Here is a 57,515-nt window from a genome sequence, read left to right as displayed (position 1 = left end):
AGGAGGGCTGGCAGGCCTTCGATGCCGACCTTGCGGCCATCAGCCTCAGCGCCTTGCTCGACGGTTTGTGGCTGGAATCGGGACTCAACCCCGGCACCTTCACCCCCGAGCAGGGCGTGCAGATATGTGAGGCCTGGGTCGATGGCCTGCAAGCCGGTGGACGTCGGCGCTTCACCCTGACCGAGGGCTGTTGATCGGTCGTTCAGTAATGGGTAGGCTGCTGTCGCGAGTTACATAACAACGACTATAAGAGACAACACGCAATGACGCCTCGGGTACTGATCGTCGACGACGATCCGCTTATTCGCGACTTGCTGCACGCCTACCTGTCCCAGGAAGGCTACGACGTTCACTGCGCCGACACCGCCGAACAGGCCGACAGTTTCCTGGCCAGCCACAGCGTCGACCTGGTGATGCTCGACATCCGCCTGCCGGGCAAAGACGGCCTGACCCTGACCCGCGAACTGCGGGTGCGCTCGGAAGTCGGCATCATCCTCATCACCGGCCGCAACGACGACATCGACCGTATCGTCGGCCTGGAATGTGGCGCCGACGATTATGTGATCAAACCGCTCAATCCGCGCGAACTGGTGTCGCGGGCGAAAAACCTGATCCGCCGCGTGCGTCATGCCCAGGCCTCGAAGCCGACTGCGGCCAGCACCCAGGCACTCAAGCAGTTCGCCGACTGGGCGCTGGACACCGACCGCCGCCGCCTGATCGACCCGCAGGGCGGCGAAACCCTGCTGACCCATGGTGAGTTCCAGTTGCTCAGTGTGTTCCTGCGCAACAGCGGCCACACCTTGAGCCGCGACCAGTTGATGGACCAGATCCGCAACCGTGAATGGGTGCCCAATGACCGTTCCATCGACGTGCTGGTCGGCCGTCTGCGGCGCAAGCTGCACGACGACCCGGCCGAGCCGCAGTTGATCATTACCATCCACGGCGCCGGTTACCTGTTTACCGCCAGCGTGGCGGCCTGATCGCCATGGCGCGCTGGCTGGGGCTGCTAATGCTGTTACTGACCCCGCTGCTGCAGGCCGCTGAGCGCATCCGCTATTGCGACTATCCGGTGTACCCGCCGGTGTCCTGGAGCGACGGCAAACAAGTGCGTGGCCTGGCGCCCACCGTGGTGCGCGAATTGTTCGGGCGTCTGGGCTACGAGGTCGAGATGGTCGTGCTGGGCAACTGGAAGCGCTGTCTGCTCGACGCCGCCGAAGGCCGGGTCGACGTGGTGCTGGCCTACAACAGTGACCAGCGCGACCAGGGCATGCGCTTTTCCAGTGTGCCGGTGCTGCGCGAAGAAGTGGCGGTGTTCGTCAATCGCCAACGGCCGGTGAAGTTCGAACGCCTGCAAGACCTGGCCAGCTATCGCGGGGGATTGCTGTTTGGTGAAAGCTACGGTGCAGAGTTCGACCAGTTTGTGGCGAAACACCAGAACATCGAGTGGGTGTCGTCCAGCCAGCAGAACTTCGGCAAGCTGATTCGCGGGCGCATCGACTTCGTCATTCAGGAGCGCCGCACCGGCCAGTTGTTCATCGAACACCTGGCCGGTGCCGAGGATATACAGGCGTTGCCTGCTGCGCTTAGCGTGGATTACCTGCGTGTCGCCGTCTCACGTCACTCCGGATTGAGTCAGCACATGGCGCAAATCGATGAGCAACTGCAGCGCATGACTGACGCTGGCGAGATCGAACGTTGGCTGCACCAGAGCGAAGTGACCTATCGCGACATGACCAACCTGCCGGCAGACGCGCGATGATCCGTCTGCACGCTGATGGCCTGTTGCGCCGGTTGCTGCTGTTCATCCTGTTGTTCAGCCTGTGCTTCACGGTGCTGGCCAGTACCGTGCAGCTGTACTTTGAATACCGCCGGGAAATGCGCGACATCGATGCGCGCATGGCGCTGATCAGGGTGGGTTACCTGGCCAGCCTGGAACGCAGCCTCTGGGACCTCAACCAGGAGCAGATCAGCGTGCAGCTGCGCGGCCTGGTGGACTTTTCCGATGTCGCTCGGGTGCGCCTGAGCAGTGCCGACTTCAACCTGTTGCAGGGCGACGCCAATCCGCCGGGACCATTGCGCATCGAGCGCTTCCCGCTGGATTTCCAGCCGCCGTCCGGGCCGTTGCGCCATCTCGGCGAGCTTGAGGTGAGCATCGATCTGGGCGCCGTGCACCGGCGTCTGTTTGCCACCGGGTTGACCAGCCTGTTGTGGATGAGTGTGTTTCTTTGTGGGCTGGCGGTGGCCTTGTCGGGGCTGTTCTATCGTCTGGTGACTCGCCACCTGCAGGTCATGGCCGAATTCGCCCGGCGCATTGCTGCCGGTGACTGGCAGGAGCCACTGCGCCTGCAAAAGCGCCGCTCAGCCCGTCTGGATGAGATCGACACCGTTGCCCACGCTCTGGACGACATGCGCCGGGCGATCCTCAGCGATATCGAACGGCGCGAAGTGGACCGCCTGGCCTTGCAGGACAAGCGCGACGAGCTGCAAAAGATGGTCGAGCGGCGCACCGCCAGCCTGATGCGCGCCAAGGATGAGGCAGAGGCGGCGAACCTGGCCAAATCGCGGTTCCTGGCGACCATGAGCCATGAACTGCGCACGCCGCTCAATGGCATTCTCGGCATGGCTGAACTGCTGCGCGGCGCCGGGCTCAAGGCACAGGACGGCAAGCGGCTTGATGCCTTGTACAAAGCCGGTGAAGGGCTGCTGACCATTCTCAACGAAGTGCTGTACTTCGCTCGCCTGGAAGAAGGCGAAACCCATCCCGAAGCCGTGGATTTCTCTCTGCGCCAACTGTGCGACGAAGTCATCACCCTGCTTGAACCCAAGGCGTTGGCCAATGGCAGCACCCTGGCGAGTCACGTAGACCCACTATTAGCGGAGCGTCAGCGCGGCGCCGAGCAGTTCTTGCGGCAGGTGTTGAGCAACCTGCTGGCCAATGCGATCAAATTCACCGAAGGCGGGCAGGTTAGTGTGCAGGTCGAGGTGCTCGGCGTGCAGGACGGCGAGCAGCAGCTACGGGTGAGTGTGACCGACAACGGCATCGGCATCGCCGAGGCGGTGCAGGCGAAAATTTTCGACCGTTTCACTCAGGCCAGCGAAGCCGTGGCGCGGCGCTATGGCGGCACCGGCCTGGGGCTGGCGATCAGCAAGCATCTGGTCGAGCAGCTGGGCGGACGTATCGGTCTGCAAAGCGTCGAGGGGCAGGGCAGTTGCTTCTGGTTCGAGCTGAGCCTGGCGCCGGGGCAGCAGGCAACTCCGGCGCAGCCCACAACGCAGGCGGTCGCTGCGCTGGAGATCCTCGTGGTCGAGGATGTGGCGTTGAATCGTGACGTGGTGCAGGGCCTGCTCAAGCGCGATGGTCACCGGGTGTGGCTGGCCGAGGACGCCGAGCAAGGCAGAGAGCTGTGCAGTCAGCGGCGATTCGACTTGATCCTGCTCGATGTGCATTTGCCGGGCATCAGCGGCGTTGAGCTGTGCCGTCAGATTCGCAACAGCCCTGGGTCGAACCGGCACACGCGGATCCTGGCGCTGACCGCCAGTGTGCAGCCGGCATTGGTGCAGAGCTTTCTCGAAGCGGGCATGGAGGGTGTGCTGGCCAAGCCCTTGAAGCTGGAAAACCTGCGTCAGGCGTTGGCTGCTGAGCGGCCGTTGGCGGAACACTCAGCGGATGACGCGGACTTTGATCACGCACTGCTGCAGACCCATCGCCAATTGTTGGGCGAACAGAAAGTGCAGGGGCTGTTGGAGGTCTTGCAGACGCTGATTGTCCAGCACCGCAGCGCCTTGGCCGAGGCCATGGCGGCGCGCGACTGTACCGAAATTGTTCACCTGGCTCATCGCCTGGCGGGCAGTAGCGATTCCCTTGGTTTCTGTGGCCTGGCGCGTGTGTTGCGCAACCTGGAACAAGCAGCGATGGCCCGTGATATCCAGGCCGTCGAGGGCTTGCAGGGGCCGCTGCAGATGAAAATCGAGCATGCGCAGCAAACCCTGGAACGCTGGCTACAGCATTGATGTACAAAAATCTTACGACTTTTTACATCTTCGATCTTTACGTACAACTGCACCTTACATCGCTTTCCAATAATCGACGTTAACCGCACTGCACGCGGTCTTCGAAGCTTATTGGAGATAATAATAATGAACAGCCGTAAAGCTCAGCCGTCCCCGCGTTATCGCCTGTCCCTTTCGCCCCTGCGCCACTGTTGAGGTGCCGACATGAGCGAATCTACCGAACGTAAAGGCATTCATCTCACCCGCGCGCTGAAAAGCCGGCACATTTTCATGCTGTCGCTGGGCGGCGTGATCGGCACAGGCCTGTTCATGGGCTCGGGGGTGACCATCAACCAGGGCGGGCCGGTGGGCGCGATCCTGGCGTATCTGGTGGCCGGTTTCCTGATGTACCTGGTGATGGTCTGCCTGGGCGAGCTGTCGGTGCAGATGCCGGTCTCCGGCTCCTTCCAGGCCCACGCCACCAAGTACATCGGCCCGGCTACCGGCTTCATGATCGGCTGGGTGTACTGGATGAGCTGGGCCACCACCGTCGGCCTGGAGTTCACCGCGGCGGGCATGCTGATGGTGCGCTGGTTCCCCGACGTGCCGATCTGGTACTGGTCGGCGCTGTTCGTGGTGGTGCTGTTCGGCCTCAACGCCCTGGCCACCCGCGCCTTTGGCGAGGCCGAATACTGGTTCTCGGGGATCAAGGTCGCGGCGATTCTCGGGTTCATCATTGTTGGTGTGCTGGTGATCTTCGGTGCCATCCCGCTGACCAGCGGCGAACCGGCGCCAATGATGAACAACCTGATTGGCGACTCGCTGTTCCCCAACGGCTTGTCGGCGGTGTTCGCGGTGATGATGACCGTGGTCTATGCCTTCCAGGGCTGCGAGATCATGGGTGTGGCGGCCGGTGAAACCGACCAGCCGGAAAAGAGCATCCCGCGGGCGGTGCGCAACGTGGTGTTCCGCGTGCTGATCTTCTATGTGCTGGCGATCGTCGTGCTTTCGGCCATTGTCCCGTGGCAGCAGGCCGGTCTGATGGAAAGCCCGTTTGTGCAGGTGTTCGACATGGTCGGCATTCCCTATGCGGCGGACCTGATGAACTTCGTCATCCTCACGGCGATTCTGTCGGTGGGTAACTCGGGGCTGTACGCTTCGACGCGGATTCTCTGGGCGATGTCCAAGACCGGTATGGCGCCCAAGAGTCTGTCGCCGCTGAGCAAGCGTGGTGTGCCGCTGCGGGCACTGAGCATCACCCTGTGCTTTGCCCTGGTGTCGCTGATGACCAGCTTTATCGCTGCCGACACACTGTTCATGGTGTTGATGGCGGTAAGCGGGATGTCCGGGACCGTGACCTGGATCGTGATTGCCCTGGCGCAGTACCGGTTCCGCAAGGCGTTCTTGCGCGAGGGCGGCAAGCTCAGCGAGCTGAAGTACCGCGCGCCGTTGTACCCGCTGGTGCCGCTACTGTGCATCACCCTGTGCAGTTCGTTGTTTGTGTTCCTGGCGCTGGATGAGACGCAACGGCCTTCGTTGTACTGGGGTTTTGGTTTTATTGCAGTGTGTTATGCGGCGTACTTCATCATCAATCGCAAGCGGCAGGTGGTGTTGGCACCGTCGGTCTAACGCCTATCTTTGTAGGAGCGGATAAATCCGCTCCTACAGCAGCCTGATCAACCTGGCATCCGTCGCGCTTCTAGCCCGTCCAGCAACGCATCAAGCAACGCCATGGCCATCTCCACCGAATGCTGGGTGGACCAGGCCAAGCCTCGTCCTTCCTTGTTGGTATGGCGGACGGATTCGATAACGGTGGTACGGGCGCACTTGAGGTAAAACGAAGCATGCACCAGCGCATCTTCAGCACTGATGCCGGCGCGTACGCTGAACAAGGGTGGATGTTCCGGGCACGACGGGACGTCGGTCTCGAGCGTTTCAATGAGGTGCAGGTTGGGAGGATCGGGGACGGGCTTTTTCATGGTCTACTCCTAACTTGTGGAGCCGCCACGCTTTCGTCGCCAAACAAAATGGGTGGCAGCTGTACGCGGGTTGGCGAACCGGTAAGTTAGGAACCCGGCAGGGCCGAAACCCTCCCGCGCACAGCCACCATAAAGCGTTATGGTGATGTCTTAACTTGTCCGGGTCGCCAAACCCGATCACCGAATATTCAGTGACCGAGCGAGCCTAGTGTGAAGACCTTCCCCGGGCAAGCTACTGAGGCCGACAGATTGCGTAGGATAGGTCCTAGGACCAGACGCTGGCTAGTCAGTGGAATCTGATTTGCCCGGTGGGAGTGGGCTTGTCCCGCAATGAGGCCCTCGGAGTTGTGGGCATATCCATTCGCGGCGGTGGCGCTGAATCACCTTTCCGCCCTTACGGCGGGTTACTTTGGCAAACGCCCCAAAGTAACGCAAAGGTCTCGCCCCACCAGGGGCCCTACGCTGCGCTTCGGGTCCCTTCGCTCCGGTGCCGCTACGGGGCATTGCGAGCTACGAGTTGCAAGCAACTCTACGCTTCGCAACTTCGGCTACGCCGAAGGCGCTGCGCGCTAGCCCCTCCACGACACCTCCACTCAGCCCTACTGGTTAACGGGGCGGGTGGATCAAAATCAAGATCAAAAGCAGATCAAGATCAAGGGCACAATTCGCTTCGCTCTTGCTTGCCGCAACTTGGCTGGCAGTTGTGCGAAGTTGTAACAGCGCTCGGATCGCTTTGTGCTTCTGATTATTTAATATCAATAAAAACAGCAATATATCGGTGTAACTTCATCTGTTACATCACCATTTTTCCCCGATTGTCTCCTTGCTGAACACTCGTTTAGTATGGCCTCAAGTCCTACCCCTCACGCCAACCACAATAATTCGAGGCCTCCCATGACTACTTCTCCGTCAGTGCTGAGCAAAGTCGAAGCCGGCGTTGCCTGGATCACCCTCAACCGTCCCGAGCAGCGCAATGCCCTGGACATCCCCAGCCTGAAGAAGCTCCATGCCTTGCTCGATGACTGCAACGCCGATCCCGCCGTGCGCGTGGTGGTGTTGACCGGCAGCGGGCGCAGTTTCTGTGCCGGGGCGGATTTGGCCGAATGGGCTGAGGCCGAAGCCCGTGGCGCGTTGGAAAGCTATGGCTGGACCGAGACCGCACACGCGTTGATGCAACGCCTGCACAGCCTCGACAAACCGACCATCGCCGCCATCAACGGCACTGCCGTCGGCGCCGGGATGGACCTGACCCTGTGCTGCGATCTGCGCGTGGCCGCCGCCTCGGCGCGGTTCAAGGCAGGCTACACCAGCATGGCTTACAGCCCCGACGCCGGTGCCAGCTGGCATCTGCCACGACTGATCGGCAGCGAACAGGCCAAGCGTCTGCTGTTCCTCGATGAACTCTGGGGCGCCGAGCGGGCGCTGGCTGCCGGGCTGGTGGGTGAGGTGTGCGCCGATGATCAGTTGCTGGCTGTTACCGCTGAACTGGCCGGACGCCTGGCCAATGGCCCGACCTTCGCCTTTGCCCAGACCAAACGCCTGATCCGTGACGGCGCCCAGCGCACGCTCGGCGAGCAGCTGCAGGCCGAGCTTGCCGCCGGGTTGCTGTGCGGACGCAGCGAAGACGGCGCCGAAGCCTTGCGTGCAGCTGTCGAGAAGCGCGCAGCAAAATTCCTTGGTAAATAAATAGTTACACGACCTTCTTCAGGAACATTCCATGAATTTCCAACTGACCCAAGAACAAGAAATGTTGGTGGAAGCGGTACGCAGTTTCGTCACCAAAGAGTTGCTGCCCCATGAGGAGGCCGTGGATCGCGCCGACGAGGTGTCGCCGGAACTGGCCGCGCAGATTCGTGGCAAGGCCATCGCCGCCGGTTTTTACGCGTTCAACATGCCCGAGGAGGTCGGTGGCGGCGGTCTCGATTATCTGTCCCAGGCGCTGATCGAGCGGGAGCTGTCCAAAGTGTCGTGGGCGGTGCATGTGTTTGTTGCGCGGCCGTCGAAGATTCTCATGGCCTGCAAGGGCGAGCAGATCAATGACTACCTGCTGCCGTGTATCCAGGGCGAGAAGGTCGACTGCTTTGCCTTGACCGAGCCGGGCGCCGGCTCCGACGCCAATGCGATCAAGACCCGTGCCGTGCGCGAAGGCGACGACTTCGTCCTCAATGGCAGCAAACATTTCATCAGCCACGCCGGGCACGCCGATTTCGCCATTGTCTTCGCCGTGACCGACACCTATGAGCACAACGGCCGCAAGCGCAACGCGGTCACCGCGTTCCTGGTCGACCGTGGGACCCCCGGCATGACCATACGCCGCGGTCCCAGGTGCGTGAGCAACCGCGGTTATCACACCTACGAGCTGTTCTTCGACGATTGCCGGGTACCGGCCAGCAAAGTGCTGGGCGAGGTGGGCAAGGGCTGGGAAGTGGCCAACGCCTGGCTCACCGCCGGGCGGGTGATGGTTGCCGCCAACTGCGTTGGCCAGGCCCAGCGCGCGCTGGATGTTTCGCTGCAATGGGCGGCCGACCGCAAGCAGTTCGGCCAGCCGATCGGCACCTATCAGGGTGTGTCGTTCAAGCTCGCCGACATGGCCACGCAGATCCGCGCCGCCGAGCTGCTGACCCTGCACACGGCCTGGAAGATGGACCAGGGCAGCATGACCGATGGCGAGGCCGGCATGGCCAAGCTGTTTGCCAGTGAAGTGCTGGGCAAGGTTGCCGACGAAGCCGTGCAGATTTTCGGCGGCATGGGCCTGATGGATGAAGGCCCGGTCGAGCGGATCTGGCGTAATGCGCGGATCGAGCGGATCTGGGAGGGCACCTCGGAGATCCAGCGGCACATTATTTCCCGCGAACTATTGCGCCCTTTGTTGCGTTGATCGGGTCGGAGAACACTTATGTCGCAGTCGATTCGTAACAACCTCAAACGCCTGCTGGCGCCGCGTCACCTGGCGTTCGTCGGTGGGCGCAGCATGGCGCGGGCGTTCAAGCGCTGTGCCGAAGGCGGTTATCAGGGCCAGATGTGGCTGGTTAACCCGCAGCACGACAGCATTGATGGCATCCCTTGTGTGCGCAGTGTCGCCGAGCTGCCGTGTGGCCCGGACGCGGTGTTCATCGCCACCAACCGCGAACTGACGCTGACCTGCGTCGTCGAACTGGCCGCCATCGATGCCGGCGGGGCGATCTGTTATGCCTCGGGCTTTGCCGAAGCCGGCGCCGAAGGCCAGGCGCTACAGCAACAACTGCTCAAGGCCGCAGGTCACATGGCGTTGCTTGGCCCCAATTGCTATGGCCTGCTCGACTACCTGCACAACAGCGCGTTGTGGCCGGTGGCGCATGGTGGCAAGGCGGTAGAGAAGGGCGTGGCGATCCTGACCCAGAGCGGCAACTTCGCCTACAACCTGTCGATGAGCGACCGCTCCCTGCCGGTGGCGTACATGGCCTCGGTCGGCAACCAGGCGCAGCTGGGGATCGCCGAGCTGATGGATGTACTGCTGGACGAACCACGGGTCACCGCCATCGGTCTGCACCTGGAAGGGCTGAAAAACGTGCCGGGCTTTGCCCGCGCCGCGCACAAGGCGCTGGAGAAGGGCATTCCGATCATCGCCCTGAAAACCGGGGTGTCGCAGATCGGTGCCGAGCTGGCCCTGAGTCACACCAGTTCGCTGTCTGGTTCCGATGCGTTGTACGACAGTCTGTTCCAACGTTTCGGGGTGATCCGCGTCAGCGGCCCGGTGAGCTTTGCCGAAACCCTCAAAGCCGCTGCCTGCGGCAACCTGCCCAAGGGCCGCAGCCTGATTGCCCTGGCCTGTTCGGGTGGCGACGCCGGACTGATCGCCGATTACGCCGAACGCAATGAGCTGAGCCTGCCCAAACTCGAGGCCAGTCAGGTCGACGAGCTGGCCCAGGTGCTGCCGGCCTACGCCAACCTGGTCAACCCGCTGGACTTCACCACGGCCATCTGGGGCGACGGTGCAGCCCTTGAACGCATGCTCGACAGCGCCCTGCGCAGCGACGCCGATGCGGCGATGCTGGTGCTCGACTATCCGGCCGAGTTCACCGGCGAACGCAAGGAGTGCGACCTGCTGCTGGAGCTGTACAGCGCCGCACTCAAGCGCCACGGCAAGATCGGCTTTGTCACTTCGGCATTTCCCGAACTGCTTCCGGCCAGTGCCCGTGAGCGTCTGCATGGCCATGGCATTGCGGCGCTGCAAGGGGTTGAGGATGGGCTGGCGGCCTGGGGGCGGATCGCCGCCTATCAGAGCAACCGTCAGGCCTTGCTCGATCTGGGCGAATCAGCGCTGGTGCCGCTATGCCCGCAGGCGCTTGAAGGCGACAGCGAACTGCTCAATGAGTGGGACTCCAAGCAGGCTTTGAAGGCCTTCGGTTTGCCGGTTCCCGCTGGCGTGCTGAGTACAGCCGATCAAGCAATCAAGGCCGCAGAAGCGATGGGCTATCCCTTGGTGCTCAAGGCCGTCAGCGCGCAGTTGCCGCACAAGACCGAAGCCGGAGCCGTTGCTCTGAACCTGCGTGACGCCCAAACGCTGGACAGCGCCTTGCAACAGATGCGTGCACGGATTAGCGCTTATGCGCCGCATGTACCGTTTGACCAGGTGTTGCTCGAACCCATGGCAAGCGCACCCTTGGCCGAGCTGATCGTCGGCATCAAGCGCGAAAACGACTTCGGCCTGGCCCTGGTAATCGGTGCAGGCGGCATCCTCGTCGAGCTGCTCAAGGACAGCAAGACCCTGCTGTTGCCGACCACCGACGGTGCCATTCGCGCGGCCGTGCTCGGTTTGCGCAGCGCCAGTCTGCTCCAGGGTTTCCGCGGTCGCGAACACGCCGACCTGGATGCACTGGTCGCGGCAATCCGCGCCGTAGCCGACTATGCCTGCGAAAACGCCGGGCAACTGCAGGAACTGGATGTGAACCCATTAATGGTTGGTGCCCAGGGCACCACCGCGGTCGATGCGTTGATTCGCCTCGGCCAGGCGTAAGGAGCACAACATGCACAACACTCCATTGACCGGCGGCCAGGCGCTGGTCCGCCTGTTGGCCAGCTACGGCGTCGACACGGTATTCGGCATTCCCGGGGTGCATACCCTGGAGTTGTACCGCGGGCTGTCCGGCAGCGGCATCCGTCACGTCCTCACCCGCCATGAGCAGGGTGCAGGCTTTATGGCCGACGGCTATGCCCGGGTCAGCGGCAAGCCCGGCGTGTGTTTCGTGATTACCGGCCCGGGCGTCACTAACGCCGCCACGGCTATCGGCCAGGCGTACGCCGATTCGATCCCGATGCTGGTGATCTCCAGCGTCAACCACACCGCGAGCCTGGGCAAAGGCTGGGGCTGCCTGCACGAAACCCAGGACCAGCGGGCGATGACCGCGCCGATCACGGCGTTTTCCGCCGTGGCCTTGAGCGCCGAGGATTTGCCGGAGCTGATTGCCCGCGCCTATGCGGTGTTTGACAGTGAGCGGCCGCGTCCAGTGCATATTTCGGTGCCACTGGATGTGCTGGCGGCGCCGGTCAAGCGTGACTGGAGTGCTGAGGTCGTCCGTCGTCCCGGCCGTGGTCTGCCCGCCAGCAACGTACTGGAGCAGGCAGCAGCCAGATTGGCGGCGGCCAAACGGCCAATGATCATCGCCGGTGGCGGTGCGTTGCAGGCTGCCGATGCGCTGCAACAGTTGAGTACCCGCTTGGCAGCGCCGCTGTTCACCAGCGTCGCCGGGAAAGGTCTGTTGGCCCCGGAGGCACCGCTCAATGCCGGCGCCAGCCTGTGTGTCGAGCCCGGCTGGAACCTCATCGCTGAAGCTGACGTAGTGCTGGCTGTGGGCACCGAGATGGCCGATACCGACTTCTGGCGTGAACGCCTGGAACTCAATGGCGAGCTGCTGCGGGTGGATATCGACCCGCGCAAGTTCAACGATTTCTATCCCTGCGCGCTGGCCTTGCAGGGCGATGCGCGGCAGACCGTTAGCGCTTTGTTGGAGCACCTGCCGGCTATCAAACGTGATCCCGAGGCGGCAATCGCTTCGGTCGCTGCCTTGCGTCAGGCAGTGAAGGCCGGGCATGGCCCGCTGCAGACGATCCATCAGGCGATTCTCGACCGGGTTGCGGCCGAACTGCCGGACAACGCCTTTATCAGCACGGACATGACCCAGCTGGCTTACACCGGCAACTACGCCTTTGCCAGCCGGGCACCGCGCAGCTGGCTGCACCCAACCGGCTACGGCACGTTGGGCTACGGCTTGCCAGCGGGTATCGGTGGCATGTTCGCCACTCAAGATCGCCCGGGGCTGGTACTGGTCGGCGACGGCGGCTTCCTCTACACCGCTCAGGAACTGGCCACGGCCGTCGAAGAGCTGAACCGGCCGCTGGTCGTGCTGTTGTGGAACAACGATGCGCTTGGGCAGATCCGCGACGACATGCTCAACCTCGATATCGAGCCCATCGGCGTGCTGCCGCGCAATCCGGACTTTGCCGGGCTGGGCAAGGCGTTCGGCTGCACCGTGGCCCAGCCAGGCAGCCTCGATGAACTGCAACAGGAACTGCGTGCCGGTTTTGCCCGCAACAGCGTGACCCTGATCGAGCTCAAGCACGCCTGCGCTCGCTGACGTCCAACCCTATTCAGGAAGATTGCCATGCGCTTTTCCGATCTGACCCAACGCATTGCCGGTGACGGCGCCGCCGCCTGGGATATTCACTACCGCGCCCTCGAGCTGCAGGCGCAAGGCCAGGACATCCTTCTGTTGTCGGTGGGTGATCCGGACTTCGACACCCCGGCGCCCATCGTCCAGGCCGCCATCGACAGCCTGCACAACGGCCACACCCACTATTCCGACGTGCGCGGCAAGCTGGCGCTGCGCCAGGCCATCGCCCGGCGTCACCAGCAGCGCAGCGGCCAGGTGGTCAGTGCCGATCAGGTGACAGTGCTGGCAGGCGCCCAGTGTGCGCTGTTCTGCGTCGCCCAATGCGTGCTCAACCCAGGCGATGAAGTGATCGTCGCTGAACCGATGTATGTCACCTACGAAGCAGTGTTCGGCGCCTGTGGCGCGACCGTGGTCCCGGTGCCGGTGCGTTCCGAGAACGGCTTTCGCGTGTGCCCTGCAGATGTCGCCGCGCGCATCACCCCGCGCACCCGTGCGCTGGCTCTGAACAGCCCGCACAATCCCTCCGGTGCCAGTCTGCCGCGCTCGACCTGGGAGGCGCTGGCCGAACTGTGCATCGGTCATGACCTGTGGCTGATTTCCGATGAGGTCTACAGCGAACTGTTGTACGAAGGCGAACACATCAGTCCCGGCAGTCTTCCGGGCATGGCCGAGCGCACGGCGACCCTGAACAGCTTGTCCAAGTCGCATGCCATGACTGGCTGGCGGGTGGGTTGGGTCGTGGGTTCTACCGCCCTGGCCACGCACCTGGAAAACCTGGCGCTGTGCATGCTCTACGGCTCGCCGGACTTCATTCAGGACGCTGCAGTCGTGGCTCTCGAGCAGCAACTGCCGGAGCTGCAGGCAATGCGCGAAGCCTACCGCCAGCGCCGCGATCTGGTCTGCCAGTGTCTGGCCGATTGTCCGGGGCTTAAGGCGCTCAAGCCTGACGGGGGCATGTTCGTGATGGTCGATATCCGCGAAACCGGCCTCAGCGCTCAGGAGTTCTCCAACCGCCTGCTCGACCGTCATGGCGTGTCGGTGCTGGCCGGTGAAGCGTTCGGCCCGAGTGCGGCGGGGCATATCCGTCTGGGCCTGGTGCTGGGGGATGAGCCGTTGCGTGATGCCTGCCAGCGCATTGCCCGCTGCGCGGCTGAGCTGATGGAGAGCAAGGCCCATGCGTGAATACTCACGGTTGTTTATCGATGGCGTCTGGCAGGTGCCGTGCGGGCTAGGCATGGCCGAAGTGATCGACCCGGCCAGCGGAACCGTCACCGGCCGCGTGCCACTCGGTAACGAGGAGGACGTCGACCGCGCGGTAGCGGCAGCGCGCCGGGCCTTTACCGACTGGTCGCGTACACCGTCGAGCGTACGTGCCGGTTACATCCAGGCTTTGGTTGCGCAACTGACGGCGCGCGCCGAGGAAATGGCCAGTGTCATCACCGCCGAGCTGGGCATGCCGGTGCAGTGGTGCCGTAGCGTTCAGGTGGACGGGCCGATCGCCGGGCTTGAGCAGTACGTTGAACTGGCCGGCGTGATGGATGAAGTGCGTGAGGTCGGCAATTCTCTGGTGTACCGCGAAGCCGTTGGCGTCTGCGCGTTCATCAATCCGTGGAATTACCCGCTGCACCAGTTGATCGGCAAACTCGCCCCGGCCTTGGCCGCGGGCTGCACTGTAGTGGTCAAGCCAAGCCAGGAAACGCCTTTGCACGCCTTCCTGTTGGCCGAAATGATCGAAGCCATCGGCTTGCCGGCCGGGGTATTCAACCTGGTCAGCGGGCCCGGCTCGAAAGTCGGCGAGGCACTGGCCCGGCATTCGCAGGTCGACATGGTCTCGTTCACCGGCTCCACCGGCGCGGGTGTGCGTGTCGCGCAAGCCGCTGCGCCGACGGTGAAACGTGTGTGCCTGGAACTGGGCGGCAAGTCGCCGTTGCTGATTACCGCGGACGCCGACCTTGACGCCGCCGTGCGCTATGGCGTGCAGGACGTAATGATCAACTCCGGGCAGACCTGCACCGCCTTGACCCGCATGCTGCTGCCCGCCAGCCGCTATGACGAGGCCGTGGAGATCGCCCTGGATGAGAGCCGCAAGCTGGTCATGGGGGATCCGCAAGATCCGCAGAGCTTCCTTGGCCCGATGTGCTCGGCGGCGCAGCGGCGCACCGTGCAGGAGTACATCCGCATTGGCCAGGAGGAGGGCGCGCGTTTGCTCTGTGGCGGTGACAGCGCACCGGGCTTCGAGCGCGGCTTCTATGTGCAGCCAACCCTGTTTGCCGACGTCGATAACCGCATGCGCATTGCTCAGGAGGAAATCTTCGGCCCGGTGCTGTGCCTGATTCGTTATGGCGATGAAGCTCAGGCCATTGCCCTGGCCAACGACTCACCCTTTGGCTTGTCCAGCGCGGTCTGGGCCGCTGACCGCGAGCGCGCCTTGCAGCTGAGTCGGCAATTGCGCGCCGGGCAGTGCTTCATCAATGGCGCGGCCTTCAACTACCAGGCGCCGTTTGGTGGCTACAAACAGTCGGGTAACGGCCGGGAATGGGGCGAGGAGGGGCTGGGCGAGTTCGTTGAGATCAAGGCCGTTCAGATCTGAAGTACCCCAGGCAGGCTCAGGTCGCCGTGGGCGCCGCGTCAGGTGCAATGCCATGAGCGATATCAACAGAATGACTCAAGCGCTACTGTTCATTACCCACGACGTAGCCACGATGTGCGCCATCGCCACCTGTTCTACGTTGCAACCTGTTTAAGGAATACCTTGATGAATGTATTGATCGTTCATGCTCATCCCGAGCCGCTATCCTTCACCGCCGCCCTGCGTGACAAGGCCGTAGAGACCTTCCAAGCCCAGGGCCATCAGGTGCAGGTCAGTGACCTGTACGCGATGAACTGGAACCCGGTGGCCAGTGCCGATGACTTTGCCACGCGGGAGAATCCCGAGTACCTGGTCTATGCCCTGGAGCAGCGCCTGGGCGTCAAGAGCGGCTCGATTGCCGCGGATATCCAGGCGGAACTGGACAAACTGTTGTGGGCTGACCTGGTGGTGCTGAACTTCCCGATCTTCTGGTTCTCGGCCCCGGCCATCCTCAAAGGCTGGATCGACCGGGTGCTGGTGTCCGGTGTCTGCTATGGCGGCAAGCGCTTCTACGACCAGGGCGGGCTGGTCGGCAAGAAAGCCCTGGTGACCGTGACCCTTGGCGGGCGGGAGCACATGTTCGGCGACGGGGCGATCCACGGGCCGCTGGAGGATATGCTGCGGCCGATCCTGCGTGGCACCCTGGCGTATGTCGGTTTTGATGTGCTGGAGCCGTTTGTGGCCTGGCATGTGCCGTATATCAGTGAGGAGGCGCGCAAAGATTTTCTGTGTAGCTATCAGCAGCGTCTGGAGCAACTATCGGACGACCAGCCGCTGCAGTTTCCGCGTTTGTCGCAGTTTGATGAGGCGTTGTATCCGTTGGCTTGATTATTTTCGCGGGGCAAGCCCGCTCCCACCGGGTCGACACCGTCCCGGTGGGAGCGGGCTTGCCCCGCGATGCTTTTAACCCACCACCCACCCATTCGGGTTATGGTCGGCGCCGGCAAATCACCTGATAGTAGGTCCATCGGCTCACCCTGAGCAGTCACACGACGGAGTTGCTATGCGCAAGGCACTGAAGGTGATGTGCAGTCTGTTGCTGGCGTCCACGGCCACGGCCACCCTGGCCGCTGAAGTGGACACCGGCAACACACTCAGGTTGTACAACTGGACGGACTACATCGGCGAAACCACCCTCGCCGATTTCGAGAAAGCCACGGGCATCAAGGTGATCTACGACACCTTCGATGGCTACGAAACCGTTCAGACCAAACTGCTCACCGGTCGCTCCGGCTACGATCTGGTCATGCTCAACGCCTCCCTGGTACCACCGCTGATCAAGGCCGGGGTGTTCCAGCCGCTGGACAAGCAGCAACTGCCGAGCTGGCACAACCTCGACGCCCAGGTAGTGCAGGCGCTGCAAGGATATGACCCAGGCCTGCAATACTCGGCGCCCTATACCTGGGGCAGTAACGGGGTGACCTACAACGTCGACAAGATCAAAGCGCGCATGCCCGATGCGCCGATCGGTTCGCTGGCCATGCTGTTCGACCCCAAGATCGTCTCGCGCTTTGCCGACTGCGGCGTGACCCTGATGGATGCGCCCACCGAGGTGATCCCGCTGGCGCTCAAATACCTCGGCAAAGACCCCCGCAGCGCGGCGCCGGCCGACCTCAAGGCGGTCGAAAAGCTGCTGCTGGATATCCGCCCCTATATCAAGAAATTCGACTCGGTGAACTACCTCACCAGCCTGCCCAATGGTGATGTGTGCATGGCCCTGACCTGGTCGGGCGACTATGCCATCGCCCAGGCCCGCGCCGAAGAAGCGAAAAAAGACATCAAGTTGTCGTTCTTCATCCCCCAGGAAGGCTCGCTGATCTGGTTCGACAACCTTTACCTGCCCAAGGATGCCCCGCACAGCGCCAACGCCCATCGTTTCGTCGAGTTTCTGCTGCAACCGCGGACCATGGCCCAGGTGACCAACTACATCCGCTACGCCAACAGCAACGCAGCGGCTACGGCCTTGGTGCAGGCGGACATCCGCAACGATCCGGCGATTTATCCCGATGACGCCACCCGTGAGCGCCTGTTTGCCCAGAAAACCCAGGACGCCCGGGACATGCGCGCAATCACCCGGGTCTGGAGCACGGTCAAGACCGGTCTTTGAATGCCCCCCATTTCCATTGCCAAGGAACAGACCATGGCTACATCAAACAACGCTGTCGCAACCGCTGTTATCCATGATCCGCTGGTGGAGGCCGACAAGGCCCACTATATGCACGGCTACCACATGTTCGACGAGCACCGCGTACAGGGCGCGCTGAACATTGTTGCCGGGGAGGGCGCCTATATCCGTGACACCGCGGGCAACCGCTTCCTCGATGCAGTGGGCGGCATGTGGTGCACCAACATTGGCCTGGGGCGCGAGGAAATGGCCCTGGCCATTGCCGACCAGGTGCGCAAGCTGGCCTATTCCAATCCGTTTTCGGACATGGCCAACACCGTGGCCATCGAACTGTGCGAAAAGCTCGCCCAGCTGGCGCCGGGTGACCTTGATCATGTGTTCCTCACCACCGGCGGCTCGACGGCGGTCGATACCGCCTACCGCCTGATCCAGTACTACCAGAACTGCCGCGCCAAGCCGCACAAGAAGCACATCATCGCCCGTTACAACGCCTATCACGGCTCCACCACCCTGACCATGTCGATCGGCAACAAGGCCGCCGACCGTGTGCCGGAGTTCGATTACGCCCACGATCTCATCCACCACGTCTCCAACCCCAACCCGTACCGGGCGCCGGATGACATGGACGAGGCCGAGTTCCTCGATTTCCTGGTGGCCGAGTTCGAAGACAAGATCCTCTCGCTGGGCGCCGACAATGTCGCGGCGTTCTTCGCCGAGCCAATCATGGGCTCCGGCGGGGTGATCATCCCGCCCAAGGATTACTTCCTGCGCATGTGGCAGGTCTGCCAGACCTACGACATCCTGTTTGTCGCCGATGAGGTGGTGACCTCCTTCGGCCGTCTCGGCACCTTCTTCGCCAGCGAAGAACTGTTCGGGGTGCAGCCGGATATCATCACCACCGCAAAAGGCCTGACCTCGGCCTACCTGCCACTGGGCGCGTGCATTTTCTCCGAGCGGATCTGGAAGGTTATCGCCGAACCGGGCAAGGGCCGCTGCTTTACCCATGGCTTTACCTACAGTGGCCACCCGGTGTGCTGCACGGCGGCGCTGAAAAACATTGAGATCATCGAGCGGGAGAACCTGCTGGCCCACGTCAAGGATGTCGGCGGTTACCTGGAGCAGCGCCTGCAAAGCCTGCGTGAGCTGCCGCTGGTGGGCGATGTGCGTTGCATGAAACTGATGGCCTGCGTCGAGTTCGTCGCCGACAAGCGCAGCAAGGCACTGTTCGCCGATGCGGTGAACATCGGTGAGCGCATCCACCGTCGTGCCCAGGACAAGGGCTTGCTGGTGCGGCCGATCATGCACCTGAACGTGATGTCGCCGCCGTTGATCATTACCCATGCGCAGGTGGACGAGATTGTCGAGGTGCTGCGCCAGTGCATTCTCGAGACGGCCGCTGAACTGCGTCGCGAAGGCTTGTACAGCGGTACATGAGAGTGGGCTGCTGTGGTGGGGCGCGGGCTTGCTGTGGGAGCGGGCTTGCCCCGCGATTGCGGGCTGACAGTCACATCGCATCGCGGGGCAAGCCCGCTCCCACCAACGGAGCCGCACCACAGGTGCAGGCTCATGCGCCAGCCGTTAGACTGCGGAGCATGAGCCACGCATCCCCAGAAACCCCAGTCTGTCTTTCATTCGGCGCCCTGCAGCAATGGCACGCAGCGCTGCAAAACGCTTTCGCCTACAGCGAAACGGCGGATGCCCTGACGCACCTGGCCGCGGCCATCAGCCAGCTGGTCTCTGTCGAGTCGATGATGATCAGCCTCGAGTGCCAGGGCCGGGCGCCGCAGTTGCTGTACCAGCAGGGCATCCCCGAGCAGCACCGCGATGCCATCCTCAATCGTTACTTCGCGGCGGGCTACCTGCTCGATCCGTTTTGTCTGGCAGTGGAGAGCGGTCTGGCCGAGGGCTTCTACCATCTCGAAGACATCGCCCCGGACCACTTCTTCGACAGTGATTATTACAAGACCTATTACCTGGGCACCGGCTGCAGTGAAGACAGCTATTTCATCGCCGATATCGGTGATGCGCGGAAGATTTCCCTGAGCCTGTTCCAGGGTTGCAGCGGATCGCGCCTGAGTGGCGAGCAGGTCAATCTGTTGCGCGCCGTCGAGCCGATGGTCCGCGAGCTGCTGGCACGCTTCGCCCGTCATGGGCTCAGGCAAACCGCCAACACCACCGGCCATAGCAGTATCCAGGCAGCGTTCGACAGCTTTGGCTGCCAGGTGTTGACCGACCGCGAGCGCGAAGTGGCGCACATGATCCTGCGCGGTCATTCGGCCAAGTCCACGGCCAGTGAACTGGGTATCTCCCCGGAAACCGTGCGTATGCACCGCAAGAACCTCTACCAGAAGCTGCAGATCAACTCTCAATCGGAGCTGTTCGCGCGTTTTATCGACTGGTTGCGCCAGGGCTGAGCCGCGCGTCAGGCACAGGGCCATGACGCCGCATTGCACGGGATAATAGGGGGGCCAGATACTGTTTGGAGGTCTCGCCATGAACCGTAACCAGAACAGCTTTCTGAATGGCCTCGCCCTGGCGTTGGCCTTGTCTTGTGCGGCACCGGTAAGCGTTGCTCAACCGCCTGTTGAAGAGCCCATCGATAGGTCTGCGGTGCACTTGCAGCCCGGGGAGCAAAACGGCATCAGCTACCTGGAAGGCGGCATTGGCCTCGATGAGTCCCGCGCGCTGCAACAGACCCGTGGCTACAACCTGCAGATCACCTTGTCGTCCGGGCCGGACAACAAATACCAGAGCGGTGCCGAGCTGCGTATCGAGTCCGCCGGCGGCCAGCCGGTGCTGACCCTGCAGGACATCGGGCCGATGCTCTACGCCAAGGTCCCGGCCGGTCATTACCAGGTGGTTGCCAGCATCAATGGCCAACAGTTGCGCCAGCAGGTGCTGATCGACGGCACCGCCCCGGTCAAGGTCAACCTGCACTGGCCTGAGTAAGGGCCTGGCATGGACGATCAACCCCTGGTGAACCTGGGCCTGAGTGCACTGCAGCGTGACGGCTTCCTGTTGTTGCCCGGGGTACTGGCGCCCTCGCAGGTCGCCGAGTTGCAAGCGGCGATCAGCAGCCTTGTGCCCCGGGACTGGGACTACAACGGCCTGCTGCAGCACTACAAATGCGTGTTCAACCGCGACCCGTTGTGGCTGGTCTATCTGGACCTGCCAGGGGTCATCGACCTGGCTGAGGCGGCGCTGGGCGAGGATTGCCACATCATCGGCCAGACCGCCTGGCGCAGCCATCCCGGCTATCAGGGGATGCCGTTGCACCTGGATTATCTGGTGATGGAGTTGCCCCCGGCACTGCTGGCCGACCCCGACTTCGAGCTGCCGATGCAGATCTGTACTGTGCAGTTCTACCTGGACGATATCGACGCCGAGCTGTGCCCTACGCAGGTGCTGCCGGGCAGCCACAGGGCAGGGCGCAAGCCGGCGCCGGGCGAGCAGCAGTGGCAGGGACAGTCAGCGCAGAGCATTCTCTGCCGGGCCGGCGATGCGCTGATGTTTCGCAGCGAACTCTGGCATGGCGGCAGCGACAACCGCAGCGCTGATCGCACCCGCTCGATGTTGCAGGTGCACTATGGCCGGCGCATGGTTGCGCAGAAGTTCTCACCGTACCTGCACTGGCAGTTCAACCCCGTAGTGCTCGCTGCTGCGACGCCACGCCAGCGCCGCCTGCTCGGCGAGCATGCCGAAGCCGAATACGACTGACCCTCAGGCCAGCGCCTTGACTGCCAGGACATTGCACAGGTTGTGATCGATGACATGCTCGGTGGTACTGCCGGTCAGGCGCTCCAGCAGTTTGCGCGGATGATTGCCCATTACCAGCACATCGGTACGGTTGTGGGCGACGAAGTCGGCGATGCTGCGGGTAATCGGGGCCGAGAGGAAGTGCTGACGTTCCGCGGGTACGTCATGCAGCTTGGCCAGGTGTTCGAAGGCTTTGTGAATCGACTTGCGCACATCGCTGCCGAAACCGGGCATGGTCACGGTGCCGGCGCCGAAGTCGGCGATGTGGGTCTGGGCGTTGTCACACACGTGCAACAGGTGCAGCTCGGCGTTGCACTGGCGGGCGAGGCTGGCAGCGGCCTCGATCACGGTTTCGTTGAGGTCGTTGTGCGGATGTTCGGGGTGGGTCGGGTCGACGGCGGCCACCACAATGCGTGGCAGCGGGCAGTGCACGGCCGAGACCAGGTGCACCGGGCACGGGCACTCGCGCAGCAGTTGCCAGTCCAGCGGGGTGAATAACAGGCGCTTGTAGGCGGGCTCGTGCTGCACATCCTTGATCAGCAGATCCGGTTCGATCTCCGCCACCTGGTCCAGGGTCGCGCTGAGCAGATCCCGGGTAAGGACCACATCAGTGCTGATCCGGATGCCATTTTCATGCAGCAGGGTGGCCTCATCGGCGAGCCACTGGCGGCTGTTCTCGACGCGGGTCTGGTTGCGGTGCTCATCGCCGCTGATCAGGCCGAGGGTGTCGAGTTCCTCGACCAAGGTGCAGATATGCAGGGTGGCACCGCTGGCGTGGGCCAGGGCAGCGGCGCGCTCCAGCGCCGGGGTGTGGCGCATGTCGTCGCCGACCATCAGGAACAGGCGTTGGTACTGGCTCATGGTGCACCTCCGGTCGCGTTGCATTGCCAGCCCCCGAGCTAGAGTTTAGCCCATTGCCTGCAACGCTCCGGCAGCCAGCAACCACGCGACCCGACCGCCGGTCACTCAGCCGCGGCGGTCCAGCCAGACGGTCTGGGCGTTGCAGAACTCACGCACGCCAAAGTGCGAAAGCTCGCGGCCGAAACCACTCTTCTTGACCCCGCCGAAGGTGACACGCGGGTCGCTGGCGCAGTAGCCGTTGATGAACACGCCGCCGGTGTCCAGTTCCTCGGTGAGCTGCGCGGCCAGTTCCAGGTCCTGGGTGTAGATCGTCGACGCCAGGCCGAATTCGCTGTCGTTGGCCAGTTCCAGGGCATGGCGGGCGTCGCGGGCGGTGATGATCGAGGCCACCGGGCCGAACAGCTCCTGGCGGAACGAGGTCATCTGGTCGGTGACATCGGCCAGCACGGTCGGCGCGTAGAAGTTGCCCACACCATCGACCTTGTGGCCACCCAGCAGCAGGGTCGCACCTTCGGCCAGGGTGGCCTGGACCTGTTCATCGAGCTCGTCGCGCAGGTCGAAGCGGGCCATCGGGCCGAGGTAAGTCTGCTCCGACAGCGGATCGCCCATGACCAGCTGACGGGTGGCTTCGACGAACTTCTCGGTAAAGGCCTCCACCACGCCTTGCTCGACGATCAGACGCTTGGCCGCCGCGCAGACCTGGCCGGTATTGGCGTAACGGCCAATGACCGCAGCCCGGACCGCTTCGTCGAGGTTGGCATCGTTGAGGACGATGAACGGATCGGAGCCACCCAGTTCCAGCACGCATTTTTTCAGCGCGGCACCGGCCTGGGCACCGATGGCCATGCCGGCACGCACGCTGCCGGTCAGGGTCACGGCGGCGATGCGCGGGTCCTTGATGGCCTGGGAAACACCGTCGGGGGTGACGTTGATCACTTCGAACACACCCTCAGGCAAACCGGCCTGCTTGATCACCTCGAGCAGCAGGTAGGCGCTGCCCATCACATTCGGCGCGTGCTTGAGCACATAGGTGTTGCCGGCGATCAGTGCCGGTACGGCGCCGCGCAGTACCTGCCAGACCGGGAAGTTCCACGGCATTACCGCCAGGATCGGCCCCAGTGGCCGGTATTCGATGCGCGCCTTGCCGTTTTCCACCAGTGTCGATTCGGCGCTGAGCATGCCCGGACCCTGGGCCGCGTACCACTCGCACAGCTGTGCGCATTTCTCCACCTCGCCACGGGCCTGGGCCAGGGGTTTGCCCATTTCCACGGTGATCATCTGCGCCATGGCTGCAGCGTTGTCACGGATGGCGCTGGCCAGGCCGAGGATCAGCCCGGCGCGCTCGGCCACGGGGGTACGCCGCCAGTGCGCGAAACCGCCTGCAGCTCGCGTCAGCGCTGCATCGAGGTCAGCCTCGGACTGGTAAGGGTAGTGCCCGATGGCTTCGCCGTTGGCGGGGTTGATCGACACGGCATGGGTATGGCTGGAGAACGCGGTCATGGCACTGTCCTGCAAAAAATTAGGGAACGACGCCAGCGTAGAGGGCTATTCATGTTTTGAAAACTGAATAATAATGAGCCTTTCATTCATGTTTGGAGAATGGCTTGGACCTGGTTCAGCTGGAAATATTCAGGGCGGTGGCTGAGCACGGCAGCATCAGCGTTGCCGCTCAGCACATGCACCGCGTGCCTTCGAACCTGACGACGCGGATCAAGCAGCTGGAAGCCGATCTCGGCGTCGAGCTGTTCATCCGCGAGAAGAGCCGCCTGCGTCTGTCGCCCGCGGGCTGGACCTTCCTCGACTACACCTGGCGTATTCTGGGGCTGGTCGAAGAAGCTCGCTTGACCGTGGCCGGTGAGGAGCCGCGCGGGCCGTTTTCCCTGGGATCGCTGGAAAGCACGGCAGCCGTGCGTATTCCGGCGTTGCTGGCGGCCTATAACCAGCAATACAGCAAGGTTGAGCTGGATCTTTCCACCGGCCCGTCCGGGGCGATGATCGACGGCGTGTTGTCCGGGCGCCTGGTCGCGGCGTTTGTCGACGGCCCGGTGCTGCATCCGGCGCTGGACGGGGTACCGGTGTTCGAGGAAGAGATGGTGCTGATCGCGCCGCTCAACCATGGGCCGATCCACCGCGCCCTGGATGTCAACGGCGAGAATATCTATGCCTTCCGCTCCAACTGCTCTTACCGGCATCACTTTGAGCGTTGGTTCAATACCGATGGCGCGGTGCCGGGGAAGATCTTCGAGATCGAGTCCTATCACGGCATGCTCGCCTGCGTCAGCGCCGGCGCCGGCCTGGCGTTGATGCCGCGCAGCATGCTGCAGAGCATGCCCGGTTGCGCCACGGTCAGTGTCTGGCCGTTGTCCGAAGACTTCCGCTACCTCAATACCTGGCTGGTCTGGCGCCGCGGCACGGTGTCCCAGAGCCTGTCGAGTTTCGTCACGCTGCTTGAATCGCGCCGCAGTAGCCCGGGTGCTGGCGCTGATGAAATTCGCAGTGAAAAAGCTATGTTTGATTAGACTTCAATTACCCCATCTCGCTATCTCGCTTACTGGAGCAGCCATGCTTGATTACTTTGCACTAGGCGTGTTGATCTTTGCCGGGCTGGTGCTGTTCTACGGCATCATCGTCCTTCACGACATCCCCTATGAAATCGCGGTTCATCGCAATCACCCGCATCAGGACGCGATCCATGCCACCGGCTGGGTCAGCCTGTTCACCCTGCACGCGCTGTGGCCGTTCCTGTGGATCTGGGCGATGCTCTACCGCGAGGATCGCGGTTGGGGTATCGGCGGAGTGGGCGACAAGAGCGCCATAGGCGATCTCGAGCGCCAGGTGTTCGAGTTGCAGCAACGGGTGGCCCATCTGGAGGAAGACCGGGCTAAAGCGGGCGCTGCGCGACCGGGTTCCGGCGGGGGAGTTTAATCTATGGACCTGTTACTGATCCTGACCTACGCCGCCATCTGTATTGCCATCTTCAAGCTGTTTCGCATCCCGCTGAACAAATGGACTGTCCCCACCGCTGTACTGGGTGGGGTGGTATTGATCGGTGCGTTGATCTTCACCATGAACTACAACCACCCTTATTCAGAGGTGGCGCGTACCTATTTCGTCTCGGTGCCGGTGATTCCGGTGGTCACCGGTAAGGTGATCGACGTGCCGGTGAAAGGCAACGAGTCGTTGAAGGCTGGCGATATCCTGTTCCGCATCGACCCGGCACCTTTTCAGTACAAGCTGCAATCGCTCAAGGCCCAGCATCTGGCGGCAAAAGGTGACCTGTTCCGGATCAACGAGTTGATCAAGCGCAATTTCGGAACGCGCCGCGAGCAGGAAACCGCGATTGCCCGGGTGGACGATCTGCAGGCGCAGATCGACAACGCCCAGTTCGAACTGGACAACACTGTAGTGCGAGCCCCCAGCAAAGGCTTCGTCACCCATGTCTCGCTACGCGCCGGGATGATGGCCAGCCGGCTGCCGCTGCGGCCGTCGATGGTGTTCATTCCCGAGGAAGGTCATTACTTCGCCGCCTGGATGCGCCAGAACAGCTTGCTGCGCCTGGTGGCCGGTGATGAGGCCGAGGTCGCCTTTGACGGTATTCCCGGCAAGGTGTTCAAGGGCAGGGTGAAGAGCGTGATTACGGTGATTGCCGAAGGTCAGGTACAGCCATCGGGTACCTTGATCGGCTACACCGGATCACCGCCGGCCGGGCGGATTCCGGTGATCATCGAAATCACCGACCCTGAGTACGCCCAGTACGATGCGCAAGTGCCGGGTGGGGCCTACGGGCAGGCGGCAATCTATAGCAAGCACTTCGAACACATCGGCATGATGCGCAAGATTCTCCTGCGCATGGCCGCATGGATGAACTACATCTTCCCGTTCCATTGATGTAGGCGGTGAAACATCGCGGGTCAAGCCCGCTCCCACAGACAGTGTGAACCACTGTCTGTGGGAGCGGGCTTGCCCCGCGATCAACGCTCGTTGTCCTCAGCCAGCGGCTGGGCAACCCAGGTCATGAACAACGCGTAACCGACCGCCAGCAACACCGGGCCGATTCACTTTTGGCCATGATCACCGGCCACCGAAGTGCCGAGCAGGCTCAAGGGCCGATCAGGCAGGCCAGGCCGACCATCACCCACAGCACCGCTGACCAGCCGGGGCGGTTGCCGAGCCAGCCACCCAGGCGCTGGTTCAAAGGATAAAGGGTGATCGCCAGGATCAGCGTCCAGTACGTGGATGGGTTAGCGCACGGCAGGACAACGCGTGGCACCGCTGCTGGCCGTGCGGCTGACCAGCTCGGTGAAGCGCTTGAGGTTCTGCTGGTGGGCCAGCACCAGCTCATCGATGGTCGGCCCGGCCGCAGTCTGGATCACGCTGCGACAGTTGAGCGCCGCGCCGCTGTTGCCATTGCCATTGGCCGCCCGCAGACGCCAGCTGGCATCGAACAAGGCGTACTGCCCGGGCACCGAGTCAAAGCGTTGCACGTCCACCCGCAAACTCAGGTGCGACTGGGCACTGCTGGTGGCGAACTGATTGACCAGGGCATTGTGCAACTCGTCGGCCAGGCTTGCGCCCCACCATTCGGTTTCAAGAATCGCCAGGCCGCTATTGCCCTGGCGGACCACCACCTGTGGGCGGTCGACCTGCGGCGGGACAATGACCCGCTCCAGCTCTACATCAACCGTGCTGGCCGATGAGGGTTGTTGTGGCGTCAGGGTGTGGTAGTGGATCGGATCGCTGCGACAGGCTGCCAACAGCAAGGCCAAGCCCAGCAGTGCGAATTTTGCGGCGTGCGCCATGGTCGATGCTCCTGCGGTCAATTGCGCGACGAAGGTTTGAGGTTGTCCGCCGGCGCGTCCTTGGGCCTGCCGCGCAGCAAGGACTCAGGGTTGCGGCCCAGGTAATCGGCCAGCTCGCGTAACGAGCGCGACATGCGCCCCAGTTCGTCCAGGGTCTGGGTCAACTGTTCACGCTGCGGCGAGTCGTCGGCCAGGGTCGAGTTGGCCGATTGCAGGGTCTTGCTGACCTCCTGCAAGGTGCCCTGGACCCCCGGCAAGGTCCGGCTGTTGAACTGCGCCAGGCCCTTGCGCATTTCCACCAGGTTGGCATCGAGGTTGTTGGCGATGCGTTCGATCGGCAAGCGGTTGATGCGTTCGACCATGGCCTGGAACTGTTCCTGCAACTGTTCCAGGCTGCCCGGAACGGTGGGGATGGTGATCGGCCGCGCGCTCGGGTCGAAGGCCACTTTCGGTGCTTTCGGGTCGAAATCCAGGGCGATGTACAGCTGCCCGGTCAGCAGGTTGCCGCTGCGGGCCTGGGCGCGCAGGCCGTTATCGATGAAGGTGCCGAGAATCTGGGCGGCGGCCTGTTCGTCATTGGGATTGTGATTGAGCGCCTTCATCAGCTTGGTGTGGGCCCGGCCCAGGCGCTGCGGATAGATGACAATACCGACGTTGACCGGGAAGGAGCGCTGTTCGACATCGAAATCCAGATTGACCGAGACCACCCGGCCGATCTCCACGCCGAGAAACTCCACCGGCGCGCCGACTTTCAGCCCACGCAGGGCCTGCTCAAAGCGCAGGGCCAGGTACTGCGGCTTGCCGTTGGGCGGGGCGAGGGCGGTCTTCTCGTCTTCGAACAGTTCGAAGACCTTGTCTTCGGCTGCCACCTGATCGTCCGGGTTGAACGGTGGCGCACGGAAGGCAATGCCCCCCACCAGCAGTGACGACAGCGACTCGGTACGCACCGAAAAGCCATTGGCACCAGCCTCGACATCGATGCCGCTGGCGTTCCAGAATCGGGTATTGTCGGTAACAAAGGCGTCGTTGGGCGAGTGCACGAAGACTTCGATGTCTACGCCCTTGCCGTCCTTGGACAGCTCATAGGCCACCACCTGGCCCACGGGAATCTTGCGGTAATACAGCGGTGAACCGACGCCCAGCGAACCGAGGTCGTCGGAGTGCAGGGTAAAGCGTTTGCCAGGTTCGCCGTAGGTGATCGGTGGCGGCATCTCCAGGCCTTTGAAGACCTTGGCGCGGTTATTCGACTGCCCGGCATCGGCGCCGATGAAGTCGCCCGACAGCAGGGTGTCGATACCGGATATGCCGCCCGCCCCAATGCGTGGGCGCACGACCCAGAAGGTCGAGTCTTCGCGGGTGAAGTTATCGGCCTGTTTGACCAGGTTCACCGTGGCCGTCACGCTTTTCTGGTCGTGGCTCAACTCCACCGTGGTGACGTGGCCGATCACCACGTTGCGGTACTTGACCTCGGTTTTATTGGCGGTCAGGCCTTCGCCGGTCTTGAACGTGATCTGGATGGTCGGCCCCTGTTGCAACCAGTTGTGCACCACCAGTGAAATGCCCACCAGCACCGCGACAATCGGCACGATCCACACCATCGAGACGTTGAAACGTCGGGTTTTGACCGTCGATGGGCCTGGTACTGGCGGCTCTTCAGTGGCTGCTGACTTCATCCGTGCGCTCCTCGGGTTGACGGCTTTCCCAGATCATTCGGGGGTCGAAACTCATGGCGGCGAGCATGGTGAACACCACCACCAGGCCGAAAAACAGAATGCCCGGGCGCGGTTCGATATCGCCCAGGGCCTGGAACTTGACCAGCGCGGCGACCAGCGCCACGACGATCACATCGAGCATTGACCAGTAGCCGATCAGCTCGACAAAACGATAGAGCTTGGAGCGCTCCTTCTGCGCCCAGTTGCTGCCGCGTTGCACGGTTATCAGCAGCAGGGCGAGGGCGACAAACTTGGTGGCCGGCACGGCGATACTAGCGATAAAGATGATCAGGGCGATATCCCAGGCGCCGTGCGACCAGAATTCGATCACCCCGCTCATGATTGTGCTGTCGTCGCCACTGCCGAGCATCTTCGTGTTCATCACCGGCAGTAGGTTGGCCGGCACATAAAACACCAGCGAGGCGATCAGGTAGGCCCAGGTACGGGCCAGCGAATTGGGCTTTCGCGCATGCAACGGGGCGCCGCAGCGGTCGCAGTGATGCTGCGCCCGAGTGGCATCGCAGGCCTTGCCGCAGGTGTGGCAGAGCATCAGGTTGAGTTCCGAGGCCAGCGGCGGGCGGTTCATGGCAAGGCATCCCATAGCTCGCGGATATCCCGGCCGGCGATGCGGATCATCAACAGGCTCAGCGCCGCCAGGGCGATCAGACCGATACCCGGCAGCACATCAAGCAGGCCGGCCAGCTTGAACACCGCGACCATCGCGCCCAGCAGGCAGACTTCCAGCATGCTCCACGGCCGCAGGGTTTCCAGCCAGCGCATGCACAGGCTAAAGCCCGGCGAGCGCTGGCCGGCCAGGGCAAAGCCCAGCACCCAGATCAGCAACAGTAACTGGAACACTGGCGCGATGATGATCGAGATCGCCGCCACCAGGGCAATAAAGGTGATGGGCCCGGTTGCCAGGGCGCGTACCGAGTCCCACAGCGTGGCGCTGTTGGACAGACCCTGCAGGCTGATGCTCATCACCGGGTAGAAATTGGCCAGCAGCCACAGCACGCCAGCGGTAAGGCTCAGGGCCAGCCGTTGTTGCAACGTCATGCCGTTATAGCGCTGCAGCACGGCACCGCAGCGTTGGCACAAGGCCTTCTGGTGTTTGCCAAGGGAGACCTTGTGGTACACGCAGTCGCAATGTTCGCAAATGATCAGGTGATCGGTGTCCAGCATGGGGCGCGCTCAGGCTGCGGGCGGTGACTAGCTCAATATAGTCGGCGTGTGAGGATGTTCGCGGATTTTTCGGTCATCCACGGCCCGGGGAGAGGCCTGTACGGAATGCGCAGACGAATGGGGTGGTCAGTCTGCCTCGAATAGGATTGAGTACAAATGTACTCCGTGGCGAGCATCTGGCCCGCAAGCTGGGGGTCGGGGGTTTGCTGGTGGCCGTGCCGCTGCTGATGGTTTTCACGCCGATGCTGCTCACGCCCCAACCAGCCTCCAGTCACCGCCCAGAGCAATGCAATTCCCGACCCGACGCACCACCATCACCAGCACAAACACTGCAAACAACGGCGCCATCGCCAGCCAGACAAAACCGAAACCACTGAGGCTGAGTAGTTGATTTTCATGATGGGCGGTATAGCTTTGATTTCAGTAATTTGAATTTAAGTTCCTCTGAAGAAAAACAGTAACCATACAATGGTCATCGTGGCGCTCGGACTCAAACCCAGCCCCTCGATCCCATTGAAACAGCGATCTGCTGACTTCACCGCAAGACAGATCGAGTTATCGCACCATAAACGCTACAACGGCACCGCATATAGTTTAAACAACCGCCTGGCCGCCTCACTCGCGCCGCCAAGATACACCCCATAAGCCTGCTCAATCTCCCCGGACCGATACATCCCGCTGATCACCGAATCAACCAGCAAGCGAAAATCCTCGTCCCCGCGAGGCACCACCATCGACACCGGTGCGTACTCATAAATCCGTTCAACCAGCATCAACGCCCCAGCCTCAGCATGGCGCGCCAACAGATTCTTCAACAGCATGCGCTCGGAAAAGAACGCATCCGCCTTGCCCTGGACAACCGCCGCGAACCCTGCCTCGTTGTTCTCAACCGCCACCACCGTGGCGATCACCCCCAGCATCTGCAACTGCCGGCGCACCCACTGCTCGGTTACCCCGCCCGCGACCACCGCAAAGGTCTGGTTGGCCAGCCCCCGATTGACCGTCGCCCGCCAGGTCGGACCGCTATTGGCCTGCTTGCCGTTGAGCACATTGAGCAACGCCGCCGGAGCGTCCTTGCGCACCACCGCCGTCACCCCGGCGGTATACACCGGTACGGAAAAACTCACCTGTTTGCGCCGCGCCAGACTGGCCACCGTGGGCGTGCAGAGCAGATTGACCTGTCCGGAACTGACCGCCGCAATCTCATCAGCCAGCGCCACCGGCTGAAACCGAACCTGCAGATCGGGTAACGCCAAATCCGCTTTCACCTGTTCGGCAACCTTGCGGCACAGGTCGATGGCGTAGCCGCTGGCCTGCTCGCCGTCCTGCACACTGAAGGGCGCAAAGTCCGGCAGGTAACCGAGGGTCAAGGTATTGCTGGCACGCACTTGCTCAAGCGTTGCCGCCTGGGTGAGGGCCGGTAGCAGAATCAGCAGGCTGGCAATTCGCCGCAGGCTAGCCTTCATAGCCAGCCCCCCGTTCACTCCTGGCCTGTTCGATGATGAAACGCTTGGCCAGGAAACCATAAAGCAGATAACCGAACGCCAGCACCAGCGCACCACCGAGCACCGCCTCCATGCCGCAGGCATACAAGGCATACAGCGAGTAACCGACCGCCACCAGCAGCACCAGGGTATTGCGGCTATACACTGCCGGGCCGACCTTGGCCTTGTGCATGATCGCCAGCAGTCCGGTCAGGGCCGTGACGTAGGGGATCAGGTTGGTCACTGCGGCCAGGCTCACCAGCTTGCTGAACTGCGCACTGGCATTGGGCGAGATGGTCGACAGCGCCATCGCCGTTTGCAGCACCCCGCACACCAGCATGCCGAGAATCGGCGCGTTCAGCGCACTGACCTTGGAAAACAGCTGAGGGAACAGGCCCTGGTCGGCGGTCATTTTCGCCGTTTGCGCCAGGGTGAACTGCCAGCCCAGGAGCGAGCCGACACAGGCCATCACCGCCAGCACCATGATGATCGTGCCGATCAGCGGGTTAAACATCTTCGCATAGACCAGGGCGAACGGCGCCGAGGCGTTGGCCAGCTCCAGGTTGGGCACGATGCCCTGGATCACGGTGGTCGACAGCACATAGACCACGGCCGCGCCGAGGGTACCGAACAGGCAGGCAAGGGGCACGTTGCGCTTGGGGTTTTCCACGGCGTCGAAGGCCTGCGCCGCCGATTCCATGCCCAGAAACGCCCACAGGGTCAGGGGAATGGTCTTGCCGATGGCTTCGCCGATTGGCAGCCCGTTCGGGTTCCAGGCCTGGGAGAACACTCCGGGGTCAAACCAGAACCAGCCGATCACGCTTAATCCGGCGACCGGGATGATCACCCCCCAGACCGTGATCGCACCGATCCTGCCGGTGATCGCCGGCCCGCCGAAGTTGGCGACGATGGTTAACCAGATCAGCCCGATCGTGCCGACGCACAGGGCCATTGCGCTGCTGCCCAGCCAGGGCATGAAGGCAGTCATGTAGCCCACGGCAGAAATGGCCACGGCCACGTTGGCGATCGCCAGCGAGAGAAAATACAGGTAGGAGCAGAGAAAGAACCCCGATTTGGCATGGGCCTCCTCGGTGTAGGCCGACAAGCCGCCGGAGCGCGAGCAGTACACCCCGCACTGGGTGAAGCTGTAGGCAATGGCCATCGAACCGATGGCGGTCACCACCCAGGACAGCAACGAAACCGCCCCCAACTGCGCCATGCTGGTCGGCAGCATGATGATGCCAGACCCCATCATGTTGACCGTCACCAGGGTGGTGAGCCCGATGAGCGTCATTTTCTTGTCTGAGCCCGCCATACCCGCCCCCGATGTAGTGATTCATGGCTTATTGGGTATAGGTCATTTGGACGCCGAGCGGAGGGCTGGCAGGGCCGTTCAGTTGCGTTTTTGCGTTGCATCGGGGTGGCATGAGCTTTCTGCAGGTGCAGCTGTAGGGAACTTGGGCAGTGTGCTGCGCATCCTAGTTGACATAGGAACTCGATTTCCGGAGGCACCACCATGCGTCGTTTACTGATCGCTTCTACGCTTGTTCTGTGCTTGCCCATGGGCGCCGCGCTGGCTGATGTGGACGCCAGCGATGTGGCCACTTCGGCGGGGGTATCCGCTTCGCTGTACTCCACCTTCAAGGACGACAAACGCATCATCCCGGCCCGCGACGATGCCTCCTCGTTCATTGCCAGCGGCGGCGCTATTCGTGGTGTCTACCTGGAGTCGATGATGCGGCGTATTCGCCAGGACAATCCCGACTTGCAGGCCAGCGACGAAGAGATTGCCCGGGCGATCCTGACCCAGGATGAACCTGGCGGTGTACGCTGATCCTGATCAGGGACACCGGCGGCGCCCGGGATGTAAACTGACAGCGACTGCTTCATCCCCAGAGGCAGGTTCAGGTTGCGGAGTTCATCATGAGCAGATTTTCGCCACTCGGCCTTTGCCTGGCCGTGTCATTGTTCAGCGTTCCGGCATTGGCTGAAACCGTGGTACCGCTCAAGGGCCAAAGCTCACAGCAGGTCCAGCTGGATATCAACGAATGTCACTCTATCGCCAATAGCGCCTCGACCGCGCCACCTGTGGCGGGCGGCCGGGTCCGGGGCGCGGCGGTCGGCGCCGCCGCAGGTGCGGTAGGGGCGCAGGTGCGTGGTAATCAACATGACGAAATTTATGACCGTGTCGACGATGATGTGAAACAGGACTATCGGCAGAATCGCGCCAAGGAAACCGCCGCCGCCGGCGCCGTGGTCGGTGGCGCGCGCCAGCGCCAGGATCGGCGGGAGCAGCGTCGCACCAGCGAGTCCACCAATGCCTCGGCCTACACCAGTTGTCTGCAAGGCAAGGGCTATCAGATAACGCCATAAACAGTCATCACACACCGCCACGGCAGCCGCGCCCAGCGCCGCGGCTGCTGCTACGGTTATTGCAGATTGCCGGCAACCGCGATGGTCTGCGCGGTGATGTAGTTCGACTCGGGCGAGCAGAACAGATACACCGCATCGGCGGCTTCTTGCACGGTGCCCGGGCGACCTAGCGGGTTGCGCTGGGCAAACGACTTGGCCGCTTCCGGGCTGATGCCGACGCGGATGTCACGGCCTTCGATGTTCACCGTCGCGCCAGCGTGGGCGTCGGCGCGGGTCATGCGCGTTTCGATGAAGCCGAAGGCCACGGCGTTGACGTTGACCTTGAAACGCCCCCACTCGCGCGCCAGGGCACGGGTCATGCCGATGACACCGGCCTTGGCCGAGGAGTAGTTCATCTGCCCGGCGTTGCCGTTGAGGGCCGACACCGAGGAGATGTTCACCACTTTACGGAACACTTCGCGCTCTTGCGCCGCTTCTGCCTGGGCCTGGGCCTTGATCACCGGATAGGCGGCACGCAGGATGCGAAAGGGCGCGGTCAGGTGGCAGTCGAGGATCGCGTACCACTGTTCGTCGGACATCTTCTGGATCACGTCGTCCCAGGTGTAACCGGCGTTGTTGACGATGATGTCGATGCCACCGAAGTGATCCGTCGCGGTCTTGATGTAGCGTTCGGCGAAGTCCGGGGCGCTGACGTTGCCGGCGCACACGGCCGCTTCACCGCCCAGGTTGCGGATCAGCTCGGCGGTCTCCTGCGCAGGGTCGATGTCCAGGTCGTTGATCACCACGCGGGCCCCTTCGCTGGCCAGTTTCAGGGCGATTTGCTGGCCGATGCCGCGGCCGGAACCGGTCACCAGTGCGACCTTGCCTTCGAGTTTTGCCATGGGTGTAACTCCTCAATTATCAGGGTTGTTTACAGCGCGATGACGGCGTCACCGACAATCTTGATTTCGCCGTACTGGTTGGTCGTACGCAGCTCGACTTTGATGCGTTGCTCGCCCTCTACCTCGAAGCGCTCGACCACGGTGCCTGTGCAGGTGATCTGGTGGCCCAGGTGGGTGATGCCGAGAAAGCGCACAGCGAACTCACGCAACTGGCGCTGATCGACCCACTGGGTCAGCAGCCGCCCGAGGTAGGCCATCGACAGCATGCCGTGGGCGAACACATCGGCCATGCCGGCCTTGCGGGCGTAGTCGGTATCGATATGAATGGCGTTGTGATCCCCCGACGCGCCAGCAAACAGGGCCAGGGTGGTGCGGTTGATCGGCGCCAGGGTCAGGGCCGGCAGTTGATCGCCGACCTGGATGTCTTGCAGGTTGTTCGCAGTCATCATCACTCTCCGCTTCAGCCGTTGCGCTGCACAAGTACGCTGCGCAGGTCGGCAACGTGCTCACCGTGTTGATTGGTCACCCGGGTTTCGCGGACCACGAACTCCAGGGCGCCGCCTTTTTTCTCGTAGATGTCGGCGATGCGCACATCGAAGCGCAGGGTGTCGCCGGCATAGGCCAGACGGTGATAACGGAACGACTCTTCACCGTGCAGGATGCGCGCGGTGACGATGCCCAGTTCATCGCGCCAGGCGTTGGACGGAATCTGCAACTCCAGCGAAAACAGGAAGGTCGGTGGCAGTGGCAGCCCGGGGTGCCCGGCATCGCGGGCGGCCTGTTCGTCGAAATAGATCGGGTTGGTCTCACCGCTAGCCTTGGCGAAGAAACGCAGTTGTCCGGCTTCGGCGGTGGCGAGGAAGGTCGGCAGCTCGCGGCCGATGTGTTTTTTGTCGATCATGTGCATCGCTCCGTGGAGGGCCGGCGGCGTCAGTTTTTCTGGTACACGGTCACCACGCAGGCACCGCCCAGACCGAGGTTGTGCTGCACTGCGATGCGGGCGTTGTCGACCTGGCGCTGCTCGGCGCTGCCGCGCAACTGATGGGTCAGCTCATAGCACTGGGCCAGGCCGGTGGCGCCCAGCGGGTGGCCCTTGGACAGCAGGCCACCGGACGGGTTGGTGACCCACTTGCCGCCATAGGTGTTGTCGCCATCGTTGACCAGCCGCTCGCCAGCCCCTTCGGCGCACAGGCCCAGGCCTTCGTAGGTGAGCAGTTCGTTCTGGGCGAAGCAGTCGTGCAGCTCGATCACGTCGATGTCTTGCGGGCCGATCCCGGCCTGGTTGTAGGCGATGTCGGCGGCCATGCGGGTCATGTCGAAGCCGACCACGCGGATCATGTCGTGAGCGTCATAGGTGCTGGGCAGGTCGGTGGTCAGCGCCTGGCCGGCCATCAGCACATCGGTGCACAGGCCGTGTTTTTTGGCGAAGGCTTCGGAGACCACGATCGTGGCAGCGGCGCCGCAGGTCGGCGGGCAGGCCATCAGGCGGGTCAGCACGCCGTCCCAGAGCATTGGCGCGGCCAGCACTTCTTGGGTGCTGACCACATTGCGAAATACCGCCAGGGGGTTGCGTGCCGCATGCTGACTGGCCTTGGCGCGGATTTTGGCGAAGGTGTCGAGCCGGGTGCCGTACTTTTGCATGTGCGCATAACCGGCACCGGCGAACTGGCGGATGGCGGTGGGCAGGTCGGGCATGCCGACCAGCTCGTTGGTCAGCTTCAGCGCGCGCTCGGTGGCCGGGGCGCGATCGCTCCACGCCGACTTCAGGGCGCCTGGGTTCATCTGCTCGAAGCCGAACGCCAGGGCGCAGTCCACCACGCCGCTCTGCACCGCCTGGCGGGCCAGGAACAGGGCACTGGAGCCGGTGGCGCAGTTGTTGTTGACGTTGATCAGCGGGATGCCGGTCATGCCCACGCGGTACAGGGCTTTCTGCCCGCAGGTCGAGTCGCCGTAGACGTAGCCGGCATAGGCTTGCTGGATGTGTTTGAAGTCCAGGCCGCAGTCGGCCAGGGCCTGGCGGATCGCCTGTTCGCCCATGACATCGTAGGACTCACTGGTGCCGGGCTTCTTGAACTGAATCATGCCCACGCCGGCAACGAATACCTTGGTGCTCATCGTGTTTTTCCTTTTTGTTTTTGGGGGTCAGAGCTTGCGCGCGATCAGTTCGCGCATGACTTCACTGGTGCCGCCGTAAATGCGGTTGACGCGCATGTCAACGAAGGCCCGGGCAATCGGGTACTCGAGCATGTAGCCGTAACCGCCGTGCAGCTGGACCATGTCGTCAAGGCATTTCCACAGGGTTTCGGTACTGTGCAGCTTGGCGATTGCTGCCTCTTCGAGGGTCAGGCGCCGGCGCATGTGCTCGCCCAGGTAGTAGTCGATCATCACCCGCAAGGCGGTGGCCTGGGCCTTGATGTCGGCGAGCTTGAACTTGCTGTTCTGGAAGTCCCACACCGTCTGGTTGAAGGCCTTGCGGTCCTTGACGTAATCGAGGGTGTGCTCCAGCAGGCGTTCAAGCTTGGCGGCGGCGGAGACGGCGATGGAGAAACGCTCCTGGGGCAGTTCGGCCATCAGGTAGCTGAAGCCCATGCCTTCTTCGCCCAGACGGTTGGCGACCGGTACGCGCACGTTGTCGAAGAACAGCTCGGCAGTGTCCTGGGCGTGCTGACCGACTTTTTCCAGCTTGCGTCCGTGCTGGAAGCCCGGGCGGCTGGCTTCCACGGCGATCAGACTGATGCCCTTGGCGCCGGCGTTCGGGTCGGTCTTGCACACGACGATCACCAGGTCGGCGGTCAAGCCGTTGCTGATGAAGGTCTTGCTGCCGTTGATGATGTACTCGTCGCCTTCGCGCACAGCGGTGGTGCGGACCGCCTTGAGGTCGCTGCCGGTGCCCGGTTCGGTCATGGCGATGGCGAGGATGATCTCGCCGGCGCACACCCCGGGTAGCCACTTGCGCTTTTGTTCTTCAGTGCCGCAGCGATTGATGTAAGGGGCGATAACGTCGGAGTGCATGCCGAAGTAGGGACCACTGACGCCGGAGCGGGCGAACTCTTCGTTGAACACCGCGCAATGACCGAAATCACCGCCGCCACCACCGTATTCGGTCGGCAGGCTGATCCCCAGCAAGCCTTCGCGACCGGCTTTGAGCCAGGTCTCGCGGTCGACCTGGCCGGCGTGGTCCCACTGCGCCTGCTTGGGCAGGCATTCGCGTTCGAAAAAGCGCCGCACGGTGGTGCGGAACATTTCATGGTCGTCGCGCAGAACGGTTCGGGCGATATGCACGCAAGTCTCCTCAACGGTGGCGGGCCGGTGGCAACTAGCCGTGCGGCGGCGCTTGAACAGGCACGGTGTGTGCCTGCGGATTGAGGGTTACGATAGGCGGGCGCCCTTGGCCGAACGCCACCCGAGCCGGGTGGCATGGCGAAAAAGCGCAGGGAAAGGCGGGCGGGGCCTGGCTCAGGGGCGCGTTGCGTTACTGTCGTCGTGTGCTTCGAGATCGCGCACCCGGGCAACGGCTTCGTCGCGACTGCTGACCCCAAGCTTGCTGTAAATATGGCTCAGGTGCCATTTCACGGTTTCCGGGGACAGGCCCAGCGCCCGGGCGATTTTCTTGTTCGGCAACGCCTGGGCCAACAGGCGTACCACTTCGATTTCGCGTTCGCTCAACGGCTCGATCCCCGCTGCTGGCGGCTTGCTGGCAGGCGACTTGCCCGGCTTGCCGGTGGCGATGGCCGGGACGCAAGCCTGGGCTGCTTGCAACCGTTCGACATAAAAGGTCAGCACCGGGTCGAGGTCTTCCTCGCTCGCTACCCGGCAGATCAGTGCCAGGGCATTGTCGTGGGCGTCCAGCAGGCTGCGCAACAGGCCAAAACGTTGCCCGCGCCGTAGCGCTTCGATGACTTTGTCGCGGGCGCGGGCGTGATTGCCGCGTTCGGACTCGATCACCGCGCTAAGCACCAGCAAGCGTACTGCCCCCAGCTGCCGGCGATGCTGCTCACAGGTGTCGATCAGTTGTTCGATACGCGCGAGCCCGCCTTCCAGGTCACCCTGGGCCAGTTGCCAGCGGGCCCGGGCGTTCTCGGTGAGGATGTGGATTTCCTTGAGGGCCGTGTGCCCGGCATCCGGATGGCGGGCATTGATCGCTTCCAGACGCGTCAGTTTGGCCTGGGCCAGGTCGGGCTCGCCGAGCATCAAGCGCCAGCGCACCTGCCAGGTCAGGCAGTACGCCTGCAGCCGATCCAGGCCGAGCTTGATCGCGTACTCATCCAGGCGCTCGACAAAGGCCAGGGCTTCCTGGTGGTTGCCGGCCAGCCACTGCACATTCCACAGCACCTGGAGCACGCGCAGCACCGAATCGGGAATCGAGATGCGTTCGAGAATGTCGACCCAGCCGGACAACAGCTTGAACGCAGCGTCTACATCATTGGTTTCGTACAGCACCTCGCCCAGCAGGGCGGCGGACAGGTAGGTGGCGTCGGCACCGGCTTTGCCGCATTGGTTGGCCTCATGCAGCACGTCGCGATAGACCCGTTCGGCCTGGGTCATTTGCCCCTCCAGGGCCAGGCTCAGACCGAGCAGGCAGCGACCTTGCAGGCTGCCGGCGGCAGTGCCCAGAAAAGGTTCGCCGTTGATCGTCAGGGCGGGGCGGTCCAGCTGCACCTGGCGGGCCTTTTCGTACTCGCCACGGTGCATGTACAGCCAGGAGAGGATATTGGCGCAGGAACCGATGGCGACGCTGTCGCTGCCCGCTGGCGGGTTGAGCAACTGCGGCAGCACGCTCATCGCGCCATCGGTGTCGTCGCGCTGCAACGCCAGCGAGGCCTGCAGCAGTGCCAAGGTGAAGCGATCATGGACATCCTGTTCGGGAACGTCGTGGAACAGTTGCGTCAGGCTCTGGGCACAGGCGGAAAAATCCCGGGCGTACAGCTGCATGCGTGCCTTGATCATCCGCAGCTTGACCCGCGCCTGAACCTGCTCGACCGGCAGCAGGCGCACCAGTTCGATCAACATGCGCAAGTCGCCATGGGCATACAGGGTCTGGGCGTGCTGTTCCACCAGCAGTGCGGCCGCCTCGGGGTTGCCGCCCATGACCGCATGATGAACCGCTTCGTCGAGGTGGTTGTGGTCGCGAAACCAGGCCCAGGCACGCACGTGCACTGTCTGTTGCTCGGCCTGGCTGCGCGAGTCGAAGTACTTGAGCAGGGTTTCACGCAGCAAGGGATGCAGGCGATACCAGGTTTCCCGCCCGGCGCTGTCCACCGGGATCAGGAACAGGTTGTCGCGTTCCAGGCGCGCCAACAGCGCATTGGCCGCGTCGACCGCTTCGGGATGACCGCTCAAGGCCGCGCACAACGACGGGCAAAAGCGGTTGCAGACCGCCATGAGCAGCAGCAGGTCGAGGTCGGTCGGGGTCAGATGGGACAGAACTTCGACTTCAAAGAAACGGGCGAACGCCTGGTTGTCCCGGACCTGGGTCTGGGCCGAGGTGACCGCAGCGTCCGGTTGCGGGCGATTCTTCTTGCGGCTCACGGCCAGCAGTTGCAGGCCGGCAACCCAGCCGTCGGTCAGCTCATGCATGAGCTTGGCTTCGCGGGCATCGATTTCGCCCAGCTGGGCCTTGAGAAACTGCTCGGACTCGGCCGGGGTAAAGCGCAGGTCGCGCAGGTTCAGTTCCTGCACCAGGTCCTGGCCGCGTAACCGCGCCAGTGACAAGGGCAGCGCACTGCGCGACACCAGGGCCAGGTGCAGGTTGGCCGGGGCGTAGTCGATCAGCCATTGCAGGGCCTGGTGAATGCCGACGTCGGTCAGGTGGTGCAGGTCATCGAGCACCAGCACTAGCTCGCGGCTGCGGCTGGCAATGCTGCGGACCAGGGTGATGACCGTGCGTTCAACCGCTTCGCTGTCGATGCCACGGCCTTCGAGCTGGGTGGCTTCGTGCACCAGTTGCGGGTCGATGTGGCCCAGGCTTGCCAGCAGGTAGTCGATAAACCGGGTCAGTTCGTTGTCGTCGGCAGACAAGGTCAGCCAGGCCACATCGAAGCCCAGCGGTAGCAGGGCCTGGCGCCAGGCGATCAGGGTCGAGGTTTTGCCGCATCCGGCCGGCCCCTTGATCACGATACAACGCTGACGGCGGGCCTTGAGCATCTGTTCCTGCAGGCGCTCGCGGGAAATCAGGCGCCCGGCACTGCGCGGCGGGATCAGCTTGGTGCTGACGATCGGCGACTGGAGCGGATTCACGGCCAGGCTGGCGAAGCCGTCCGCTGCTGTGGGCTTGCGGTGTTTGTCCATGGGGTTTTCCCATTCATTTTTGTTTTTAGCATGCACTCAATCCTGGCGAGTGTAACCCAGAGCTTGAACCTGCTGTCTGCGCGCAAGGCAATCGCCACCCGATCCGGGTGGTGGTGGCCTGTCTCGGGATTGCTCTACTGCATGAAACAAAAAAGGGGTGCTGGCTGGCGCTCCGTCAGATCAGGAGCAAGACAGAAATGGGCGTATTGAGCGGCATTCGCGTGGTTGAGTTCGAAGCAATCGGGCCAGCGCCTTTCGGCACCATGCTGCTGGCGGACATGGGCGCCGATGTGGTGCGTATCGACCGGCCGGTGGCCGCCAGTGACCTGGGGCCCAGATTTGAAGGCAAGCGGGCCGATATCACCGGGCGCAACCGGCGCTCGGTGACCCTCGACCTCAAGCGCCCGGAGAGCGTCGCGGCGGCGCTGGAACTGATCAAGCAGGCCGACGTGCTGATCGAAGGCTTTCGCCCAGGCACCCTGGAACGCCTGGGACTGGGACCGGAGGTGGCCCTGGCGTGCAATCCGCGTCTGGTCTATGCGCGCATGACCGGTTGGGGCCAGAGCGGGCCGATGGCCGAGCGCGCCGGCCATGACCTGAACTACATCGCCCTGTCCGGGGTGCTGTCGGCCATCGGCGAGGCGGGTGGCCGGCCGCTGCCGCCGCTGAATCTGGTGGGCGACTACGGTGGCGGTGGCATGCTCCTGGCCATGGGGGTGCTGGCGGCCTTGCTGCACGTTCAGCGTGGAGGGGCAGGGCAAGTAGTCGATGCCGCCATGACCGAGGGCGCAGCGCAACTGGGCTCGGTGATCTGGGGCCTGCTGGCGGGCGGGCACTGGCACGAGCAGCGCGGCAGCAACCTGCTCGACGGCGGCGCACCCTGGTATGACAGCTATCAGACCCTCGACGGCCTATACATGGCGATAGGGCCGATCGAATCGCGTTTTTACCAGCAGATGCTGGAGATCCTCGGCCTGGCCGACGCCGGTCTGCCCCGTCAGCACGACCGCGCCGGTTGGCCGCGTTTGCGCGACGCCTTCGCCACGGCGTTCAAAAGCCGGACCCGGGCACAATGGAGCGCCGCCTTTGAAGGCAGCGATGCCTGCGTGGTGCCGGTGCTCGGTCTTGCCGAGGCCGTGGAGCATCCCCACAGCCGTGCCCGTGGCAGCTTCATCGAGGTCGACGGGGTGGTGCAGCCGGTACCGGCACCGCGCTTTCTCGGCACGCCATCGGCGCTACCACGACCGGCGCCGCAGCGCGGCGAACAGGGGCTTGATGCCTTGCGCGACTGGGGCTTCGACGACCAGGCAATCGAACGTTTGGGCCAGCTGGGCCTGGGCTTCAAGGCGTGATGACTGCGTTGTGCAACACCCCACAATAACCATTCTCTGGTGCGCAGGAGTCAGCCCATGGCCATCCAGTTCAAGATCATCGATCACGTGGCAGTCGTCACCCTCGATGCCCAAGCGTCGAACAATGCGCTGAGCGTCAGCGACCTGATGCACCTGCGCAAAACCCTGAGCGCCTGCCAGGATGACGAGCAGGTACGGGTCATCGTCCTGACCGCCAGCGGGGAGCGGGCGTTCTGCAGCGGTGCCAGCTTCAAGGAGCCGTTGCGCGCAACATCCGGTTTTATCGGCGGGGCACTGAAAAGCCGCGAGACCGAAGCCGAGGAGGGCGGCTACGCGCGGCTGTTCGATCTCATCGACCTGGAAATCTGGAAGCCGATCATCGCCGCGGTCAATGGTGCCTGCCTGGGTGCCGGGCTTGAGCTGGCGCTGCAGTGCGACCTGCGCCTCGCCACTGCCGAGGCGACCTTCGGCTTGCCCCAGGTGCGCGAGGCGAACATCCCTGCCGCCGGTGGGGTGCAATACCTGCTGCGTGCGGTGCCTTGCGTGCATGCCATGCAGATGGCCCTGACCGGCGAAGCGATCAGCGCCGAGGAAGCCTTGCGCATGGGGCTGATCAATGCGCTGGTGCCGCGCGAGGATCTGATGCCTGCGGCCCTGAACCTGGCCGAGCGCGTTGCCGCCAATGGCCCGCTCGCCGTGCAGTCGATCAAGCGTCTGGCACTGCAGAGCGTGCACTTGACGCCGCGCGAATTCGTCGCCCACGCCCACCTGCACTGGGGCTTGTTGCGCGACAGCGAGGATCACGCCGAAGCACGCCGCGCCCTGGCCGAACAACGCCCACCCCGATACACCGGGGCCTGATCGTCCTGCACGGTGACCACGTTCTTGCCTGACAACAATAATTACAGGAGAGCTTCATGTATCTGACCCAAGGGCTGCACCGCATGCTGCAGCAACGACCTCATGCCCTGGCCACGGTGTTTCGCCAGCGCCGCCATACTTATGCCGAGCTCGCCGAACGGGTGGCGCGCCTGGCCGGAGCCTTGCAGCAACTGGGCATGCACACCGGCGATCGGGTCGGCCTGCTGGGGCTCAACTCCGACCGGTTCCTGGAGTACTACCTGGCGACCTGGTGGGGCGGCGGCGTGGTCAACCCGGTCAACATCCGCTGGAGCGTGACCGAGATTGTCTATTCGCTGGACGACTGCGACACGCGCATCCTGTTGATCGATGACAGCTTCCTGCCCATGGCCGAAGCGATCGCGTCCAGTGCCCGGGTACGGCCACTGCTGATTCATGTCGGCGACGGTCCGGCGCCGGAGGGCATGCTGTCCTATGAGCAGCTGATCCGCTATGCGGTTCCGGTGGACGACGCCTTTCGCGGCGGCGACGACCTGGCCAGCATCATGTACACCGGCGGCACCACCGGGCTGCCCAAGGGGGTGATGCAGTCGCACATGAACCTGTGGTCGGCCGCCGTCGCCCGCGCCGCCGATGTGCCGGTGCCCGCCGATGCCCTGACGTTGCATATCGCGCCGATGTTCCACCTGGCGGCGTTGTCGCGGGTGATCCTGATCTCGCTGATCGGCCTGCCGAGTGTGTTCGTTCCGGCTTTCGATGCCGTGGATGTGATGCGGACCATCGAGGCCGAACGGATCACCGACATCCTTATCGTGCCGACCATGCTGCAAGCGCTGATCATGCACCCGGACTTTGCCCGCTACGACCTGAGCTGCCTGCGCAGCCTCACCTATGGCGCATCACCCATCGCCGTGCCGTTGCTGGAACTGGCGCTCAAGGCTTTGCCTCAAGTCGAGTTCACCCAGGGCTATGGCATGACCGAGGCAGCACCGCCGATTTCCGCCAATGGCCCGGAGAACCATGGCCCCGAGGGCATTGCCAGCGGCCGCTTGCGTTCGGCCGGCCGGCCAGGGCTGGGGGTGACCGTGCGGATTGTCGATGAGCACGACAATGAAGTCCCCTGCGGCACCGTCGGCGAGGTGGTGGTGCGCGGCCCGAACATCATGCTCGGTTACTGGAACAAACCCGAAGAAACCGCCCAGGCCCTGCGCGGCGGCTGGATGCACACCGGTGACGGCGCTTATATGGACGAGCAGGGCTACATCTACATCGTCGACCGCTTCAAGGACATGATCGTCAGCGGCGGCGAGAACGTCTATTCCGGTGAGGTGGAAAGCGCCATCGCCAGCCACCCGGCGGTCGCCGCCTGTGCAGTCATCGGCATTCCGTGCGAGCAATGGGGCGAAACCGTGCATGCGGTGGTGGTGCTCAAGCCCGATGGCCAGGTGCGCGGTGCCGAGATTATCGAGCACTGCCGCCGTCAGATCGCCGGCTACAAGACCCCCAAATCAGTCGAGTTTCGCGACACCTTGCCGCTCTCGGGTGCCGGCAAGGTACTCAAGCGCGACTTGCGCGAGGCGTTCTGGCGCGGCAAGGAACGGGGAGTGAGCTGAGCTCATGTACATGACCCAATGCCTGCAGCGCACCTTGCAGCAGAACCCGGACCACCTGGCGACCGTGTTCGGTGCACGCCGGCACAGCTACCGTACGTTTGGCCAACGCGTCGCCCGCCTGGCCGCTGCCTTGCAGCAGCTGGGCATGGGCGCCGGAGACCGGGTCGGCATGCTGGCGCTCAACTCCGACCGTTACCTGGAATACATTTTCGGTGTGTGGTGGGGCGGTGGCGTGCTCAACCCGGTGAACATCCGCTGGAGCGTGGCCGAGGTGGTCTACTCGCTGGACGATTGCAGCACTGGCATCCTCATCGTCGATGAACATTTTGCCGGCCTGGCCGACGGCATTCGTGCCGCCGCCCGGCAGGCGCCGCTGTTCATCTATGCCGGAGAAGGCGAGGTGCCAGCGGGGATGCTCGGCTTCGAGCAACTGATCGTCCAGGCTGCCCCGGTCGAAGATGCCGGCCGGGGCGGCGACGACCTGGCCTGCATCATGTACACCGGCGGCACCACCGGTTTTCCCAAAGGCGTCATGCAGTCACACCTGAACCTGTGGTCAGCGTGCATGCCGCGCATGGTCGATATGCCGCCGATAGCCGGTGGCCGACTGTTGCACGTGGCGCCGCTGTTTCACGTTGCCGGCATGGCGCGGGCACTGATTCAGTTCATGGCCGGTGAAAGCCATGTGCTGGTGGCGGGATTCGACGCCGAGCAAACGCTGCAGGTGATTGAACGCGAGCAGATTACCGAGACGCTGCTGGTACCGACCATGATCCTTGCGCTGCTGGCGCATGCGGATTTCGAGCGCTATGACTTGAGCTGCCTCAAACGCCTGACCTACGGTGCCTCACCCAGCGCCGGGGAGATGGTCGAGCAGTTGCTGGCGCGTCTGCCGGCTATCGAACTGTCGCACTCCTATGGCCTGACCGAGGCCTGCCCGGTGGTGTCCAGCAACCTGCCGTGCAACCACACGGCAGAAGCGCGGGCCAGTGGTCGATCGCGCTCGGTGGGCCGCGGCGGCCTTGGGGTGCAGGTCAAGATCGTCGATGCCCAGGGGCGGGAGGTGCCGCGCGGCACGGTGGGCGAAATCATCGTGCGCGGGCCGAACATCATGCAGGGCTACTGGAACAAGCCCGAAGAAACCGCCCGGGCGTTGCGCGATGGCTGGCTGTACACCGGCGATGGTGCCTACATGGACGAGCAGGGTTACCTGTTCATCGTCGATCGCCTCAAGGACATGATTGTCAGTGGCGGCGAGAATATCTATTCGGCCGAGGTCGAGAACATCCTTGCCCGGCATCCGGCCGTGGCCCAGTGTGCGGTGATCGGCGTGCCCCACGAACGCTGGGGCGAGGCGGTGCATGCGGTGGTGGTCTGCAAACCCGGCGCCGAGGTCGACGAAGCCCGCTTGCGGGTGTACTGCCGCGAATTCATCGCCGGCTACAAGTGCCCCAAGAGCATCGAGTTCCGCCAGCAGCTGCCGCTTTCCGCCGCCGGCAAGGTGCTCAAACGCGTGCTGCGCGAACAGTTCCAGACCGGCGCGGCCAACTGACGCCTGCCGCGCCCTGGCGTGGTTTTCCTGCCAGCGCTGAGCGCTACCCGATCCGGGTGGCCTCAGCCCCCCCACCGCCTCAATACATTGGCTCCACGAACCAGGCGCACTTGAACCTGGCATCCCCCTGGAGATCCCGATGCACATCAACCGAACTGTTTATCGTGAAGACCACGAAATGCTGCGCGAAACCGCGCGGCGTTTCTTCGAGCGTGAATGCCTGCCCAAGCAGGCGCAGTGGGACGCAGCCGGGCAGGTCGACCGGGAAACCTGGCTCAACGCCGGCCGCCACAACCTGCTGTGCCTGACCGTACCGACCGAGTACGGCGGTGGCGGTGGCGACTTCGGCCACTCGGCGGTGTTAATCGAAGAGTTGTACCGCGCCGGCGTTTCCGGCTGGAGCCTGGGCGTGCATTCGGACATCGTCGCGCCCTACATCGTGCGCCTGGGCACCGAAGAGCAGAAGCACAAATGGCTGCCGAAAATCTGCCGCGGCGAAACCGTGCTGGCCGTGGCCATGACCGAGCCCGGCACCGGCTCCGACCTCAAGGCGGTGCGCACCACCGCCGTGCGCGACGGTGACGAGTGGGTGATCAACGGCAGCAAGACCTTCATCAGCAACGGCCTGACCTGCGACATGGTCGTGGTGGTGTGCAAGACCGATCCGAGCGCCGGTGCCAAGGGCTGCAGCCTGATCATGGTCGAGTGCGACCGTGAAGGCTTTCGCCGCGGGCGCAAGCTGGAGAAGGTCGGCCAGGCCGCGGCCGATACTGCCGAGCTGTTCTTCGACAACGTCCGGGTGCCGGTGGGCAACCTGCTGGGCGAGTTGAACATGGGCTTCATGCACCTGATGGAAGAGCTGCCGCAAGAGCGTCTGGTGATTGCCCTGTACAGCGCCGTCAAGCTCGAACGCCTGCTCGAACAGACCGTCGAGTACGTGAAAGACCGCAAGGCATTCAACCAGACCGTCTGGGACTTCCAGAACAGCAAATTCAAGCTCGCCGACATCAAGGCTCAGGCCACGGCGGTACGTCTGACCATCGATCACTACATCGGCGAACACATGCGCCGGCGCCTGACCGTGCAGGAATCGGCCATCGCCAAGCTGCTGGCCACCGAGACCCTGTGCAAGTGCATCGACGACATGGTCCAGCTCCATGGCGGCTACGGCTACATGCTCGAGTACCCGATTGCCCGGGCCTTCGTCGACATGCGCGTGACGCGCATCTTCGGTGGCACCAGTGAAGTGCTGCGCGAACTGATCGCGCGCCAGCTGTGACCCTTTTCTCTGATTTGCAGGTGACGTTATGAGCGAAAAAGTACTGGTGGCCGGCGTCGGCATGATCCCGTTCAGCAAGCCCGGCACCAGCCCCACCTATGTGCAGATGGGCGCTGAAGCAGTGCGCCGGGCCCTGGCCGATGCCGGCATCGGTTATGAGCGGGTGCAGGAAGCCTACGCCGGCTATGTCTACGGTGATTCCACCTGTGGCCAGACCGTGCTCTATGAGGTCGGCATGACCGGGATTCCGGTGGTCAACGTCAACAACAACTGTTCGACCGGTTCGACCGCCTTGTACCTGGCGCGCAAAGCCATCGAGTCGGGCGCGGCCGATTGTGTGCTGGCGGTGGGTTTTGAGCAGATGCAGGCCGGTGCGTTGAAATCCCACTGGGATGACCGTCCGCCGACCCGCGAGCGTTTTCTGCCGATTCTGCGCGGCCTGACTGCCGATGTCGGCAACGACATGGCCCAGGCGCTGCGCACCTTCGGCGGCGCCGGGCGCGAGTTCATGCACAAGTACGGCACGCGCATGGAGACCTTTGCCGCAGTGCGCGCCAAGGCCAGCCGCCATGCCGCCAACAACCCGCTGGCGCTGTTTCGCAAGGTGCTCAGCACTGAAGAGGTGATGGCCGATCCTGTGCTCTGGCCCGGGGTGATGACACGCCTGATGGCCTGCCCGCCGACCTGCGGCGGGGCGGCGGCGATCCTGGTGTCCGAACGCTTCGCGAAAAAATATGGCCTGCGCCGCGACGTGCAGATCGTGGCTCAGTCGATGACCACCGATACGCCGGAGTCTTTCAACTTCGAAAAACCGTCGATGCTCGACTGGGTCGGTACCCACATGACCCGTGCGGCGGTGCGCCAGGTTTACGAGAAAGCCGGCGTCGGCCCGCAGGATATCGACCTGTGCGAGCTGCACGACTGCTTCGCCCAGAACGAGGTGATCTGCTACGAGTCGCTGGGTTTCTGCCCTGAGGGTGGCGCGGAAAAGTTCGTGATGGAGGGTGACAACAGCTATGGCGGCCAGATCGTCATCAACCCCTCGGGTGGTTTGCTGTCCAAGGGGCATCCGCTCGGCGCCACCGGTCTTGCTCAGTGCTACGAGCTGACCCAGCAATTGCGCGGCAACGCCGAGCAGCGCCAGGTCGAGGGCGCGCGCCTGGCCATGGCCCACAACCTGGGTCTGGGTGGCGCATGCGTGGTGACGCTGTACGGCAAGGTTGACGGAGGTGCCCAGTGAGCAGCTTGCTCGACGCCTTCCGCCTGACCGCGTTGCCCGACTATGCCGAGGCCTTTCGTGTCGAGGTCAAAGCGTTTCTGGCGACGCATCTGCCGCAGGTTGCGCCTGAGATTCGCGCCCGCAGCTGGACCGGCTTTGATGCGGACTTCAGCCGCAAACTGGCGGCGCGGGGCTGGGTCGGGCTGACCTTGCCTGCCGCCTACGGCGGTGCCGGGCTGGACGCGTTCAGCCGCTTTGTGCTGGTCGAGGAGCTGCTGGCCGCCGGTGCACCGGTGGCGGCGCACTGGATTGCCGACCGCCAGAGCGGGCCCTTGATTCTCAAGTTCGGCAGCGATGCGCAGAAGGATTTCTACCTGCCGCGTATCTGCGCCGGCCAGGCGTTTTTCTGCATCGGCATGAGCGAGCCGAACGCGGGCTCGGACCTTGCCAGCGTGCGCAGCCGCGCCACGCGCTGCCCTGAGGGCTGGCGCCTGAGCGGTCGCAAGATCTGGACCACCAACGCCCACCACGCCGATTACATGATTGCGCTGGTGCGCACCAGTGGCTCGGCCGAGGACCGTCACCAAGGGCTGTCGCAATTCATCATCGACCTCAAGCAACCGGGCATCAGCGTCCGCCCGATTGTCGACCTGGCCGGTGATGCGCACTTCTCGGAAGTGGCCTTCGACGAGGTGCTGCTGGGCGAAGACGCGCTGGTCGGCGAGGAGGGCAGTGGCTGGAAGCAGGTCAATGCCGAGCTTGCCTTCGAGCGCAGCGGGCCGGAGCGCTTCTATTCCAGCATGGTATTGCTCGATCTGTGGGCCGAGACCTTGCGCCGCAACGGTGCCAGCCCTCAGGAGAGCGCTTTGCTCGGCAGCTTCGTCAGCCAGCTCAGTTGCCTGCGCAATCTCTCCCTGGCCCTGACCGCGCTCCTGGCGCGCGGCGAAAGCCCGGTGGTGGAGGCGGCGCTGGTCAAGGACATCGGCACCGAGTTCGAGCAGGCCATTCCGACAGCGATTGCCGCAGCCATTGCGGCCAATCCGGATGAATCGGTCGATGAGGCGCTGTACCGCACTGTCGCTTACCTGAACCAGGTCGCGCCGACTTTCTCGTTGCGCGGCGGCACCCGGGAAATCCTGCGCGGCATGATCGCCCGCGGTCTGGGCCTGCGTTGATGCATCTCGAATAGGAAACGACGTCATGTTCACCGAAGCAATCGAAAAGATCCTCAATGACCTGTGCACCCCGGCGGTGGTCCGTGCGCTAGAGCAGGGTGGCGACGCCTCAGTGCTGTGGCGTGCCCTGGAAGACGCAGGTTTTCTGGAGCTGTTGACCCCGGAAGACGCCGGCGGTGCCGGGCTGACGCTGGCGGCACTGCTGCCGGTGGTGATCGCCTTTGGTCGCCACGCGCTGCCGGTCCCGGCCGCGCAGAGTATTGCCGCCCGGGCCTTGATGCGCGACTGCGCCAGCGTACCGCCAGCGGGCATGCTGACCCTGGCCGGCAGTGCCTATCGAGAACTCGATGGCAGTCTGTGTGTGCCCAATGTGGCCTACGGTCTGCTGGCCGATTTTGCCCTGGTGAACCTGCACGGCAAGTTGCTGCTGCTCGACTGCAGCCTGGCGCGCCGCCAGCGCAGCGGGGTGCATGCCAGCCTGAGCGCCACGCTGTATTGGCCGCAGGAGACCGTTGGCGCTGCCGTGGGCGATAACGGTGACGAGGTCCGTGTGTTCCAGGCCACCCTCCATGCCGCGATGATGGCCGGGGCCATGCAGCGGGCGCTGGAGATGACCCTGCAGTACTGCAATGACCGGGTCCAGTTCGGCAAGGCAATCGGCAAGTTCCAGGCGGTCCAGCATCAGCTCAGCGTCATGGCCGAACAGGTCGCCGCCTCGCGGATGGCCGCTGAACTGGCGTTCTCCCGGGCCGATGCGGTGCCTGCGCAGATTCCCACGGCGATCGCCAAGGCGCGCACCTCCATGGCCGTCGCCCAGGTTTGTGCCATTGCCCATGCGCTGTTTGGCGCCATCGGTGTGACCGAAGAACTGGACCTGCAGCTGTTCACCCGGCGCTTGCATGAATGGCGCCTCAGCGAAGGTTCGGAAACCTACTGGAACGGCATTGTCGGCCAGGCCTTGCTGGCGCAGCCGGCGCTGGGCGCCAGCGAATTCGTACGCCAGGTCCAGTCCGCCTGAGAGGCGATCGTCACCGACAGTAACGCCCGGCGTCTGCCGCTACGGATGAGCGGTTACGCCCCCCACAGGGATGCGGGAAAACATGGTTTGAAATCACCCGTTCGGGTGTCAGGCGCTAACCCGGGCCCCGCTAGCATGGGGCTCACCACCAATCCCTAACCGGAGAAACCGCATGACAAAAACAACAATGCGCGGCGTCTTCCAGCCAAGTCTGCTGGCCGTAGCTGTCACTTTCGCCACCTGCGCGGGCAACCAGGTCCACGCGGTGGAGTTCAACATCGGGGAGATCCAGGGCAACTTCGATTCGTCGTTGTCGATCGGCGCCAGCTGGTCCACCACCGACCCGGATTCGAAGTTCATTTCCAACTTCAACTCCCAGGGCAAGACGGGGACCTCGGCCTCGCGCACCACCGATGACAACCGGCTGAATTTCAAGAAGGGCGAAACCTTTTCGAAGATCTTCAAGGGCGTGCATGACCTGGAACTCAAGTACGGCGACAGTGGTGCCTTCGTACGCGGCAAGTACTGGTATGACTTCGAGCTGATGGACGAACACCGACCGTTCTATGACATCGATGACAGCGGCCGCGATCGCGCGGCGAAGTCGTCCGGGGCGATGTTCCTCGACAGCTTCGTCTACCACAACTACACGATCGGCGATCAGGTCGGCAACGTGCGCCTGGGCAAGCAGGTGGTGAGCTGGGGCGAGAGTACCTTCATCGGCAATTCGATCAACAGCATCAACCCCATCGACGTCGCGGCCTTGCGCCGCCCCGGCGCGGAAGTCAAGGAAGGCCTGATTCCGGTCAACCTCTTCTACCTGTCCCAGGGCCTGGCCGAGAACATCACCGCCGAAGCGTTCTTCCAGCTGGAGTGGGAGAAGTCGGTGGTCGACAACTGCGGCACCTTCTTCGGTAACGATGGTGTGCCGCAGGGCTGTAATGACCGCCTGGTGGTGTCCGGTCTCGACCTGCCGCCTGGCGTGGCGCACAACACCGGTGGCCCGGCGGCTATCGCCGCAGGGCTGGATAACGTCTACATCCCGCGCCTCAAGGACAACGACGCGCGCGACAGCGGTCAGTATGGCCTGGCCCTGCGCTGGTTCGTGCCGGAGTTCAACGACACCGAGTTCGGCGCCTACGCCATGAACTACCACAGCCGCAACCCGTTCCTGAGCATCAATCAGATGAGCAGTGCCGCAGGTGGCGTGGCTTCGGCGCGCAGTGTCCGTTACTTCATCGACTACCCGGAAGATATCCGCCTCTACGGCCTGAGCTTTCAAACCAACCTGGGCGGTATGGCCCTCGGCGGAGAAGTCAGCTACCGGCCCAACATGCCGCTGCAGCTGAACACCGCCGACCTGTTGTCATCGGCCACCTTTGGCGCCACCTCGCCGCTGATCACCACCGGCTTTGCCGGACGCACCCTGGGTGCCGAGGTCAATGGCTACAAGCGCATGCCGGTGACCCAGGCACAGGTGACCGCTACCCAGTTCTTCGATCAGGTGCTGGGGGCCAGCCGCCTGACCCTGGTGGGCGAGGTGGGCTACAACCACATCAATGGCCTGGGTAAGGCCGACGGTTCCGACCTGCGCTTCGGCCGCAGCCCGGCGTTCGGCTCCGGCGAGCTACCGGGCGCAGCAGGCCTTGCCACTTGCCGCGGCACGGCCGAGGGCACGCCGAGGGCCAGCAATCCGGCCCAGGAGTGTAACGACGACGGCTTCTACACCAGCAACAGCTGGGGCTACCGCCTGCGCGGCAAGCTCGATTACCAGAACGTGATTGCCGGTATCAACCTGTCGCCCAACCTGGCCTGGTCGCATGACGTCCAGGGCTATGGCCCGAACTTCGATGAAGGCTCCAAGGCGGTCAGCCTCGGGGTCGATGCCGAGTACCAGAACACCTACAACGCCAGCTTGAGTTACACCAATTACTTTGATGGCGATTTCAACACCAACGTCGACCGCGACTTCCTTGCCCTGAGCTTCGGCGTGAATTTCTGATGCAACCCTGCCAGAGGAACCTGAACATGAACGCACGTTTGATTCTGCGCGTCGGCGCCCTGAGTCTGTCACTGCTGGCCAGCGGCGTGATGGCGGCTGTTTCGCCCCAGGAAGCCGCAGCCCTGGGTACCACCCTGACCCCGTTGGGGGCTCAGAAAGAGGCCAATGCCGACGGCAGCATCCCGGCCTGGACCGGGGGCCTCAAGCCCGGTGCGGCAGCCCTGGAGAACGGTTTTCTCGGTGACCCGTTTGCGGGCGACAAGCCGCAATTCATCATCACTGCAGCCAATGCCGAGCAGTACAAGGACAAGCTGACCCCAGGCCAGCTGGCGATGTTCAAACGCTACCCGGACAGCTACAAGATCCCGGTGTACAAGAGCCAGCGCACCGCGGCGTCGCCACAGAACATCTATGACATCGCCAAAAAAAGCGCGGTAACCACCGAACTGACCCCTGATGGCAACGGTTTGCTGAACTTCACCCAGACCCGTTACTACCCGTTCCCGATCCCCAAGAGCGGGGTCGAGGTCTACTGGAACCATACCAACCGCTACCGAGGCGGCAATATCCTGCGCAAGGCCGCTCAGGCTGCGCCGCAAACCAATGGCTCCTACTCCATTGTCGAATACGACGACACCCTGGCGTTCCCGCAGTTGATGGAGGGCGTCGAGGGCGGCAAGGCCGACAACGTTCTGTACTACTACAAGCAGGAAATCACCGCGCCGTCGCGCCTGGCCGGCAGCGTGGTGCTGATTCACGAGACCATCGACCAGGTCAAGGAACCGCGCCTGGCGTGGGTCTACAACGCAGGCCAACGCCGTGTGCGCAGGGCGCCGCAGGTGGCCTATGACGGCCCGGGCAGTGGCTCGGACGGCATGCGCACTGCTGACAACACCGACATGATGAACGGCGCGCCGGACCGCTATGACTGGAAACTGGTCGGCAAGAAGGAGCTGTACATCCCCTACAACAACTACCGGCTGCAGTCGCCCAAGCTCAAGTACGAGCAGATCATCAAGCCCGGTCATATCGACCAGGACCTGACCCGCTACGAGCTGCACCGGGTCTGGCATGTAGAGGCGACCCTGAAGCCAGGTCAGCGGCATATTTACGCCAAGCGCGACATGTACTTCGATGAGGACACCTGGCAACTCGCCGAGGTCGATCACTACGATGGCCGGGGCCAGCTCTGGCGGGTCGCCGAGGGCTATGCGATGAACGATTACGAGCGTGGCGCGCCGAACTTCGCCATGCTCGGGATCTACGATCTGATCGCCGGTCGCTACAACGTGCTGGCGATGACCAATGAATCCAAGCATGCGACTACCTATGGCATCACCGCGAAGCTGAACGACTTTACCCCGTCTGCGCTGCGCAATGCCGGGATTCGCTGACGCTTTGCGTTAGCGTCACTGACCGGAACACACAACGCCCTGGTTTCAGGGCGTTGTGCTTTTTACCTCGACCACCTGATGCGGGTGGCGCGCGAACAGCGGCCGGGGGCCAACCATGACGCGACCTTCACCCATCAGCGAGGTTCGCCATGCATGTGCCACGGCCGCATCTGTGCGATTTGTTCCAGCGTGAGCTCCGGCTGGTGCTGCTTTGCGCGCCTGCAGGTTATGGAAAGACCGCGTTGCTGCAGGAGTACCTGCAGCAAGACCCGGTATCCGGGCAGGTGGTCTGGCTGCGCTGTGGCGGTCAGCGGCAAAGCCTGGCCAGCCTGAGTGCTGCGTTGGCCCGCGCCCTTGGACTGGCGCCCGAGACAGCACCCGAGGACGTGCTTAGCGTGCTCGGGTCTGGACAGTGTGGCGCGCGGCGTCTGGTCTTCGATGATCTGCCCGGCGCACTGCCTGCGGAGCTGAACCGCTGGTTCGATCAACTGCTGGCGCTGGACAACCCAGGGTTGCAGTTGCTGGTCAGCTGCCGCCAGCGGCCGGACTGGAACTTGCCGCAACTGATGCTCATGGGCCAGTTGCTTGAGCTCAATGCCGGGCAACTGGCCCTGCGCCCTGAAGCGTTCGATGCATTGATAACGCGGTTACTGCCGGACATCCCTGGCGCTTTGCGCGACGCGCTGTGGCAGCAGACCGGCGGTTGGTGCGCCGGCGTGCGTCTGCTGCTGCCTATGGCAGTTGCCGATGGTCAGCTCGCCCCGCATTCGTCGTCATTGCTGTACCAGTACCTGGAGCGTGAGCTGCTATCGCGCTTGAGTGCGGACCAGCGCGAAGTACTCTGCGGGCTGGCGCATCTGCCCAAGGCCAGTGCGGCGTTGTGCGAGCAGCTCTGGGAAGGGCAACAGGGTGCCGAGGTGTTCAACAGCCTGCTTGCCTGCCAGGCATTTCTGGTGCCGGTCGCTCAGCAACCGGGCTGGTTCCGCTTGCTGCCGGCCGTGGCGCAGGCGCTACAGGAGCAACTGAGCGCCGCGTCGTTGAACCGCTTGCGCTTGCGTGCCTGTCGGGTCTTCAGCCTCCAGGGGCATGTCGATGAGGCGGTCGAACAGGCACTCAAGGCCGACCAGCCGGATGTGGCCGCCAGCTACATGGAGCGCTTGTGGCTGAGCTGGATTCTCGGCGGGCGGCATCTGGACACCCTCATGGACTGGCGCCAGCGCATTGATCGGCAGTTGCTGCACAGCCGTCCGCGCCTGATCTACCTGTGCGCCAAGGCCTTGTTGTTCAGTGGTCGCCTGGATGAAGCCGAGCAGTGCCTGGAGCACCTGGGGCACTTTCTGCCGGTGCCCGATCCGCAGCGCCATCTGCGCTTGTTGGCCAACTGGCAGGCATTGCAGGGCACCTTGCTGGCGCTGCGCGGCCACTGTGACGAGGCGCGCCAGCATTGCCACGCCGCCCTTGGCGCATTGACGGGGGAGGACTGGTTGTCGGTGCTGTTGTGCAACTGCATGCTCTGGCGCATGGCGATCAACCGCGGCGAACTGGCCGAAGCCCAGGCGCTGCTGGAGCAGTCGCTGGAACTGGCCCGGCGCCAGGGTAGTTATGAATCGGAAGTGCTGGTCAATGTTGACCGGGTACGCCTGCTGTTACTCCAGGGCCAGACCTCACGGGCGCAAGCGTTGCTGGCGGCGGAGTTGCAGCGCCAGTCTGGCAGCCGGTCCGAGCCGTGTCCCTTGCTGGGGCGGTTGATGTTCCTGCAGGGCCAACTGCTGTTGCAGCTGGGCCGGGCCGAGGAGGCCGAGCAGGTGGTACAGGCCGGGCTGCTGCAGGTTCGCGAGGGTTGCGCGCCTTTTGTGCTTGACGCTTACCTGCTGCTGAGCGAGGTAGCGTCGCGCCGGCATGACAGCGAACAGGCCCACCTGCTGCTGTGCGACGCCGAGCGGCGCATGCACTGGGGCAATGTCGACCGGGCTTGCTACCAGCAGCGCATAGCCCGGCAAAAGAGCCTGTTGCTGGTGCGTGAGCAGGCGGCACCAGCCCGCAGTCCGGGGGTACCGGACTACCAGGATGACCTCACGCCGCGCGAAGTGTCGGTGCTCAAGCTGCTGGCCGAGGGCCTGTCGGTGCGCGAGGTGGGCAACCGCTTGTTCATCTCCGAAAACACCGTCAAGAGCCACGCCAAGAACATCAACGTCAAGCTCGGTGCCTGTCGGCGCACCCAGGCGATCAACAGCGCCAAGGCCATGGGCATCCTGGCATGAGCGCCCACCACCTGATCCGGGTGGCGGCGTGGCCCTCGTGATGGTCAACCATGCAGCCAGACCCCATGTGCCGCGACGCCATTGTGCTCGCAGCCTGACAACAACAAGAGAGGTAGTGATGAGCGCCATCGAGCATTCGACGAGCACCGACATCCGCGCGATCCTGGAAAAACAGCGAGCCGCCTTCCTGGCCAGTGAGCCCTCCAGTTTCGAGCAGCGTTGCGCGTTGATCGACCGGGCAATCAGCCTGCTGGTCAACCATGAACAGGACATCATCGACGCGCTGACCGCCGATTTCGGCCATCGCAGCCCGAGCTTCTCCAAAGGCAGCGAGGTGCTTTCGCCCTTGGCGACGCTGCAGCAAACCAAGGTAGAACTCGCTCAATGGATGCGCCCTGAAATGCGTCAGGCCCGCGCCGGTGAGGCCTGGGTGCAGTATCAGCCACTGGGCGTGGTCGGCATCGTCACGGCCTGGAACGTACCCGGCTACATGCTCTTCAGCGGCCTTGCCGGTGCCCTGGCCGCGGGCAACCGGGTGATGATAAAACCCTCGGAGTTCACCCCGCATACCTCAGCCCTGATCGCCCGGCTGATCCGTTCGGTGTACCGCGAAGACGAAGTGGCCGTGGTGCTCGGTGGCGCAGAGGTGGGCCAGGCGTTCTGCAGCCAGCCGTTCGATCATTTGCTGTTCACCGGCGCCACCCGTATCGGCAAGCACGTGCTGCGGGCCGCGGCTGAGCACCTGGTGCCCGTGACCCTGGAGCTGGGCGGCAAGTCGCCGACGATTATCTCGCGTTCGGCCAACTTCAACGAGGCCGTGGCCAAGGTGGTTATCGGCAAGCTGCTCAATGCCGGTCAGCTGTGCGTGGCCCCCGATTATGTGTTCGTCCCCCGCGAGTCGGTGGAGGCTTTCATCGCCGTGGCCAAGGCCGTGGTAGCCAAGTTCTTTCCGACACTCAAGGACAACCCCGAGTACACCTCGATCATCAATGCCCGCCATTTTCAGCGCCTGCACGGCTACCTGAGCGAAGCACGCGAAGCGGGGGTCGAGCTGATCGAACTTAACGCCGGTGCCGAGGA

At 63.4% G+C, this 57,515-nt stretch carries 50 protein-coding genes (2 of these 50 cut by a window edge); 34 read left to right on the top strand and 16 right to left on the bottom strand.

From position 1 onward, the window contains the following. The 5 genes from NPS47_RS04035 to NPS47_RS04015 all read left to right on the top strand — a co-directional run. Nucleotides 1-194, top strand: the 3' end of a protein-coding gene (locus NPS47_RS04035) for a TetR family transcriptional regulator C-terminal domain-containing protein (protein ID WP_274293813.1). Its footprint begins 451 nt before the window's first position; only the last 194 of its 645 coding nucleotides appear in the window; its start codon lies beyond the left edge, outside the window; the stop codon is at nt 192-194. 69 nt (nt 195-263) lie between these two features. Next, nucleotides 264-980: a response regulator gene (locus NPS47_RS04030; RefSeq protein ID WP_274293812.1), complete on the top strand. Its 717-nt coding sequence runs from the start codon at nt 264-266 to the stop codon at nt 978-980. Further along, complete coding sequence (locus NPS47_RS04025; protein WP_425313476.1) at nt 977-1,759, top strand: substrate-binding periplasmic protein; 783 nt, start codon at nt 977-979, stop codon at nt 1,757-1,759. Before NPS47_RS04030 ends, NPS47_RS04025 begins: the two co-directional genes overlap by 4 nt. After that, a complete protein-coding gene (locus tag NPS47_RS04020) occupies nt 1,756-4,011 on the top strand; it encodes an ATP-binding protein (protein WP_274293810.1) in 2,256 nt (751 codons plus the stop codon). Before NPS47_RS04025 ends, NPS47_RS04020 begins: the two co-directional genes overlap by 4 nt. A gap of 204 nt (nt 4,012-4,215) precedes the next feature. Further along, nucleotides 4,216-5,619, top strand: a complete 1,404-nt coding sequence (locus NPS47_RS04015; RefSeq protein ID WP_274293809.1) for an amino acid permease — start codon at nt 4,216-4,218, stop codon at nt 5,617-5,619. A 47-nt stretch (nt 5,620-5,666) separates the two neighbouring features. Here the strand turns inward: NPS47_RS04015 and NPS47_RS04010 are convergent, their stop codons facing one another. Beyond that, the gene (locus NPS47_RS04010) at nt 5,667-5,969 is read right to left on the bottom strand and encodes a DUF6124 family protein (RefSeq protein ID WP_274293808.1); all 303 of its coding nucleotides are present in this window, start codon (nt 5,967-5,969) and stop codon (nt 5,667-5,669) included. 894 nt (nt 5,970-6,863) lie between these two features. Here NPS47_RS04010 and NPS47_RS04005 point away from each other — a divergent pair. The 12 genes from NPS47_RS04005 (at nt 6,864) to NPS47_RS03950 (ending at nt 21,090) form a co-directional block, all read left to right on the top strand. After that, nucleotides 6,864-7,655: an enoyl-CoA hydratase/isomerase family protein gene (locus NPS47_RS04005; RefSeq protein ID WP_274293807.1), complete on the top strand. Its 792-nt coding sequence runs from the start codon at nt 6,864-6,866 to the stop codon at nt 7,653-7,655. Between the two features lie 31 nt (nt 7,656-7,686). Continuing rightward, nucleotides 7,687-8,847 carry an acyl-CoA dehydrogenase family protein gene (locus NPS47_RS04000; RefSeq protein WP_274293806.1) on the top strand — a complete coding sequence of 387 codons (1,161 nt, stop codon included), beginning with the start codon at nt 7,687-7,689 and terminating at the stop codon, nt 8,845-8,847. An 18-nt stretch (nt 8,848-8,865) separates the two neighbouring features. Further along, nucleotides 8,866-10,965: an acetate--CoA ligase family protein gene (locus NPS47_RS03995; RefSeq protein WP_274293805.1), complete on the top strand. Its 2,100-nt coding sequence runs from the start codon at nt 8,866-8,868 to the stop codon at nt 10,963-10,965. A gap of 10 nt (nt 10,966-10,975) precedes the next feature. Next, complete coding sequence (locus tag NPS47_RS03990; protein WP_274293804.1) at nt 10,976-12,583, top strand: 5-guanidino-2-oxopentanoate decarboxylase; 1,608 nt, start codon at nt 10,976-10,978, stop codon at nt 12,581-12,583. Between the two features lie 27 nt (nt 12,584-12,610). Beyond that, the gene (locus NPS47_RS03985) at nt 12,611-13,801 is read left to right on the top strand and encodes a pyridoxal phosphate-dependent aminotransferase (protein WP_274293803.1); all 1,191 of its coding nucleotides are present in this window, start codon (nt 12,611-12,613) and stop codon (nt 13,799-13,801) included. Further along, a complete protein-coding gene (locus NPS47_RS03980) occupies nt 13,794-15,209 on the top strand; it encodes an aldehyde dehydrogenase family protein (RefSeq protein ID WP_274293802.1) in 1,416 nt (471 codons plus the stop codon). The genes NPS47_RS03985 and NPS47_RS03980 overlap by 8 nt, the downstream gene beginning before the upstream one ends. A 165-nt stretch (nt 15,210-15,374) precedes the next feature. Then, nucleotides 15,375-16,076: an NAD(P)H-dependent oxidoreductase gene (locus tag NPS47_RS03975; RefSeq protein ID WP_274293801.1), complete on the top strand. Its 702-nt coding sequence runs from the start codon at nt 15,375-15,377 to the stop codon at nt 16,074-16,076. Nucleotides 16,077-16,251: 175 nt separating this feature from the next. Beyond that, nucleotides 16,252-17,355 (top strand): polyamine ABC transporter substrate-binding protein, encoded by a 1,104-nt coding sequence (locus NPS47_RS03970; protein WP_274293800.1) that lies wholly within the window; start codon nt 16,252-16,254, stop codon nt 17,353-17,355. A gap of 33 nt (nt 17,356-17,388) precedes the next feature. Continuing rightward, nucleotides 17,389-18,807, top strand: a complete 1,419-nt coding sequence (locus NPS47_RS03965) for an aminotransferase (RefSeq protein WP_274293799.1) — start codon at nt 17,389-17,391, stop codon at nt 18,805-18,807. Nucleotides 18,808-18,965: 158 nt separating this feature from the next. Continuing rightward, nucleotides 18,966-19,787, top strand: a complete 822-nt coding sequence (locus NPS47_RS03960; RefSeq protein ID WP_274293798.1) for a LuxR C-terminal-related transcriptional regulator — start codon at nt 18,966-18,968, stop codon at nt 19,785-19,787. A 79-nt stretch (nt 19,788-19,866) separates the two neighbouring features. Continuing rightward, entirely contained in the window at nt 19,867-20,322 is a 456-nt protein-coding gene (locus tag NPS47_RS03955) for a carboxypeptidase regulatory-like domain-containing protein (protein ID WP_274293797.1), read from the top strand. A gap of 9 nt (nt 20,323-20,331) precedes the next feature. Next, on the top strand, nt 20,332-21,090 hold the full coding sequence (locus NPS47_RS03950; RefSeq protein WP_274293796.1) for a phytanoyl-CoA dioxygenase family protein: 759 nt from the start codon (nt 20,332-20,334) through the stop codon (nt 21,088-21,090). 3 nt (nt 21,091-21,093) lie between these two features. Here the strand turns inward: NPS47_RS03950 and NPS47_RS03945 are convergent, their stop codons facing one another. Next, nucleotides 21,094-21,990 (bottom strand): universal stress protein, encoded by an 897-nt coding sequence (locus tag NPS47_RS03945; protein WP_274293795.1) that lies wholly within the window; start codon nt 21,988-21,990, stop codon nt 21,094-21,096. A gap of 105 nt (nt 21,991-22,095) precedes the next feature. Next, nucleotides 22,096-23,490: an aldehyde dehydrogenase family protein gene (locus NPS47_RS03940; RefSeq protein ID WP_274293794.1), complete on the bottom strand. Its 1,395-nt coding sequence runs from the start codon at nt 23,488-23,490 to the stop codon at nt 22,096-22,098. Nucleotides 23,491-23,594: 104 nt separating this feature from the next. On the opposite strand from NPS47_RS03940, the gene ptrR reads away from it, so the two are divergent. Genes ptrR through NPS47_RS03925 form a run of 3 tightly spaced genes read left to right on the top strand, consistent with a single transcriptional unit; the run spans nt 23,595 to nt 25,878 of the window. Then, nucleotides 23,595-24,509, top strand: coding sequence for a putrescine utilization regulator PtrR (ptrR, locus tag NPS47_RS03935; protein WP_274293793.1), 915 nt, complete (start codon nt 23,595-23,597; stop codon nt 24,507-24,509). Nucleotides 24,510-24,552: 43 nt separating this feature from the next. Next, a complete protein-coding gene (locus tag NPS47_RS03930) occupies nt 24,553-24,915 on the top strand; it encodes a DUF3302 domain-containing protein (RefSeq protein WP_274293792.1) in 363 nt (120 codons plus the stop codon). Between the two features lie 3 nt (nt 24,916-24,918). Next, a complete protein-coding gene (locus NPS47_RS03925; protein ID WP_274293791.1) occupies nt 24,919-25,878 on the top strand; it encodes an HlyD family secretion protein in 960 nt (319 codons plus the stop codon). Nucleotides 25,879-26,089: 211 nt separating this feature from the next. On the opposite strand, the gene NPS47_RS03920 is transcribed toward NPS47_RS03925, so the two are convergent. From NPS47_RS03920 to potE, 7 genes are all read right to left on the bottom strand, one after another. Beyond that, complete coding sequence (locus NPS47_RS03920) at nt 26,090-26,260, bottom strand: hypothetical protein (RefSeq protein WP_274293790.1); 171 nt, start codon at nt 26,258-26,260, stop codon at nt 26,090-26,092. After that, entirely contained in the window at nt 26,232-26,789 is a 558-nt protein-coding gene (locus NPS47_RS03915) for a PqiC family protein (protein WP_274293789.1), read from the bottom strand. The genes NPS47_RS03920 and NPS47_RS03915 overlap by 29 nt, the downstream gene beginning before the upstream one ends. A 17-nt stretch (nt 26,790-26,806) precedes the next feature. Beyond that, the gene (locus tag NPS47_RS03910; RefSeq protein WP_274293788.1) at nt 26,807-28,462 is read right to left on the bottom strand and encodes an intermembrane transport protein PqiB; all 1,656 of its coding nucleotides are present in this window, start codon (nt 28,460-28,462) and stop codon (nt 26,807-26,809) included. Then, nucleotides 28,443-29,087: a paraquat-inducible protein A gene (locus NPS47_RS03905; RefSeq protein WP_274293787.1), complete on the bottom strand. Its 645-nt coding sequence runs from the start codon at nt 29,085-29,087 to the stop codon at nt 28,443-28,445. The genes NPS47_RS03910 and NPS47_RS03905 overlap by 20 nt, the downstream gene beginning before the upstream one ends. Further along, nucleotides 29,084-29,683 (bottom strand): paraquat-inducible protein A, encoded by a 600-nt coding sequence (locus NPS47_RS03900; RefSeq protein ID WP_274293786.1) that lies wholly within the window; start codon nt 29,681-29,683, stop codon nt 29,084-29,086. The genes NPS47_RS03905 and NPS47_RS03900 overlap by 4 nt, the downstream gene beginning before the upstream one ends. Before the next feature lie 572 nt (nt 29,684-30,255). Beyond that, entirely contained in the window at nt 30,256-31,149 is an 894-nt protein-coding gene (locus tag NPS47_RS03895; RefSeq protein ID WP_274293785.1) for an amino acid ABC transporter substrate-binding protein, read from the bottom strand. Beyond that, nucleotides 31,139-32,482 (bottom strand): putrescine-ornithine antiporter, encoded by a 1,344-nt coding sequence (potE, locus tag NPS47_RS03890; RefSeq protein WP_274293784.1) that lies wholly within the window; start codon nt 32,480-32,482, stop codon nt 31,139-31,141. Before potE ends, NPS47_RS03895 begins: the two co-directional genes overlap by 11 nt. 201 nt (nt 32,483-32,683) lie before the next feature. Between potE and NPS47_RS03885 the strand changes: the two genes are divergently transcribed. Then, the gene (locus NPS47_RS03885; protein ID WP_274293783.1) at nt 32,684-33,001 is read left to right on the top strand and encodes a DUF2388 domain-containing protein; all 318 of its coding nucleotides are present in this window, start codon (nt 32,684-32,686) and stop codon (nt 32,999-33,001) included. Between the two features lie 89 nt (nt 33,002-33,090). Beyond that, entirely contained in the window at nt 33,091-33,540 is a 450-nt protein-coding gene (locus NPS47_RS03880) for a YMGG-like glycine zipper-containing protein (RefSeq protein ID WP_274293782.1), read from the top strand. A gap of 56 nt (nt 33,541-33,596) precedes the next feature. Here the strand turns inward: NPS47_RS03880 and NPS47_RS03875 are convergent, their stop codons facing one another. The 6 genes from NPS47_RS03875 to NPS47_RS03850 all read right to left on the bottom strand — a co-directional run bounded on the left by NPS47_RS03875 (nt 33,597) and on the right by NPS47_RS03850 (nt 40,709). Further along, nucleotides 33,597-34,421 carry an SDR family NAD(P)-dependent oxidoreductase gene (locus NPS47_RS03875; RefSeq protein WP_274293781.1) on the bottom strand — a complete coding sequence of 275 codons (825 nt, stop codon included), beginning with the start codon at nt 34,419-34,421 and terminating at the stop codon, nt 33,597-33,599. Nucleotides 34,422-34,450: 29 nt separating this feature from the next. Beyond that, on the bottom strand, nt 34,451-34,867 hold the full coding sequence (locus NPS47_RS03870; protein ID WP_274293780.1) for a MaoC family dehydratase: 417 nt from the start codon (nt 34,865-34,867) through the stop codon (nt 34,451-34,453). A 14-nt stretch (nt 34,868-34,881) separates the two neighbouring features. Further along, nucleotides 34,882-35,322, bottom strand: coding sequence for a MaoC family dehydratase N-terminal domain-containing protein (locus NPS47_RS03865; RefSeq protein WP_274293779.1), 441 nt, complete (start codon nt 35,320-35,322; stop codon nt 34,882-34,884). 29 nt (nt 35,323-35,351) lie between these two features. Next, the gene (locus tag NPS47_RS03860) at nt 35,352-36,536 is read right to left on the bottom strand and encodes a lipid-transfer protein (RefSeq protein ID WP_274293778.1); all 1,185 of its coding nucleotides are present in this window, start codon (nt 36,534-36,536) and stop codon (nt 35,352-35,354) included. Between the two features lie 27 nt (nt 36,537-36,563). Further along, nucleotides 36,564-37,664: an acyl-CoA dehydrogenase family protein gene (locus NPS47_RS03855; protein ID WP_274293918.1), complete on the bottom strand. Its 1,101-nt coding sequence runs from the start codon at nt 37,662-37,664 to the stop codon at nt 36,564-36,566. A 213-nt stretch (nt 37,665-37,877) separates the two neighbouring features. Further along, nucleotides 37,878-40,709: a LuxR C-terminal-related transcriptional regulator gene (locus NPS47_RS03850; RefSeq protein WP_274293777.1), complete on the bottom strand. Its 2,832-nt coding sequence runs from the start codon at nt 40,707-40,709 to the stop codon at nt 37,878-37,880. Nucleotides 40,710-40,906: 197 nt separating this feature from the next. On the opposite strand from NPS47_RS03850, the gene NPS47_RS03845 reads away from it, so the two are divergent. The 12 genes from NPS47_RS03845 to NPS47_RS03790 form a co-directional block, all read left to right on the top strand. Continuing rightward, nucleotides 40,907-42,061: a CaiB/BaiF CoA transferase family protein gene (locus NPS47_RS03845; protein ID WP_274293776.1), complete on the top strand. Its 1,155-nt coding sequence runs from the start codon at nt 40,907-40,909 to the stop codon at nt 42,059-42,061. A gap of 57 nt (nt 42,062-42,118) precedes the next feature. Continuing rightward, the gene (locus tag NPS47_RS03840) at nt 42,119-42,922 is read left to right on the top strand and encodes an enoyl-CoA hydratase/isomerase family protein (RefSeq protein ID WP_274293775.1); all 804 of its coding nucleotides are present in this window, start codon (nt 42,119-42,121) and stop codon (nt 42,920-42,922) included. Nucleotides 42,923-42,978: 56 nt separating this feature from the next. Further along, complete coding sequence (locus NPS47_RS03835) at nt 42,979-44,535, top strand: acyl-CoA synthetase (protein WP_274293774.1); 1,557 nt, start codon at nt 42,979-42,981, stop codon at nt 44,533-44,535. Between the two features lie 4 nt (nt 44,536-44,539). Then, on the top strand, nt 44,540-46,087 hold the full coding sequence (locus NPS47_RS03830) for a long-chain-fatty-acid--CoA ligase (RefSeq protein WP_274293773.1): 1,548 nt from the start codon (nt 44,540-44,542) through the stop codon (nt 46,085-46,087). Between the two features lie 139 nt (nt 46,088-46,226). Further along, nucleotides 46,227-47,366, top strand: a complete 1,140-nt coding sequence (locus NPS47_RS03825; protein ID WP_274293772.1) for an acyl-CoA dehydrogenase family protein — start codon at nt 46,227-46,229, stop codon at nt 47,364-47,366. A 28-nt stretch (nt 47,367-47,394) separates the two neighbouring features. After that, the gene (locus NPS47_RS03820; RefSeq protein ID WP_274293771.1) at nt 47,395-48,606 is read left to right on the top strand and encodes a lipid-transfer protein; all 1,212 of its coding nucleotides are present in this window, start codon (nt 47,395-47,397) and stop codon (nt 48,604-48,606) included. Continuing rightward, nucleotides 48,603-49,760, top strand: a complete 1,158-nt coding sequence (locus tag NPS47_RS03815; protein ID WP_274293770.1) for an acyl-CoA dehydrogenase family protein — start codon at nt 48,603-48,605, stop codon at nt 49,758-49,760. The genes NPS47_RS03820 and NPS47_RS03815 overlap by 4 nt, the downstream gene beginning before the upstream one ends. Nucleotides 49,761-49,785: 25 nt before the next feature. Then, on the top strand, nt 49,786-50,778 hold the full coding sequence (locus tag NPS47_RS03810; protein ID WP_274293769.1) for an acyl-CoA dehydrogenase: 993 nt from the start codon (nt 49,786-49,788) through the stop codon (nt 50,776-50,778). Nucleotides 50,779-50,950: 172 nt separating this feature from the next. Then, a complete protein-coding gene (locus tag NPS47_RS03805) occupies nt 50,951-52,780 on the top strand; it encodes a DUF1302 domain-containing protein (RefSeq protein ID WP_274293768.1) in 1,830 nt (609 codons plus the stop codon). A 26-nt stretch (nt 52,781-52,806) separates the two neighbouring features. After that, entirely contained in the window at nt 52,807-54,174 is a 1,368-nt protein-coding gene (locus NPS47_RS03800; RefSeq protein ID WP_274293767.1) for a DUF1329 domain-containing protein, read from the top strand. Between the two features lie 149 nt (nt 54,175-54,323). Continuing rightward, entirely contained in the window at nt 54,324-56,435 is a 2,112-nt protein-coding gene (locus tag NPS47_RS03795; RefSeq protein WP_274293766.1) for a LuxR C-terminal-related transcriptional regulator, read from the top strand. 118 nt (nt 56,436-56,553) lie between these two features. Continuing rightward, nucleotides 56,554-57,515, top strand: the 5' portion of a protein-coding gene (locus NPS47_RS03790; protein ID WP_274293765.1) for a coniferyl aldehyde dehydrogenase. The gene runs 391 nt beyond the window's last position; only the first 962 of its 1,353 coding nucleotides appear in the window; the start codon lies at nt 56,554-56,556; the stop codon falls past the right edge of the window.

Origin of the sequence: Pseudomonas putida (assembly GCF_028682475.1) — a bacterium.
Taxonomy (GTDB): Bacteria; Pseudomonadota; Gammaproteobacteria; order Pseudomonadales; family Pseudomonadaceae; genus Aquipseudomonas; species Aquipseudomonas putida_AG.
This window is presented reverse-complemented; position numbering and strand designations above follow the sequence as displayed.

What these genes read in the sequence shown, in the direction of transcription:
- NPS47_RS04005 (WP_274293807.1), top strand. Translation starts at nt 6,864, where the DNA reads ATGACTACTTCTCCGTCAGTGCTGAGCAAAGTCGAAGCCGGCGTTGCC.
- NPS47_RS03880 (WP_274293782.1), top strand. Translation starts at nt 33,091, where the DNA reads ATGAGCAGATTTTCGCCACTCGGCCTTTGCCTGGCCGTGTCATTGTTC.
- NPS47_RS03845 (WP_274293776.1), top strand. Translation starts at nt 40,907, where the DNA reads ATGGGCGTATTGAGCGGCATTCGCGTGGTTGAGTTCGAAGCAATCGGG.
- NPS47_RS04030 (WP_274293812.1), top strand. Translation starts at nt 264, where the DNA reads ATGACGCCTCGGGTACTGATCGTCGACGACGATCCGCTTATTCGCGAC.
- NPS47_RS03965 (WP_274293799.1), top strand. Translation starts at nt 17,389, where the DNA reads ATGGCTACATCAAACAACGCTGTCGCAACCGCTGTTATCCATGATCCG.
- NPS47_RS03895 (WP_274293785.1), bottom strand. Translation starts at nt 31,149, where the DNA reads ATGAAGGCTAGCCTGCGGCGAATTGCCAGCCTGCTGATTCTGCTACCG.
- NPS47_RS03830 (WP_274293773.1), top strand. Translation starts at nt 44,540, where the DNA reads ATGTACATGACCCAATGCCTGCAGCGCACCTTGCAGCAGAACCCGGAC.
- NPS47_RS03995 (WP_274293805.1), top strand. Translation starts at nt 8,866, where the DNA reads ATGTCGCAGTCGATTCGTAACAACCTCAAACGCCTGCTGGCGCCGCGT.
- NPS47_RS03835 (WP_274293774.1), top strand. Translation starts at nt 42,979, where the DNA reads ATGTATCTGACCCAAGGGCTGCACCGCATGCTGCAGCAACGACCTCAT.
- NPS47_RS03810 (WP_274293769.1), top strand. Translation starts at nt 49,786, where the DNA reads ATGTTCACCGAAGCAATCGAAAAGATCCTCAATGACCTGTGCACCCCG.
- NPS47_RS03870 (WP_274293780.1), bottom strand. Translation starts at nt 34,867, where the DNA reads ATGACTGCGAACAACCTGCAAGACATCCAGGTCGGCGATCAACTGCCG.
- NPS47_RS03820 (WP_274293771.1), top strand. Translation starts at nt 47,395, where the DNA reads ATGAGCGAAAAAGTACTGGTGGCCGGCGTCGGCATGATCCCGTTCAGC.
- NPS47_RS03840 (WP_274293775.1), top strand. Translation starts at nt 42,119, where the DNA reads ATGGCCATCCAGTTCAAGATCATCGATCACGTGGCAGTCGTCACCCTC.
- NPS47_RS03825 (WP_274293772.1), top strand. Translation starts at nt 46,227, where the DNA reads ATGCACATCAACCGAACTGTTTATCGTGAAGACCACGAAATGCTGCGC.
- NPS47_RS03865 (WP_274293779.1), bottom strand. Translation starts at nt 35,322, where the DNA reads ATGATCGACAAAAAACACATCGGCCGCGAGCTGCCGACCTTCCTCGCC.
- NPS47_RS03970 (WP_274293800.1), top strand. Translation starts at nt 16,252, where the DNA reads ATGCGCAAGGCACTGAAGGTGATGTGCAGTCTGTTGCTGGCGTCCACG.
- NPS47_RS03980 (WP_274293802.1), top strand. Translation starts at nt 13,794, where the DNA reads ATGCGTGAATACTCACGGTTGTTTATCGATGGCGTCTGGCAGGTGCCG.
- NPS47_RS04000 (WP_274293806.1), top strand. Translation starts at nt 7,687, where the DNA reads ATGAATTTCCAACTGACCCAAGAACAAGAAATGTTGGTGGAAGCGGTA.
- NPS47_RS03955 (WP_274293797.1), top strand. Translation starts at nt 19,867, where the DNA reads ATGAACCGTAACCAGAACAGCTTTCTGAATGGCCTCGCCCTGGCGTTG.
- NPS47_RS03900 (WP_274293786.1), bottom strand. Translation starts at nt 29,683, where the DNA reads ATGCTGGACACCGATCACCTGATCATTTGCGAACATTGCGACTGCGTG.
- NPS47_RS03915 (WP_274293789.1), bottom strand. Translation starts at nt 26,789, where the DNA reads ATGGCGCACGCCGCAAAATTCGCACTGCTGGGCTTGGCCTTGCTGTTG.
- NPS47_RS03885 (WP_274293783.1), top strand. Translation starts at nt 32,684, where the DNA reads ATGCGTCGTTTACTGATCGCTTCTACGCTTGTTCTGTGCTTGCCCATG.
- NPS47_RS03930 (WP_274293792.1), top strand. Translation starts at nt 24,553, where the DNA reads ATGCTTGATTACTTTGCACTAGGCGTGTTGATCTTTGCCGGGCTGGTG.
- NPS47_RS03860 (WP_274293778.1), bottom strand. Translation starts at nt 36,536, where the DNA reads ATGAGCACCAAGGTATTCGTTGCCGGCGTGGGCATGATTCAGTTCAAG.
- NPS47_RS03960 (WP_274293798.1), top strand. Translation starts at nt 18,966, where the DNA reads ATGAGCCACGCATCCCCAGAAACCCCAGTCTGTCTTTCATTCGGCGCC.
- NPS47_RS03950 (WP_274293796.1), top strand. Translation starts at nt 20,332, where the DNA reads ATGGACGATCAACCCCTGGTGAACCTGGGCCTGAGTGCACTGCAGCGT.
- NPS47_RS03795 (WP_274293766.1), top strand. Translation starts at nt 54,324, where the DNA reads ATGCATGTGCCACGGCCGCATCTGTGCGATTTGTTCCAGCGTGAGCTC.
- NPS47_RS04015 (WP_274293809.1), top strand. Translation starts at nt 4,216, where the DNA reads ATGAGCGAATCTACCGAACGTAAAGGCATTCATCTCACCCGCGCGCTG.
- NPS47_RS03910 (WP_274293788.1), bottom strand. Translation starts at nt 28,462, where the DNA reads ATGAAGTCAGCAGCCACTGAAGAGCCGCCAGTACCAGGCCCATCGACG.
- NPS47_RS03800 (WP_274293767.1), top strand. Translation starts at nt 52,807, where the DNA reads ATGAACGCACGTTTGATTCTGCGCGTCGGCGCCCTGAGTCTGTCACTG.
- NPS47_RS03945 (WP_274293795.1), bottom strand. Translation starts at nt 21,990, where the DNA reads ATGAGCCAGTACCAACGCCTGTTCCTGATGGTCGGCGACGACATGCGC.
- NPS47_RS04010 (WP_274293808.1), bottom strand. Translation starts at nt 5,969, where the DNA reads ATGAAAAAGCCCGTCCCCGATCCTCCCAACCTGCACCTCATTGAAACG.
- NPS47_RS04020 (WP_274293810.1), top strand. Translation starts at nt 1,756, where the DNA reads ATGATCCGTCTGCACGCTGATGGCCTGTTGCGCCGGTTGCTGCTGTTC.
- NPS47_RS03875 (WP_274293781.1), bottom strand. Translation starts at nt 34,421, where the DNA reads ATGGCAAAACTCGAAGGCAAGGTCGCACTGGTGACCGGTTCCGGCCGC.
- NPS47_RS03805 (WP_274293768.1), top strand. Translation starts at nt 50,951, where the DNA reads ATGACAAAAACAACAATGCGCGGCGTCTTCCAGCCAAGTCTGCTGGCC.
- NPS47_RS03990 (WP_274293804.1), top strand. Translation starts at nt 10,976, where the DNA reads ATGCACAACACTCCATTGACCGGCGGCCAGGCGCTGGTCCGCCTGTTG.
- NPS47_RS03855 (WP_274293918.1), bottom strand. Translation starts at nt 37,664, where the DNA reads ATGTTCCGCACCACCGTGCGGCGCTTTTTCGAACGCGAATGCCTGCCC.
- NPS47_RS03925 (WP_274293791.1), top strand. Translation starts at nt 24,919, where the DNA reads ATGGACCTGTTACTGATCCTGACCTACGCCGCCATCTGTATTGCCATC.
- NPS47_RS03975 (WP_274293801.1), top strand. Translation starts at nt 15,375, where the DNA reads ATGAATGTATTGATCGTTCATGCTCATCCCGAGCCGCTATCCTTCACC.
- NPS47_RS03985 (WP_274293803.1), top strand. Translation starts at nt 12,611, where the DNA reads ATGCGCTTTTCCGATCTGACCCAACGCATTGCCGGTGACGGCGCCGCC.
- potE (WP_274293784.1), bottom strand. Translation starts at nt 32,482, where the DNA reads ATGGCGGGCTCAGACAAGAAAATGACGCTCATCGGGCTCACCACCCTG.
- NPS47_RS03905 (WP_274293787.1), bottom strand. Translation starts at nt 29,087, where the DNA reads ATGAACCGCCCGCCGCTGGCCTCGGAACTCAACCTGATGCTCTGCCAC.
- NPS47_RS03940 (WP_274293794.1), bottom strand. Translation starts at nt 23,490, where the DNA reads ATGACCGCGTTCTCCAGCCATACCCATGCCGTGTCGATCAACCCCGCC.
- NPS47_RS03850 (WP_274293777.1), bottom strand. Translation starts at nt 40,709, where the DNA reads ATGGACAAACACCGCAAGCCCACAGCAGCGGACGGCTTCGCCAGCCTG.